General features: G+C 71.9%; 51 protein-coding genes (1 of these 51 cut by a window edge). 31 read left to right on the forward strand and 20 right to left on the reverse strand.

Annotated elements, in window-relative coordinates; genetic code table 11:
• Positions 1 to 379: the 3' portion of a SpoIIE family protein phosphatase gene (locus ACFYL6_RS12785; protein ID WP_387170698.1), read on the forward strand. The gene continues 1,151 nt to the left of window position 1, outside the view; the window shows 379 of its 1,530 coding nt (coding positions 1,152–1,530); its start codon lies beyond the left edge, outside the window; it ends in the stop codon at positions 377 to 379.
• A 20-nt stretch (positions 380 to 399) separates the two neighbouring features.
• Here the strand turns inward: ACFYL6_RS12785 and ACFYL6_RS12790 are convergent, their stop codons facing one another.
• Positions 400 to 1,299 carry a DUF6597 domain-containing transcriptional factor gene (locus tag ACFYL6_RS12790; RefSeq protein WP_387170700.1) on the reverse strand — a complete coding sequence of 300 codons (900 nt, stop codon included), beginning with the start codon at positions 1,297 to 1,299 and terminating at the stop codon, positions 400 to 402.
• A 31-nt stretch (positions 1,300 to 1,330) separates the two neighbouring features.
• Between ACFYL6_RS12790 and ACFYL6_RS12795 the strand changes: the two genes are divergently transcribed.
• From ACFYL6_RS12795 to ACFYL6_RS12810, 4 genes are all read left to right on the forward strand, one after another.
• Positions 1,331 to 1,933 carry a TIGR03086 family metal-binding protein gene (locus ACFYL6_RS12795; protein WP_387170702.1) on the forward strand — a complete coding sequence of 201 codons (603 nt, stop codon included), beginning with the start codon at positions 1,331 to 1,333 and terminating at the stop codon, positions 1,931 to 1,933.
• Positions 1,934 to 2,137: 204 nt separating this feature from the next.
• Positions 2,138 to 2,674: a PadR family transcriptional regulator gene (locus ACFYL6_RS12800; protein WP_387170704.1), complete on the forward strand. Its 537-nt coding sequence runs from the start codon at positions 2,138 to 2,140 to the stop codon at positions 2,672 to 2,674.
• Positions 2,671 to 3,372 (forward strand): ABC transporter ATP-binding protein, encoded by a 702-nt coding sequence (locus ACFYL6_RS12805; protein WP_387170706.1) that lies wholly within the window; start codon positions 2,671 to 2,673, stop codon positions 3,370 to 3,372. The genes ACFYL6_RS12800 and ACFYL6_RS12805 overlap by 4 nt, the downstream gene beginning before the upstream one ends.
• On the forward strand, positions 3,369 to 4,898 hold the full coding sequence (locus tag ACFYL6_RS12810) for an FtsX-like permease family protein (protein ID WP_387170708.1): 1,530 nt from the start codon (positions 3,369 to 3,371) through the stop codon (positions 4,896 to 4,898). The genes ACFYL6_RS12805 and ACFYL6_RS12810 overlap by 4 nt, the downstream gene beginning before the upstream one ends.
• A gap of 29 nt (positions 4,899 to 4,927) precedes the next feature.
• Here ACFYL6_RS12810 and ACFYL6_RS12815 read toward each other — a convergent pair whose 3' ends face one another.
• Both ACFYL6_RS12815 and ACFYL6_RS12820 read right to left on the reverse strand, forming a co-directional pair.
• Positions 4,928 to 5,113, reverse strand: coding sequence for a hypothetical protein (locus tag ACFYL6_RS12815; RefSeq protein ID WP_387170709.1), 186 nt, complete (start codon positions 5,111 to 5,113; stop codon positions 4,928 to 4,930).
• A 148-nt stretch (positions 5,114 to 5,261) separates the two neighbouring features.
• Entirely contained in the window at positions 5,262 to 7,358 is a 2,097-nt protein-coding gene (locus ACFYL6_RS12820; protein WP_387170711.1) for a S9 family peptidase, read from the reverse strand.
• 96 nt (positions 7,359 to 7,454) lie between these two features.
• Between ACFYL6_RS12820 and ACFYL6_RS12825 the strand changes: the two genes are divergently transcribed.
• The gene (locus ACFYL6_RS12825; protein ID WP_387170713.1) at positions 7,455 to 8,813 is read left to right on the forward strand and encodes an FAD-binding oxidoreductase; all 1,359 of its coding nucleotides are present in this window, start codon (positions 7,455 to 7,457) and stop codon (positions 8,811 to 8,813) included.
• 76 nt (positions 8,814 to 8,889) lie between these two features.
• Here ACFYL6_RS12825 and ACFYL6_RS12830 read toward each other — a convergent pair whose 3' ends face one another.
• Positions 8,890 to 9,321 (reverse strand): hypothetical protein, encoded by a 432-nt coding sequence (locus ACFYL6_RS12830; protein ID WP_387170715.1) that lies wholly within the window; start codon positions 9,319 to 9,321, stop codon positions 8,890 to 8,892.
• Between the two features lie 49 nt (positions 9,322 to 9,370).
• On the reverse strand, positions 9,371 to 11,443 hold the full coding sequence (locus ACFYL6_RS12835; RefSeq protein WP_387170717.1) for a SpoIIE family protein phosphatase: 2,073 nt from the start codon (positions 11,441 to 11,443) through the stop codon (positions 9,371 to 9,373).
• Positions 11,444 to 11,725: 282 nt separating this feature from the next.
• Here ACFYL6_RS12835 and ACFYL6_RS12840 point away from each other — a divergent pair, with 282 nt between their 5' ends.
• Together ACFYL6_RS12840 and ACFYL6_RS12845 are read left to right on the forward strand one after the other, a co-directional pair.
• A complete protein-coding gene (locus ACFYL6_RS12840) occupies positions 11,726 to 16,093 on the forward strand; it encodes a HAMP domain-containing protein (protein ID WP_387170719.1) in 4,368 nt (1,455 codons plus the stop codon).
• Positions 16,090 to 16,644, forward strand: a complete 555-nt coding sequence (locus ACFYL6_RS12845) for a two-component system response regulator (protein WP_387170721.1) — start codon at positions 16,090 to 16,092, stop codon at positions 16,642 to 16,644. The genes ACFYL6_RS12840 and ACFYL6_RS12845 overlap by 4 nt, the downstream gene beginning before the upstream one ends.
• Before the next feature lie 14 nt (positions 16,645 to 16,658).
• On the opposite strand, the gene ACFYL6_RS12850 is transcribed toward ACFYL6_RS12845, so the two are convergent.
• Positions 16,659 to 16,994 (reverse strand): STAS domain-containing protein, encoded by a 336-nt coding sequence (locus tag ACFYL6_RS12850; protein WP_007454492.1) that lies wholly within the window; start codon positions 16,992 to 16,994, stop codon positions 16,659 to 16,661.
• A gap of 179 nt (positions 16,995 to 17,173) precedes the next feature.
• Between ACFYL6_RS12850 and hemL the strand changes: the two genes are divergently transcribed.
• From hemL to ccsB, 6 genes are all read left to right on the forward strand, one after another.
• Positions 17,174 to 18,511, forward strand: a complete 1,338-nt coding sequence (hemL, locus tag ACFYL6_RS12855) for a glutamate-1-semialdehyde 2,1-aminomutase (RefSeq protein ID WP_387170723.1) — start codon at positions 17,174 to 17,176, stop codon at positions 18,509 to 18,511.
• Between the two features lie 64 nt (positions 18,512 to 18,575).
• On the forward strand, positions 18,576 to 19,223 hold the full coding sequence (locus ACFYL6_RS12860) for a histidine phosphatase family protein (protein WP_387170725.1): 648 nt from the start codon (positions 18,576 to 18,578) through the stop codon (positions 19,221 to 19,223).
• Entirely contained in the window at positions 19,223 to 19,792 is a 570-nt protein-coding gene (locus ACFYL6_RS12865; RefSeq protein WP_387170727.1) for a TlpA family protein disulfide reductase, read from the forward strand. The genes ACFYL6_RS12860 and ACFYL6_RS12865 overlap by 1 nt, the downstream gene beginning before the upstream one ends.
• On the forward strand, positions 19,792 to 20,610 hold the full coding sequence (locus ACFYL6_RS12870) for a cytochrome c biogenesis CcdA family protein (protein ID WP_387170729.1): 819 nt from the start codon (positions 19,792 to 19,794) through the stop codon (positions 20,608 to 20,610). The genes ACFYL6_RS12865 and ACFYL6_RS12870 overlap by 1 nt, the downstream gene beginning before the upstream one ends.
• Entirely contained in the window at positions 20,610 to 22,247 is a 1,638-nt protein-coding gene (locus ACFYL6_RS12875) for a cytochrome c biogenesis protein ResB (protein ID WP_387170731.1), read from the forward strand. The genes ACFYL6_RS12870 and ACFYL6_RS12875 overlap by 1 nt, the downstream gene beginning before the upstream one ends.
• A complete protein-coding gene (ccsB, locus tag ACFYL6_RS12880; protein ID WP_387170733.1) occupies positions 22,247 to 23,215 on the forward strand; it encodes a c-type cytochrome biogenesis protein CcsB in 969 nt (322 codons plus the stop codon). Before ACFYL6_RS12875 ends, ccsB begins: the two co-directional genes overlap by 1 nt.
• Before the next feature lie 70 nt (positions 23,216 to 23,285).
• Here the strand turns inward: ccsB and ACFYL6_RS12885 are convergent, their stop codons facing one another.
• Entirely contained in the window at positions 23,286 to 24,641 is a 1,356-nt protein-coding gene (locus tag ACFYL6_RS12885) for a hypothetical protein (protein WP_387170735.1), read from the reverse strand.
• A gap of 437 nt (positions 24,642 to 25,078) precedes the next feature.
• Here ACFYL6_RS12885 and ACFYL6_RS12890 point away from each other — a divergent pair, with 437 nt between their 5' ends.
• The gene (locus ACFYL6_RS12890; RefSeq protein WP_387171171.1) at positions 25,079 to 25,861 is read left to right on the forward strand and encodes a Scr1 family TA system antitoxin-like transcriptional regulator; all 783 of its coding nucleotides are present in this window, start codon (positions 25,079 to 25,081) and stop codon (positions 25,859 to 25,861) included.
• Positions 25,858 to 26,040 (forward strand): DUF397 domain-containing protein, encoded by a 183-nt coding sequence (locus ACFYL6_RS12895; RefSeq protein ID WP_030334025.1) that lies wholly within the window; start codon positions 25,858 to 25,860, stop codon positions 26,038 to 26,040. Before ACFYL6_RS12890 ends, ACFYL6_RS12895 begins: the two co-directional genes overlap by 4 nt.
• Before the next feature lie 193 nt (positions 26,041 to 26,233).
• Here ACFYL6_RS12895 and ACFYL6_RS12900 read toward each other — a convergent pair whose 3' ends face one another.
• Positions 26,234 to 26,710, reverse strand: a complete 477-nt coding sequence (locus tag ACFYL6_RS12900; RefSeq protein WP_387170737.1) for a MarR family winged helix-turn-helix transcriptional regulator — start codon at positions 26,708 to 26,710, stop codon at positions 26,234 to 26,236.
• Between the two features lie 128 nt (positions 26,711 to 26,838).
• On the opposite strand from ACFYL6_RS12900, the gene ACFYL6_RS12905 reads away from it, so the two are divergent.
• The gene (locus ACFYL6_RS12905; protein WP_387170739.1) at positions 26,839 to 27,396 is read left to right on the forward strand and encodes a carboxymuconolactone decarboxylase family protein; all 558 of its coding nucleotides are present in this window, start codon (positions 26,839 to 26,841) and stop codon (positions 27,394 to 27,396) included.
• A gap of 29 nt (positions 27,397 to 27,425) precedes the next feature.
• Here ACFYL6_RS12905 and ACFYL6_RS12910 read toward each other — a convergent pair whose 3' ends face one another.
• Positions 27,426 to 28,301, reverse strand: coding sequence for an alpha/beta fold hydrolase (locus ACFYL6_RS12910; protein ID WP_387170741.1), 876 nt, complete (start codon positions 28,299 to 28,301; stop codon positions 27,426 to 27,428).
• Positions 28,302 to 28,622: 321 nt separating this feature from the next.
• On the opposite strand from ACFYL6_RS12910, the gene ACFYL6_RS12915 reads away from it, so the two are divergent.
• Both ACFYL6_RS12915 and mqnP read left to right on the forward strand, forming a co-directional pair.
• Complete coding sequence (locus ACFYL6_RS12915; RefSeq protein WP_387170743.1) at positions 28,623 to 30,083, forward strand: menaquinone biosynthesis decarboxylase; 1,461 nt, start codon at positions 28,623 to 28,625, stop codon at positions 30,081 to 30,083.
• Positions 30,083 to 30,994 carry a menaquinone biosynthesis prenyltransferase MqnP gene (gene mqnP, locus ACFYL6_RS12920; RefSeq protein ID WP_387170744.1) on the forward strand — a complete coding sequence of 304 codons (912 nt, stop codon included), beginning with the start codon at positions 30,083 to 30,085 and terminating at the stop codon, positions 30,992 to 30,994. Before ACFYL6_RS12915 ends, mqnP begins: the two co-directional genes overlap by 1 nt.
• 13 nt (positions 30,995 to 31,007) lie before the next feature.
• Here the strand turns inward: mqnP and ACFYL6_RS12925 are convergent, their stop codons facing one another.
• Positions 31,008 to 31,994: a terpene synthase family protein gene (locus tag ACFYL6_RS12925; RefSeq protein ID WP_387170746.1), complete on the reverse strand. Its 987-nt coding sequence runs from the start codon at positions 31,992 to 31,994 to the stop codon at positions 31,008 to 31,010.
• A gap of 152 nt (positions 31,995 to 32,146) precedes the next feature.
• Here ACFYL6_RS12925 and ACFYL6_RS12930 point away from each other — a divergent pair, with 152 nt between their 5' ends.
• Positions 32,147 to 32,776: a UbiX family flavin prenyltransferase gene (locus ACFYL6_RS12930; RefSeq protein ID WP_355416967.1), complete on the forward strand. Its 630-nt coding sequence runs from the start codon at positions 32,147 to 32,149 to the stop codon at positions 32,774 to 32,776.
• An 84-nt stretch (positions 32,777 to 32,860) separates the two neighbouring features.
• Here ACFYL6_RS12930 and ACFYL6_RS12935 read toward each other — a convergent pair whose 3' ends face one another.
• A complete protein-coding gene (locus ACFYL6_RS12935) occupies positions 32,861 to 33,127 on the reverse strand; it encodes a BldC family transcriptional regulator (protein ID WP_007454516.1) in 267 nt (88 codons plus the stop codon).
• Positions 33,128 to 33,397: 270 nt separating this feature from the next.
• Here ACFYL6_RS12935 and ACFYL6_RS12940 point away from each other — a divergent pair, with 270 nt between their 5' ends.
• Genes ACFYL6_RS12940 through ACFYL6_RS12950 form a run of 3 tightly spaced genes read left to right on the forward strand, consistent with a single transcriptional unit; the run spans position 33,398 to position 35,863 of the window.
• On the forward strand, positions 33,398 to 33,856 hold the full coding sequence (locus ACFYL6_RS12940) for an Lrp/AsnC family transcriptional regulator (protein WP_091395696.1): 459 nt from the start codon (positions 33,398 to 33,400) through the stop codon (positions 33,854 to 33,856).
• A 52-nt stretch (positions 33,857 to 33,908) separates the two neighbouring features.
• Positions 33,909 to 34,739 (forward strand): SDR family NAD(P)-dependent oxidoreductase, encoded by an 831-nt coding sequence (locus ACFYL6_RS12945; RefSeq protein ID WP_387170749.1) that lies wholly within the window; start codon positions 33,909 to 33,911, stop codon positions 34,737 to 34,739.
• 32 nt (positions 34,740 to 34,771) lie between these two features.
• Positions 34,772 to 35,863 carry a PLP-dependent cysteine synthase family protein gene (locus tag ACFYL6_RS12950; protein WP_387170751.1) on the forward strand — a complete coding sequence of 364 codons (1,092 nt, stop codon included), beginning with the start codon at positions 34,772 to 34,774 and terminating at the stop codon, positions 35,861 to 35,863.
• Positions 35,864 to 35,953: 90 nt separating this feature from the next.
• Here ACFYL6_RS12950 and ACFYL6_RS12955 read toward each other — a convergent pair whose 3' ends face one another.
• From ACFYL6_RS12955 to ACFYL6_RS12970, 4 genes are all read right to left on the reverse strand, one after another.
• Positions 35,954 to 36,583, reverse strand: a complete 630-nt coding sequence (locus ACFYL6_RS12955) for a putative glycolipid-binding domain-containing protein (RefSeq protein ID WP_387170753.1) — start codon at positions 36,581 to 36,583, stop codon at positions 35,954 to 35,956.
• Between the two features lie 93 nt (positions 36,584 to 36,676).
• Entirely contained in the window at positions 36,677 to 38,731 is a 2,055-nt protein-coding gene (locus ACFYL6_RS12960; RefSeq protein WP_387170755.1) for a DEAD/DEAH box helicase, read from the reverse strand.
• 197 nt (positions 38,732 to 38,928) lie between these two features.
• Positions 38,929 to 40,437, reverse strand: coding sequence for a hypothetical protein (locus tag ACFYL6_RS12965; RefSeq protein ID WP_387170757.1), 1,509 nt, complete (start codon positions 40,435 to 40,437; stop codon positions 38,929 to 38,931).
• 114 nt (positions 40,438 to 40,551) lie between these two features.
• A complete protein-coding gene (locus ACFYL6_RS12970) occupies positions 40,552 to 42,093 on the reverse strand; it encodes a C40 family peptidase (protein WP_387170759.1) in 1,542 nt (513 codons plus the stop codon).
• A gap of 239 nt (positions 42,094 to 42,332) precedes the next feature.
• On the opposite strand from ACFYL6_RS12970, the gene mqnE reads away from it, so the two are divergent.
• From mqnE to ACFYL6_RS12985, 3 genes are all read left to right on the forward strand, one after another.
• Positions 42,333 to 43,502 carry an aminofutalosine synthase MqnE gene (gene mqnE / locus ACFYL6_RS12975; protein WP_091395685.1) on the forward strand — a complete coding sequence of 390 codons (1,170 nt, stop codon included), beginning with the start codon at positions 42,333 to 42,335 and terminating at the stop codon, positions 43,500 to 43,502.
• Between the two features lie 23 nt (positions 43,503 to 43,525).
• A complete protein-coding gene (locus tag ACFYL6_RS12980) occupies positions 43,526 to 43,963 on the forward strand; it encodes a hypothetical protein (protein ID WP_357188765.1) in 438 nt (145 codons plus the stop codon).
• Between the two features lie 73 nt (positions 43,964 to 44,036).
• Positions 44,037 to 44,345 (forward strand): DUF4229 domain-containing protein, encoded by a 309-nt coding sequence (locus ACFYL6_RS12985; RefSeq protein WP_387170762.1) that lies wholly within the window; start codon positions 44,037 to 44,039, stop codon positions 44,343 to 44,345.
• A gap of 105 nt (positions 44,346 to 44,450) precedes the next feature.
• On the opposite strand, the gene ACFYL6_RS12990 is transcribed toward ACFYL6_RS12985, so the two are convergent.
• Positions 44,451 to 45,788, reverse strand: a complete 1,338-nt coding sequence (locus ACFYL6_RS12990) for a C39 family peptidase (RefSeq protein WP_387170764.1) — start codon at positions 45,786 to 45,788, stop codon at positions 44,451 to 44,453.
• A gap of 210 nt (positions 45,789 to 45,998) precedes the next feature.
• Between ACFYL6_RS12990 and ACFYL6_RS12995 the strand changes: the two genes are divergently transcribed.
• The 4 genes from ACFYL6_RS12995 to ACFYL6_RS13010 all read left to right on the forward strand — a co-directional run bounded on the left by ACFYL6_RS12995 (position 45,999) and on the right by ACFYL6_RS13010 (position 51,098).
• Entirely contained in the window at positions 45,999 to 47,876 is a 1,878-nt protein-coding gene (locus tag ACFYL6_RS12995) for a M14 family metallopeptidase (RefSeq protein WP_387170766.1), read from the forward strand.
• Positions 47,877 to 48,242: 366 nt separating this feature from the next.
• Positions 48,243 to 49,172, forward strand: a complete 930-nt coding sequence (locus ACFYL6_RS13000) for an ABC transporter substrate-binding protein (protein ID WP_387170768.1) — start codon at positions 48,243 to 48,245, stop codon at positions 49,170 to 49,172.
• A 13-nt stretch (positions 49,173 to 49,185) separates the two neighbouring features.
• A complete protein-coding gene (locus ACFYL6_RS13005) occupies positions 49,186 to 50,283 on the forward strand; it encodes a FecCD family ABC transporter permease (protein ID WP_387170770.1) in 1,098 nt (365 codons plus the stop codon).
• Entirely contained in the window at positions 50,280 to 51,098 is an 819-nt protein-coding gene (locus tag ACFYL6_RS13010; protein WP_387170772.1) for an ABC transporter ATP-binding protein, read from the forward strand. The genes ACFYL6_RS13005 and ACFYL6_RS13010 overlap by 4 nt, the downstream gene beginning before the upstream one ends.
• Before the next feature lie 17 nt (positions 51,099 to 51,115).
• Here the strand turns inward: ACFYL6_RS13010 and ACFYL6_RS13015 are convergent, their stop codons facing one another.
• The 3 genes from ACFYL6_RS13015 to ACFYL6_RS13025 form a co-directional block, all read right to left on the reverse strand.
• Positions 51,116 to 51,880 (reverse strand): VOC family protein, encoded by a 765-nt coding sequence (locus ACFYL6_RS13015; RefSeq protein ID WP_238660791.1) that lies wholly within the window; start codon positions 51,878 to 51,880, stop codon positions 51,116 to 51,118.
• Between the two features lie 94 nt (positions 51,881 to 51,974).
• Positions 51,975 to 52,712, reverse strand: a complete 738-nt coding sequence (locus ACFYL6_RS13020) for an ABC transporter permease (RefSeq protein WP_387170774.1) — start codon at positions 52,710 to 52,712, stop codon at positions 51,975 to 51,977.
• 10 nt (positions 52,713 to 52,722) lie between these two features.
• Complete coding sequence (locus ACFYL6_RS13025) at positions 52,723 to 53,676, reverse strand: ABC transporter ATP-binding protein (protein WP_387170776.1); 954 nt, start codon at positions 53,674 to 53,676, stop codon at positions 52,723 to 52,725.
• Positions 53,677 to 53,983: 307 nt separating this feature from the next.
• On the opposite strand from ACFYL6_RS13025, the gene ACFYL6_RS13030 reads away from it, so the two are divergent.
• Entirely contained in the window at positions 53,984 to 54,595 is a 612-nt protein-coding gene (locus ACFYL6_RS13030) for a hypothetical protein (protein ID WP_387170778.1), read from the forward strand.
• Here the strand turns inward: ACFYL6_RS13030 and ACFYL6_RS13035 are convergent.
• The gene (locus ACFYL6_RS13035) at positions 54,584 to 56,749 is read right to left on the reverse strand and encodes a HelD family protein (protein WP_387170780.1); all 2,166 of its coding nucleotides are present in this window, start codon (positions 56,747 to 56,749) and stop codon (positions 54,584 to 54,586) included. The two genes, ACFYL6_RS13030 and ACFYL6_RS13035, sit on opposite strands and share 12 nt — an antisense overlap.
• Positions 56,750 to 56,915: the final 166 nt, after the last annotated feature.

Genomic DNA, 56,915 nt, shown 5'->3' on the forward strand with positions numbered 1-56,915 from the left:
GTTGGCGACGCTCTGCGTACTGCTGCTGCACCCGCCTACCGGACACGTCCGGCTGGCCAGTGCCGGGCACCTTCCACCGCTGCTGATCATGGACGGCAAGGTTGAGTTCGTGCAGCACTCCGCTCCGCTGCTCGGCGTCCGCGCCCCGCGCCCGGCCGACCTGGAGTTCGTGGTGCCGGCCGGGGCCACGCTGGTCTTCTACACCGACGGGCTGATCGAGCGACGGGACGCCACCATCGACGACGGGTTGGCCGCGCTGGCCACGGTCGCCGCGACAGTCGACGGTGACCTGGACCAGTTCTGCGCCCGACTGCTGGTGGAGCTGGCACCACCGGAGATCCAGGACGACGTCGCCGTGGTCGTCCTGCGCCGTCGCTGACTGTCAGCTGTTTCGGGTTTTCAGCGCACCGAGCGGGCATACGCGGCGGGGGACACCCCGGCCACGGCGGTGAAGTCACGGACCAGGTGGGCCTGGTCGCTGTAACCGAGGTCGGCGGCGAGTTCGGCCCAGCTGAGCGGGCCACCGGCGGCCTGCTCGACCGCCTCCTGGAGCCGGTAACGGCGGATCACCCACTTCGGCCCGACCCCCACGTACTCCAGGAAGAGCCGCTGCAACCGGCGGACCGGGACGTCGTGCCGCGCGGCGAAGTCGTCGACGCGCAGCACCGTCCGGTCGGTGCGGATCGCCTCCGCCAGCCGCATGGCCTCCTCGGCCAGCGGGTCCGGCTCCGGCTGCCAGGCGGTGAGGAGAGCGTCCAGCGCCCGGCAGCGCTCGTCGTCGCTCGCCGCCGACGTGGGTGGTCCCGAGGGCCCGCTCCCGCACACCGGGCTGTCCGGGCAGGTCAGCCGACCGGTGGGCAGCGGCACCCGACGGCCGGTCAGGTCACTGACCGGGCGGCGCCAGAACGGGTGGAAGCCGCCGGGGCGGAACTGCACCCCGGACACCCGGCCGGTGCCGCTCAGCGTGATCCGGAACAGGTCGCGGCCCACCCCGGCCACCTCGCCGGACTCGGGCCCGTCGCCGTCGCCGTCGCCGTCGCGGTCGCCGTCGCCGTCGCCGTCGCGGTCGCCGTCGCCGTTGCCGTCGCCGTCGTGGTCGCGTCGGAACACCACGTTCACCGCCGGGTGCGGCACGACCCGCTGCTCGAACGGCGTGCTCAGCGCCCAGTCGATCAACCAGTAGTGCTCGACCCACGGGCGCAGCGGCTCCGCCGGCAGGTGTCGACGGAAGCGCACCTCGCGCAGCAGACGCCCGGGATCGAGGATTCCCCGGCTGTCGCCACGCGGTCGCTGTCGCATTTGTTCAAGACCACCCTCATACGCTGGCCCTATGTCCACTCAGACTAGCGATCTGCTGGCGGCCGCGGCGCCGCGAACCGTCGAGGTGGTGCGGGGTATCTCCGACGACCAGCTGGACCTGCCCACACCGTGCAGCGACTACGTGGTCCGTGATCTGCTCAACCATCTCTTCCAGGTGGTGGTCAACTTCCAGGATCTGGCCCAGAAGCGGCAGGTGGACTGGGCCGAGAAGCCCGACTACCTGGGCGACGGTTGGCGGGACCACTTCGAGGAGGAGACCGGCCGGTTGGTCGCCGCCTGGTCGGACCCGTCCAGCGTGGAGGGCATGTCACCGCGTATGCCCATGCCGCAGACCGCCATCGGCGGCATGGCCCTGCTCGATTTGACCGTGCACGGCTGGGACCTCGCGGTCGCCACCGGCCAGCCGTACCACCCAGCCCCGGAGGTGGTGACCGAACTGCACGGGCTGGTGGAGCAGTTGGGCCCCACCGCCCGCAAGATGGGCGTCTTCGCCGACCCACTGCCCACCCCACCCCCAACCCCAACCCCCGACCTGATCCCCAACCTGGCCCCCGACCTGGCCCGCCTCCTGACCCAAACCGGCCGCACCCCCACCTGGCCCCAAACCCCCTAACCCACCCACCCCGCCCCCCTGCCCTGCCCCGCCCTGCCTCGGTTGATCATGAAGTTATTGCCATCCACCTCGGCGTGTCTGCGCAATAACTTCATGATCAGCGGGGCGTGGGGCGGGGACGGATGGGGTTGGGGTGGGGTTGGGGTGGGGTGGCAGCGGGGTGGGGTGTTGACTTGGGTATTCGCTGGGTGAATAGTGGGCGGGGTGTCCACGCCGCATGTTCTGCTTGGGTTGCTCGCTGGGGGCAGCCGGCACGGGTATGAGCTGAAGCGTGCGCACGACGAGCGGCTGCCGCGGGCTCGGCCGCTGGCGTTCGGGCAGGTCTATGCCACTCTCGGCCGCCTCGAACGCGACGGGCTGGTGGCGACCGCCGGGCAGGATCGGGTGGCCGGGCCGGATCGCACGGCGTATGCGCTGACCGACCAGGGGCGGGACACGCTGGACCAGTGGCTGTCCACGGTGGAACCGCCCATGCCGTACGTGGCCAGCACGCTCTTCGCCAAGGTCGTGGTGGCGCTGCTGGTCGCCGACGTCGATCGGGCCAAGTCGTACCTGATCGCCCAGCGGGCCGCGCACACCGCACGGCTTCGTGAGCTGACCGCGGTCAAGGCCGACCCGGCCGCCACCCTCAGCGATGTGGTCGCGGCCGATTTCGCGATCGTCCACCTCGACGCGGATCTGCGGTGGCTGCACGCCACCCTGGGCCGGGTCGCCGACTGGCACCGGGAGGTGCATCCGTGACGCAACTCCAGGCTCGCGGCGTGGTTCGGGCGTACGGCCCGACGCCGGCGCTGCGCGGCGTGACGCTCGACGTGGCCGAGGGTGAGATCGTGGCCGTCACCGGGCCGAGTGGCTGCGGCAAGTCGACCCTGCTGCACTGCCTGGCCGGGATTCTCCGGCCGGACGCCGGCGAGGTCACCTGGCGCGGGCACCGCATCGACACCTGGTCGGAGGCGGCCCGGTCCCGGCTGCGGCGCACCGAGTTCGGGGTGCTGTTCCAGTTCGGTCAACTGGTGGCCGAGTTGACCGCCGCCGAGAACGTCGCCCTGCCCCTGCTCCTCGCCGGCACGGGGCGGCGAGAGGCACGGACGGCGGCGCTCACCTGGCTGGAACGGTTCGGGGTGGCCGAGGTGGCCGACGTCCGGCCGGGTGAGATGTCCGGGGGTCAGCAGCAACGCTGCGCCACGGCGCGGGCGCTGGTGACCGAGCCTCGGGTGCTCTTCGCCGACGAGCCGACCGGCGCACTGGACACGCTCACCGGCGAGCAGGTCCTGACCCAGTTGGTCCGGCTCGCCCGTGAGCAGCGCACCGCCGTCGTGCTGGTCACCCACGAGCCGCGGATCGCCGCGTACGCGGATCGGGAGATCGTGCTGCGGGACGGCCTGGTGGACCACACCGGCCTGGGGCTCGACGTGCCGCTGGCCGGCGGTGCCCGGTGAGACCGACGACGCTGGTCCGCCTCGCGCTCGCCGGCACCCGCACGGACACCGCCCGGGTGGTGCTCACCGCGCTCAGCGCACTGCTGGCGACCCTGGCCGGGCTCGCGGCGCTCACCGTGTTGGCCATCCCCACGCCCCTGGCGACGGAGGAGAATCGGAACAGGTGGTCGGAGCAGTACAACAACGCTCTGCTGGTGGAGCCCGGGTTGCGCGGCGGCACGGCGTTCGCGCTGCTGATGCTGATGGTCCCGGTGCTGGCGCTGGCCGGTCAGTGCGCCCGGCTCGGCGCGCCGGCACGGGACCGCCGGCTGGCCGCGCTCCGGTTGGCCGGCGCCACTCCCGGGCAGGTCACCCGACTGGTGGTGCTGGAGACCGGCGTGGCCGCTCTGCTCGGCACGCTCGCCGGGCTGGGTGTCTATCTGGTTGGCCGCGATCTGCTGCACCGGCCGGACGCGCGAGGGCAACTGGCCCTGCCCACCGACGTGCTGCCGTCGACCGGCGCGATGGTGGGTGTGGTGCTCGGTCTGCCGGTCGTCGCGGCGCTGGCCACGGTGCTGATGCTGCGTACGGTCACCACCAGCCCGCTGGGGGTGAGCCGCAAGGCCGCCCGCGAGCGTGGTCCGGGCCCGTGGGCCGGGCTCCTGATCGGGTTCGGCGTGGTCTCGTTCGCGGTGATCCGCTCGGTGGTCTATCGGTTCGACGACAGCGAAGAGCTGGCCTGGCTGGTGCCGCTGTTGTTCGCGGTGGGGGCGCTCGCGGCGATGATCGGGGTGGTGATCGGCACCGGCTGGATCTCGTACCACTGCGGGCGGTTGCTGCGTCGGCACGCCCGCCGGGCACCGGCCCTGCTCGCGGCGGGCCGGCTGATGGCCGACCCTTGGGCGGGCAGCCGCACGTTCGCCGCGCTGCTCGCCGCCCTGATCTTCGGCGGGGGAGCAGCCGCCCAGCGTGCCTACTTCGCCACGAAGGACCAGCTCGAACGGGAGCAGAGCCGGCTCGTCGGGGTGGACGCTGGCGCCAACCCCTTCTATCTGTCGACGATGGATCTTGTCGACGGCGCGGTCGCCGTGGCCATCCTGATCGCGACGGGCGGGCTGATCGTCGCGCTGGTCGAGGGGATCGTCGCTCGTCGACGCGCCTACGCCGCGTTGGTCGCCACCGGGGTGCCCCGTGCCACGCTGAGCCGTTCGGTGGCCTGGCAGGCGTTGGCGCCGGCCGTGCCGGCGATCCTGCTCGCGCTCACCGTGGGCACGCTGCTCGGCCGAGGGCTCATCGCGGAGGTGTCGACGGGCGGCTCCTCAACGCCGATCTGCGAGGCGACGGCGGCGCTCTGTGACGACCCGGCCACCCGCGAGCAGTACACCCGGATCGTGCACACTCCCGGGATACAGCGAGCAGTTCCCGTACCCCTGGAGCACCTGGCGTGGCTCGGTGCCGGCGCCCTGGCGGCGGTGCTGGTGACGATCGGCGTCGGCCTGCTCTTCCTGCGCGCCAGCACCGCCCTGGACGAGCTGCGCACGGCCTGAACCGGCCGGCATGATCCGGCTCGGCCAGGTCAGGCGCTGAGCAGGCCGGACGAGAGTGCTATCAGCGTGCCGAGCACGGCCGAGCAACAGCAGACCAGGAGGCCGGCGACCACCGCGAGGATCAGCCAGACCCGCCGATCCCGCGCCACCGCCGCCACGCTCGGTCGGCGGACGTCCTCGGCGGCCCCGCCGTCACCATCCGTAGCCCCGGTCACCCCGGAAGTCTAGGCCGCGACATCCGCCGCGACCCGGAAAGGCCAGGCCGCACATACGCGACCCGACCATGAACGCGCCCGGTGATGGTCTCCCCGAGCCGTCGAGGGGACTACTCCCACCCTCGAGCGCGATCATGACGACGACGGGTCAGGCGCGGCCGATGCGGTCCAGGATCCAGGCGTTGATGAACGCCTCCTCGCGCCACGAGTCGTAGCGGCCGCTCGGGCCACCGTGCCCGGCGCCCATCTCGGTCTTCAGCAGGTAGTCGCCGCCCGGTGCGACCGCCCGCAGCCGGGCGATCCACTTCGCCGGCTCGGAGTAGAGCACCCGGGTGTCGTTGAGGCTGGTCACCGCGAGGATCGCGGGGTAGTCCACGGCGGCCACGTTCTCGTACGGCGTGTAGGACTTCATGTACGCGTACACCTCGGGGTCTTCGAGGGGGTTGCCCCACTCCTCCCACTCGGTGACGGTCAGCGGCAACGACGGGTCGAGGATCGAGGTGAGCGCGTCCACGAACGGCACCTGCGCCACGATCCCGGTGAACGCGTCCGGCGCGAGGTTGGCCACCGCGCCCATCAACAGGCCACCGGCCGAGGCGCCCCGGGCGACCAGGCGGTCGCTGGTCGTCCAGCCGGCCTTGACGAGATGCCGTGCGCACGCCACGAAGTCGGTGAAGGTGTTCTTCTTGGCCAGCAGCTTGCCCTGGTCGTACCACCGTCGGCCCAGCTCACCGCCGCCCCGGATGTGCGCCACCGCGAAGACCACGCCCCGGTCCAACAGGGACAGCCGGGCCACCGAGAACCACGGGTCCATGCTGGCCTCGTACGAGCCGTAGCCGTACAGCTCGCAGGGGGCCGAGCCGTCCCGGGGGGTGCCGACACGGCAGACCAGCGAGATCGGCACCCGGGTGCCATCGTCGGCGAGCGCCCAGTCGCGGTGCTGCTCGTACTCGGCCGGGTCGTACGGTCGCCCGTCCGGCCCGGGCAGCACCGGCTTCTGCTTGAGCAGCACCATCTGCCGGGTGACCAGGTCGTAGTCGTACACCGAGTCGGGGGTGATCAGCGAAGAGTAGCGCAGCCGGACCTGGCCGGTGCGGTACTCCGGGTTGGCGTCCAACCCGACGCTGTACAGCGGCTCGGGGAAGTCGATGTCGTACCCGTCGTCACTGCCCACCGGCAGCACCCGCAGCCCGGTGAGCCCGTCGGTGCGCAGCGACACCACCAGGTGGTTGGCGAAGGCGTCGACGGCCTCCAGCCGGGTGCCGGGGGTGTGCTCGATCAGCGGCACCCAGTCGCCCGGTACGTCCGCCGAGGTGAACGCCAGCGCGAAGTCCTCCGCGCCGTCGTTGTGCAGGATCAGGAAACGGTGGCCGTGGTGCTCCACCGTGTACTCGACGCCCTGTCGGCGGGGAGCGATCACGGCCGGCGCGCCGGTCGGGTTGCCGGCGGGGATCACCAGCACCTCGCTGGTGACCTTGCTGTGGATGTCGATGAGGATGAACTTCTCCGACCGGGTCAGCTCCACCCCCACCCAGAACCGCTCGTCGTCCTCCTGGTGGACCACCACGTCGTCGGCGGCGGCGGAGCCGATCGTGTGCCGCCAGACCCGGTTCGGCCGCCAGGCGTCGTCCACGGTCACGTAGAACAGCACCGAGGCGTCGGTCGACCAGGCGGTGCCGTAGAACGTGTCCGGCACCTCGTCCGGCAGCAGCTCGCCGGTGGTCAGGTCCTTCACGCGCAGGGTGAACCGCTCGTCGCCGGAGAAGTCGGTGGAGTAGGCCAGCCAGCGACCGTCCGGACTGACGTCGAACGCGCCGAGCGAGAAGAAGTCGTGCCCCTCGGCCAGCAGGTTGCCGTCGAGCAGCACCTCCTCGCCGTCGAGTGGGGCGCCGTCCGCGCTGACCGGCGGGTCGGTCTCGCCGTCGCGGACCGCCCGGCGGCACTGCACTCCGTACTGTTGCCCCTCGACCGTGCGGGTGTAGTACCAGTGCCCGCCCTTGCGGGTCGGCACGGACAGGTCGGTCTCCTGAGTCCGTCGGCGAGTCTCCTCGAACAGGTCGGCGCGCAGGTCGGCCAGGTGTGCCGTACGCGCGTCGGTGTACTCGTTCTCCGCGGTCAGGTAGGCGATCGTCTCCGGGTCGTCCTTGGCGGCGAGCCAGGCGTACTCGTCGACGACGGTGTCGCCGTGGTGGGTGCGCTCGCTGGGCACCCGCTTCGCCGCGGGCGGGGCAGTCTCGGTGGTCACGGCGGCCACGTTACCGGCCGGCAGCCGCAGCGCGCCGGACCAGCGGCATCCCGATACTCACCACCACGACTTTCGAACACATGTACGATGGCCGGCATGGCGGCAGCAGCGAGTTCCCTCGGCCGGTCCGGAGCCCTCGAGATCACCCGGCGGTTGGCGGCGATCTGCGGTCCACCCTTCTCCCGGTTGGCCGGGCCCGCCGACGAGGTGGCGGGGCGACCGGCGCGTTGGGTGGCCGTTCCGGGCGGCCCGCACGCCGCCGCCGAGGTGCTGCGGCTGGCCGCCAAGCACGACCTGACGGTGGTGCCCCGGGGCGCGGGCACGAAGATCGACTGGGGTGCCACTCCGGTTCAGGTCGACATCCTGCTCGACACCGGCCGGCTGGCCGGCATCGGTCACGAGCCGGCCGACTCGCTGGTGACCGACGTGGGGGCCGGCACTCCACTTCGGGCGGTGCAGGCCACCCTGGAGCGCACCGGGCAGCGGCTCGCGATGGACGCCCCGTCACCCGGCGCGACCCTGGGTGGCGTCCTCGCCGCCGGCGAGGCCGGTCCGCTGCGCCACCGCCACGGCAGCCCCTGCGACCAGTTGCTCGGTGTGCGCTACCTCGCCGCCGACGGCGAGCTGATCAGCGTCGGCGGCGGCGCGCCCGGGCTCGACCTGGCCCGCCTGCTCTGCGGCTCCCAGGGCGCGCTCGGTGTGCTGGTCTCGGCGAGCCTGCGGGTGCAGCCGGTGCCGGCGAGCAGGCTCTGGGTGTCCCGCCCGGTGTGGACGCCCTTGGAGGTGCACGATCTGGTCCGGACGATCCTCGCCGCCCGGCTGGAGCCGTCGGCCATCGAGCTGGACCTGCCCGGCGGCACCCCCCGCCCCCGTACGCCGTACCCGCCCGGTCATCCGTCGGCCACCGCACGGGAGCGCCATCCGTCGATGTCCGGCCGGGCCGGTGCCCCGTCCCGGGCCGGCAGCCTGGTGGTGCTGTTGGAGGGCGGCCCCGCCGACGTCACCGAGCGGGCCGAGCGGCTGGTAGGCCTGCTGCACGGGGAGGCGACGATCGCCCACTCCGCGCCGACGTGGTGGCGCCGCTACCCGTTCGCGCCCGGTGACACGGCCCTGCGCCTGGAAGTGCCGATCGGCGACCTGCACGCCGCCGTCTACGCGCTCCGCGACGCGGCCGGCGCGCCGGTGCCGGTGCGCGGGTCCGCCGGGCTGGGCGTGGTGCACGCGGCGCTGCCCGGGGCGCTGGAAGCCGACCGGGTGGCGTCCATCCTGGCCGCCGTCCGAGGTGTGCTGCTGGCCCGGCAGGGCCGCTGCGTGGTGGTGTCGGCTCCGGCGGCGGTCCGCCAGGCGGTCGACCTCTGGGGTGAGCTGGCCGGCCTGGCCCAGTTGCGGGCCGCGAAGCGGCAGCTGGATCCGGAGCACCGGCTCGCGCCCGGCCGGCTCCCCGGCGGCCTGTGAGGCCGCCCGGCCGTCTGCCCGGTGGCCGGTGCAGCCCGGCCGTCTGAGCCCGTATGCCGGTGCGGCCCGGCCGAAGTCAGTCCAGCCACCACCGGTGCATGTCCAGCAACGGCGGGGTGAATCGGGCCACCAGCACCAGGAGGCCGCCTACCGCGCCGGCCAGCAGCAGCGACCGGGTCGCCCGGGGCAGGGTCTCGCGCTCCCGGGCGGCCAGCGCCACGGCGACGATCGCCAACGGCAGCCCGAGCACCGCACCCACCACGTAGAGCATCCCGACCACGGCGTAGAGCCAGAGGAACGGGTTCAGCCCGTCCATCCCGAACGGGATCACGTCCTTCGGGTCGTACGCGCCGGTCAGCATCTCGCCCGGGCCGACGCCAGCGGTCGCCATCCGACCGACGTAGAGCAGTAGCACGGCGAGGAACGCGCCGATGGTCGCGAGCTGCGCGACGATCAGGGCCCGGACCGCCGGCCGGGAGTACGACGTGACCTGCGCGGCACTCGTCATGGCCGTCAATCTACCGAGCGGACCCCGAAAACCGGGGCCCGCGCGGCGGTCAGGTCGCGTCGTTGCGGAGCACCAGGACGGCGATGTCGTCCCGGGGTGGCTCGACCGAGAAGTTGATCGCCGCGGCGCGCAGCCGTGCGGCCACCACGTCGGCCGAGTATCCGGCCAGGGGCGCGGCGGCGTCCCGCAGCCGGTCGGTGCCGAACAGCTCCCGACCACGCCGCCGCTCGGTGACGCCGTCGGTGTAGAAGATCAGCGAGTCGCCCGGTGCGAGGGTGATCTGCGCCGTCGGCGAGGTGATCGTGTCGAGCAGGCCGAGCGCGGTGCCGCCGGTGCCGACGAACTCGGCGCCGCCCGCCCCGGCCAGCAGCACCGGCCGGTCGTGCCCGGCGAGGTGCAGCGACACGTCCAACTGGTCGCCCTTGCCCGGCCCGACCGCCGCCAGCGCCAGCGTGCAGTAACGGCCGCCACCCCGCTCGACGAGTGTCTCGTTGAGCCGCGCCAGCGCCTCCGGCAACGGTTTGCCGTCGCCGACCAGCACCCGGATCACGTCCCGGACCAGCCCGGTCACCGCGGCGGCCTGGACACCCTTGCCGGAGACGTCGCCGATGACCACGAGCCAGCGCCCGTCGGGCAGCGGCACCACGTCGTAGAAGTCGCCCCCCACCTCGGCGTCGTCGCCGGTCGGGACGTACTCGGCGGCGAAACCGATCCCGTCCACCAGCGGCAGGACCGGCGGCAGCAGCGACTGTTGGAGGGTCTGCGCCACGCGGCGGCGCTCGGCGTGGATCCGGGCGTTCTCGATGGCCAGCGCGGCCCGCCGGGCCACGTCCTCCAACACGGCCACCTCGTCCGGGTCATGCCGGTGTCGCTGGTGCCGCCCCACGGCGAGGGTCCCGAGCCGCTGTCCGCGGGCGATCAGCGGGACCGCGAAACCCTCCATCGGCCCGCCCAGGGGGATCTGCGCCGCGCTGCGGGACGCCTCGCGGAGGCGGGCCTGGATCGAGTCCGGTCCGGTCTCCGCCAGCACCTTGTGCAGTTGCGGAAGCATCGACTCGTCGGCGTGGCTGGCCGCGGCCAACCGGAGCCGGCCCCACTCGTCGGTGGTGTGCACGGCGCACCACTGACCGAGTCGCGGCACCACCAACTGCGGCACCAGCGCCATGGTCAGGTCGACGTCCAACGACTGGGCCAGCAGCTCGCTCGCCTCGGCCAGGAACGTCAGCCACACCTGCCGGCGGACGTCGGCCCGGCGCAGCCGGTCGTTCTCCAGGTGCAGTGACAGCCGCTCGGCGGTGAGCACCGCCAACGGTTGGGCGTACGCCGACGGGGCGGCGTCCAACTCCAACTCCCCGGCGTACGGGCGGTGCACCGTCAGCGGCACCCGGAGCAGGTCGCTGCCGGGGCGGGGCGGCCGGCCGAAGCGGGCCAGCACCTGGCGGCCCTGCCCGTCGCCCCGGTCCAGGCGGATCGTGCCGCCGGCGGCGCCCACCATCTCGGCGACCCGGCTGAGCAGGCTGGTGGCGAAGTCGGGCAACGGGTCGTCCCCGTACAGGTCGGGGGCGGTCTGCATGAGTTCGCTCATCGCGCTGGCGCTCGGTGCGGACCCGTCGGCGCTCGTCTGCGGGCCGGCGTTGGCCGGTGTCGACTCGCCGACGGTGCCCCCGGCGGGCGGGTCGGCGCCGGGGCGGTCGAGCCGGAACCAGACGCCCTTTCCGGTGGGCAGGTACGTGGTGCCCCAGCGGCTGGCGAAGTGGTCGACAAGCAGCAGGCCCCGGCCCCGTACGGAGACCTCGTTGATCTCGGTGGAGTCGTTGCGGTCGCCGACGGTCAGCTCGTCGCCGGAACCGGGGGCGAAGTCGGAGACGGTGACGGTCAGCCCGATCTCGTCCGCGACGACCTCGATGTCCAGCTCGGTACCGGCGTGCTCGACGGCGTTGGTGGTCAGCTCGGTGGTGAGCAGCAGCGCCTCGTTGGCCAGCTCGTCCAGGTGTGACTCGGTCAACACCGAGCGAACCACGGCGCGGGCGGCGGCCGGCGTGCGGCGGTCGGCGGGCAGCCGGACACGCCGGACGGCCCCGTCCCGGGCCCCGGTCGTCGCGGCCCCCGCCTCGGCTGACACCCCCGTATCCTCCACCGTCCCCCTGCCGGGTGCCAAGCCGATCACGGATCGCAAGCTGTCGCGTCGGTCAGCGGCGCACGGGTTGACGCGTCGAAACGACCCGTGCGGGAGCCGGGCGAGGTTTGCGACGCGCCGTGCCGGGTCGGCGCCGATCGGGCGGGTCGACTGGCGATCGATGCCGCCTGGCGGGTCGCGCACCCTGGCACTGCGGCGCGCGCGGGCACAATATGGGGTGCCGGTGTGTCCGCACGGACCGGCGCCCCCCGAGTTGAGCGAGGAATGATGACCACGGCGAAGCAGTCGGTGGCGGATCCGTCCGCGTCCGACCACGAGGCGCTCCTCGGTGAGTTGGCCGAGGCCCTGCGACGGATCGGTCGCGGCGACCTGAAGGTCCGGCTTCCGCGCCGCGCCGGCGCGGCCGGTGAGGTGGCGGACGCCTTCAACGAGGTGGTCTCGCTCCAGGAGCGGCAGTACCTCGACCTGCGGCGGATCAGCCGGATCGTCGGCCGCGACGGCCGGCTCACCGAGCGGCTCGACGACGAGGGGCTGGACGGCTCCTGGGCGGAGGGGCAGCGGGCGATCAACTCGCTGATCGACGACCTGGGCCGACCGACCACCGAGATCGCCCGGGTGATCGTGGCGGTCGCCGACGGTGACCTGTCCCAGCACATGGCGTTGGAGATCGACGGTCGGCCGCTGCGTGGTGAGTACCTGCGCATCGGGCGGACGGTGAACACGATGGTGGACCAGCTTTCGTCGTTCTCCAACGAGGTGACCCGGGTGGCCCGTGAGGTGGGCACCGAGGGCAAGTTGGGCGGCCAGGCCGACGTGCGGGGCGTCGCCGGCACCTGGAAGGACCTCACCGACTCGGTGAACACCATGGCGTCGAACCTGACCGGCCAGGTGCGGTCGATCTCGCAGGTGGCGACGGCGGTGGCCAAGGGCGACCTGTCGCAGAAGATCACCGTCGGCGCGCGGGGTGAGGTGGCCGAGCTGGCCGCCACGATGAACTACCTCACCGACACGCTGCGGCTCTTCGCCGAGCAGGTGACCCGGGTGGCCCGCGAGGTGGGCACCGAGGGCAAGTTGGGCGGCCAGGCCGAGGTGCCGAACGTGGCCGGCACCTGGAAGGACCTGACCGACAGCGTCAACTCGATGGCGTCGAACCTGACCGCCCAGGTCCGTAACATCGCGCAGGTCTCCACGGCGGTGGCGCGCGGCGACCTGTCGCAGAAGATCACGGTGGCGGCGCAGGGCGAGATCCTGGAGTTGAAGGACACCGTCAACACGATGGTGGACCAGTTGTCGTCGTTCGCCGACGAGGTGACCCGGGTGGCCCGTGAGGTGGGCATCGAGGGCAAGTTGGGCGGCCAGGCCCAGGTGCGCGGCGTCTCCGGCACCTGGCGGGACCTCACCGAGAACGTCAACCAGCTGGCCGGCAACCTGACCAGCCAGGTCCGCAACATCTCCCAGGTCTCCACCGCCGTGGCGAAGGGCGACCTGTCGCAGAAGATCACGGTCGACGCCCAGGGCGAGATCCTGGAGCTGAAGAACACCGTCAACACCATGGTCGACCAGCTGTCGTCGTTCGCCGACGAGGTGACCCGGGTGGCCCGTGAGGTGGGCACCGAGGGCAACCTGGGCGGTCAGGCGCAGGTGAAGGGGGTTTCCGGCACCTGGCGGGACCTGACCGACAACGTGAACTCGATGGCGTCGAACCTGACCAGTCAGGTCCGCAACATCGCCTCGGTGACCACGGCCGTGGCGAAGGGTGACCTGTCGCAGAAGATCACGGTGGACGCGCGGGGCGAGATCCTGGAGTTGAAGTCGACTGTCAACACGATGGTGGACCAGTTGTCGTCGTTCGCCGACGAGGTGACCCGGGTCGCGCGTGAGGTGGGCACCGAGGGCAAGTTGGGCGGCCAGGCGCAGGTACGCGGGGTCGCGGGCACCTGGCGGGACCTGACCGACAACGTGAACTCGATGGCTTCCAACCTGACCGCCCAGGTGCGCAACATCGCCCAGGTCTCCACCGCAGTGGCGAAGGGTGACCTGTCGCAGAAGATCACCGTGGACGCTCGGGGCGAGATCCTGGAGCTGAAGTCGACTGTCAACACCATGGTGGACCAGCTGTCGTCGTTCGCCGACGAGGTGACCCGGGTGGCCCGCGAGGTGGGCACCGAGGGCAAGCTCGGTGGTCAGGCCCAGGTGAAGGGCGTTTCGGGCACCTGGCGGGACCTGACCGACAACGTGAACTCGATGGCCTCGAACCTGACCAGCCAGGTCCGCAACATCGCCTCGGTGACCACCGCCGTGGCGAAGGGTGACCTGTCGCAGAAGATCACCGTGGACGCCCAGGGCGAGATCCTGGAGCTGAAGTCGACTGTCAACACGATGGTCGACCAGCTGTCGTCGTTCGCCGACGAGGTGACCCGGGTGGCCCGCGAGGTAGGTATCGAGGGCAAGCTCGGTGGTCAGGCGCAGGTGAAGGGGGTCTCCGGCACCTGGCGCGACCTCACCGAGAACGTCAACCAGCTCGCCTCGACGCTGACCACGCAGTTGCGGGCCATCGCCCAGGTGTCCACCTCGGTGACCCGCGGCGACCTGACCCAGCGGATCGCGGTCAAGGCGCAGGGCGAGGTCGCCGAGCTGAAGGACAACATCAACCAGATGATCGTCACCCTTCGGGAGACGACCAAGAAGAACGCCGAACAGGGCTGGCTGGACTCCAACCTCGCCCGGATCGGTGGCCTGTTGCAGGGCCAGCGTGACCTCGGCGAGGTCTGCCGCATGATCATGACGGAGGTGACTCCGCTTGTCGACGCCCAGCTCGGCGCCTTCTTCCTGGCCGACGACGCCGACGGCAGCATGCGGCTGCGGCTGACCTCCTCGTACGGGTACGTGGCGCGGGGGCACGACGTCACCTTCGGGCCGGGTGAGGGGCTGGTCGGGCAGACCGCGCTCTCCCGTCGCACGATCCGGGTCAGCGCCTCCCCGAACAGCCGGCTCACCCTGCGGTCCGGTCTGGCCGAGACACCCCCGTCCGACCTGGTGGTGCTCCCCGTCCTGTTCGAGGGTGAGCTGCTCGGGGTGATCGAGTTCGCCAGCGTGTCGGCCTTCTCCGAGCTGCACCTGTCGTTCCTGGAGCGGCTGGTGCTCACCATCGGCATCGCGGTCAACACCATCCAGGCCAACCGGCGTACGGAGGAGCTGCTGGCCCAGTCGCAGCGGCTGGCGCACGAGATGCAGGAGCAGTCGGCCGAGTTGCAGCGCACCAACGCCGAGCTGGAGGAGAAGGCCACTCTGCTGTCCGAGCAGAAGGGCAACATCGAGACGAAGAACCGGGAGATCGAGCTGGCGCGGCTGGGCCTGGAGGAGAAGGCGCAGCAGCTGACCCGGGCGTCCGCGTACAAGTCGGAGTTCCTGGCCAACATGAGCCACGAGCTGCGGACGCCGCTGAACTCGTTGCTGCTGCTGGCCCGACTGTTGGCCGAGAACTCGGAGCAGAACCTCAGCCCGAAGCAGATCGAGTTCGCCCGGACCATCCACGGGTCCGGCTCCGATCTGCTGCGTCTGATCGACGACATCCTCGACCTGTCGAAGATCGAGGCGGGTCGGATGGACGTGGAGCCGACCGAGATCCGCTTCACCGAGCTGCGCGGCTACGTCGAGCAGGCGTTCGCGCCGCAGGCCGAGGAGAAGAACCTGGACTTCCAGGTACGGGTGAGCAAGGATCTGCCGCCGGCGTTGGTGACCGACGCGCAGCGGTTGCAGCAGATCCTGCGCAACCTGCTCTCCAACGCGGTGAAGTTCACCGACAACGGTGCCGTGACGCTGCGGATCGCCCCGGCCGCGGAGAACGCGGTCTTCGACGTGCCGGCGCTGACGAACGCTCAGCAGGTGATCGCGTTCACCGTGATCGACACCGGGATCGGCATCTCCGACGACAAGCTGTCGATCATCTTCGAGGCGTTCCAGCAGGCCGACGGCACGACCAGTCGCCGGTACGGCGGCACCGGCCTGGGCCTGTCGATCAGCCGCGATCTGGCCCGACTGATCGGTGGCACTATCACCGTCTCGTCCGCGCCCGGTCAGGGCTCGACGTTCACCCTGTTCGTGCCGCAGGTGCTGGCCCCGGACGCCGTGGTCGCGCCGCAGGCGCCGTCGCCGCAGCGCGCCGGACTGCCGTCGTCGCTGCTGATGCCGCCGCTGGAACTGCTGCCGGAACGGCCGGAGGCACCGGCCACCCGCCAACTGGACGGCGCCACCGTGCTGATCGTGGACGACGACGTCCGCAATGTCTTCGCCTTGACCAGCGCGTTGGAGCTGCACGGGATGACCGTGCTGTACTCGGACAACGGGGCGGACGGTGTCCGCCTGCTGGCCGAGCATCCGGAGGTGGACATCGTGCTGATGGACGCGATGATGCCCGACCAGGACGGTTACGAGACCACCCGCCAGATTCGCCGCAACCACCGGTTCGCCGACCTTCCGGTGGTCTTCCTGACCGCGAAGGCGATGCCGGGCGACCGTGAGTCGGCGCTCGCTGCCGGGGGCAGCGACTACATCACCAAGCCGGTCGACCTGGACGACTTGATCGAGTTGATGTCGTCCTGGATCAACGGCAGCCGGACCGAGGAGACTTCGTGACCCAGATGGCCAAGGCGCTGCTCGTGGACGACCGGCGGCAGAATCTGACGGCCCTGGAGGCGATCCTCCAGGGCCTGCCGGTCCAGTCCGTGGCGGTGGAGAGCGGCGAGGCCGCGCTCAAGCAGCTGCTGGTGGACGACTTCGCGGTGATCCTGTTGGACGCGCAGATGCCGGACATGGACGGCTTCGAGACGGCGAGCCACATCAAGCGCCGCGAACGGACCCGGCACGTGCCGATCATCTTCCTCACCGCCGCGGACCGGGACGCCCAGCTCGCCCTGCGGGGCTACCAGGTGGGTGCGGTGGACTACCTCACCAAGCCGTTCGACCCGTGGGTGCTCCGGGCCAAGGTGTCGGTCTTCGTCGAGCTGTGGGTGAAGACCCGGCAGCTGGCTGCCCAGTCGGACCTGGTCCGGGAGCGCGACACGCAGTGGCGGCGGCTCACCGAGGCGGTCGACGAGGCGACCGCCCAGCTCCGCTCGGACGATCCGGAGGTCCGCGACCGGGCGGTACGGATGCTCGAACAGGCCCGGTGGGGAAACACCGCCTGACGCGGCGGGGCGGCTCAGCCGGTGGGCTGGTCGTTGCGGATCATCAGGGCGCTGCGCAGGCCGGTGATGTCCAGTACGCGGATCAGGAAGTCGCCCACGTGGGTCAGCATCAGCAGGCTCTGCGCGTGGCTGGCCTTGCGGCTGAGCACGACAAGGGTGCCTAGACCCTGCGAGTCGCAGAAGGTGACGCCACCGAGGTCGAGCACGATCCGTGGGGGTGGGTCGGCCAGTACCTCGTTGACGACGGTGGAGAGCTGCGCCGCCGTGAGCATGTCGATCTCACCGGCCAGGCGCAAGACTGCTTCGTCGCCCGTCCGGTGTAGCGTGATGGACAGTTCGGCACGATCCACTGGGTCAGCCTAGCGCGATCCGACCGACCTGGCCTGTCGAGGCCGCGACCCGTCGCCGTCCAGGCCACGCAGCCCCCCGGGTCGGCGCTGCCGAGGGGCGCAGTTCTTGGGTGAGCCGGGTAACCCCACCACGGGGTGGCTGCTGATTGACGGTCCGGCGCTGTCACAATGGCGGCATCGTGACCGACATCTTTCCTGCCGGGTCCGGCCGCTACCCAGCCGACGCGCCGGCCTCCGAGGCCCTGTTCGACCGCGCCCGCGCCATCGTGCCGGGCGGGGTGAACTCCCCTGTGCGCGCCTTCCAGGCGGTCGGCGGCACCCCACGTTTCATGGTCCGTGGTGAGGGCCCGTGGCTGTACGACGCCGACGGTCGCCGCTACGTCGACCTGGTCTGCTCCTGGGGTCCGCTGATCCTCGGGCACGCCCACCCGGAGGTGGTGGAGGCCGTCCAGGCCGCCGCCGCCCGGGGCACCAGCTTCGGCACGCCCACCCCGGGTGAGGTGGAGCTGGCCGCCGAGCTGGTCGACCGGACCCCGATGGAGCAGGTTCGCCTGGTCAACTCGGGCACCGAGGCGACCATGTCGGCGATCCGGCTGGCCCGTGGCTTCACCGGCCGCTCGAAGATCGTCAAGTTCGCCGGCTGCTACCACGGCCACGTCGATGCTCTGCTCGCCGCCGCCGGCTCCGGCGTGGCCACCCTGGGCCTGCCCGACTCGCCCGGCGTGACCGGCGCGGCGGCCAGCGAGACCATCGTTCTTCCGTACAACGACATCCGGGCCGTCGAGGAGGCGTTCGCCGCCGAGGGCCCGCACATCGCCGCGGTGATCACCGAGGCCGCCGCCGGCAACATGGGCGTGGTGGCCCCCCGCGACGGCTTCAACCAGCAGCTCGCCCGGATCGCGCACGCACACGGCGCCCTGCTCGTGGTGGACGAGGTGATGACCGGGTTCCGGGTCTCCCGCGCCGGGTGGCACGGCCTCGACGCCTCCGACGCCGACCTGTGGACGTACGGCAAGGTCATGGGTGGTGGCCTGCCCGCCGCGGCGTTCGGCGGGCGCGCGGACATCATGGCGCGGCTCGCGCCGGCCGGCCCGGTCTACCAGGCCGGCACCCTCTCCGGTAACCCGCTCGCCTGCGCCGCCGGTCTGGCGACCCTGCGGCTTGCCGACGACGCGCTGTACCAGCGCCTCGACGAGACGGCCGCCGTCGTGGGCAAGCTGGCGTCCGACGCGTTGGCCGCCGCCGGGGTCCCGCACCGACTGTCGTACGCGGGCAGCATGTTCTCGGTCTTCTTCACCGACGCCGACGTGGTCGACTACGACAGCGCGCGCACCCAGCAGGTGCCGGCGTTCAAGGCGTTCTTCCACGCGATGCTCGCCGCCGGCGTCTACCTGCCGCCGAGCGCGTTCGAGTCGTGGTTCGTGTCGGCGGCGCTCGACGACGCCGCTCTGGAACACATCGCCGACGCGCTGCCGACGGCGGCGAACGCGGCGGCAGCGGCTGGTCACGGGGGTTGAGCGTGAGCGCGAGGAGTGAGCCGGGTTTGCGAGCCCCGCAGTCGCGAACAGAGGGAGCGCAGCCTTGAGCAAGACTGTGGTGCACGTGCTTCGGCACGGCGAGGTGTACAACCCCGACCAGATCCTCTACGGCCGGCTGCCCGGTTTCCGCCTGTCCGAGCTGGGCGTGCAGATGGCCAAGGCCGCCGCGCAGGGCCTGGCCGAGCGGGAGGTCGTGCACGTGGTGGCCAGCCCGCTGGAGCGCGCCCAGCAGACCGCCGAGCCGATCGCCGCCCAGTTCGGGCTGCCGGTCGGGGTGGACGAGCGGCTGATCGAGAGCGCCAACTGGTTCGAGGGCAAGAAGGTCTCCCCGGGTGACGGGTCGTTCCGCGACCCGCGTAACTGGTGGGTGCTGCGCGACCCGGTGACCCCGTCCTGGGGCGAGGCGTACCGGGTGATCGCCGAGCGGATGTTCGCCGCCGTGCACGCCGCCCGGGTCGCCGCCGAGGGGCGCGAGGCGGTGCTGGTGTCGCACCAGCTCCCGATCTGGACGTTGCGCCGTTACGTCGAGCGCAAGCGGCTCTGGCACGACCCGCGCAAGCGGCAGTGCGGGCTGGCGAGCCTCACCTCGTTCCACTTCGACGGCGCGAAGGTGGCGGGCATCGGCTACAGCGAGCCGGCCGCGCACCTGATCGCTCTCTCCGCGACAGCCCGGACGGCCAAGGGGGCCTGATGAACGCCCGGAGGTGGACCGCCGGTCTGCTCGCCGCCGTCGCCGCGGTGGCGCTGGCCGGCTGCACGTCGTCGAAGGCGCAGGAGAAGACCTGCACGACCACCACCGACGGGATCTTCGAGTGCGCACCGGACCAGCGCTCCGCACCCCCGAAGGTCGCCGGTGAGCTGCTGCTCGGCGGCAGCTACGACGTCAGCGAGGCGCGCGGTCAGGTCGTGGTGGTCAACTTCTGGGGTTCCTGGTGCGCGCCGTGCCGCGCCGAGGCGGACGACCTGGAAGCCGTCTACCAGGCCACCAAGGGTTCCGGGGTGAACTTCCTCGGCATCAACGTGCAGGATTCGCGGGACAAGGCCAAGGCGTTCGAGAAGGGCCGGGTCACCTATCCGAGCCTCTTCGACCCGGCCAGCAAGACGGCGCTCGCGCTGGACATCCCGCCGAACAGCGTGCCCGCGACGGTGGTGCTCGACCGGGACGGCCGGATCGCGGCGGTGATCCGGGCCGCCGTCAAGCAGGAGGGCCTGCAACCGATCGTCGAACGCATCGCCGCCGAGAAGCCGGCGCCGAACTGATGGGCGAGACCTTCCGGGAGTTGGCCCTCAGCGGGCCGCTGCTGCTCGCCATCGGCGCGGCGGCGCTCGCCGGCCTGGTCAGCTTCCTCTCCCCGTGCGTGCTCCCGCTCGTCCCCGGCTACCTGTCGTACGTGACCGGCCTGGCCGGCGCCGACCTGGAGGGCCGCCGACCGGCGGCCGACCCCGCGCCGACCACCGGGGGTGTCGCGGTCAAGGAGCGGGTCGCGCGGGCGGGCGCGGTCAAGGGTCGGGTGCTCGCCGGGACGCTGCTCTTCATCGGCGGCTTCACAGTCGTCTTCGTGGCCACCGCGATCCTCTTCGCCAGCCTCGGCCGGGTGTTCTTCGACTACAAGCGCGAGTTGCAGATCGGCGTCGGCGTGCTGATCATCGTGGCGGGGTTGAGCTACCTCGGGATGATCCCGGCCCTGCAACGGGAGTTCCGGATCTCCCGGTTGCCGTCGGCCGGGCTGCTCGGCGCACCGGTCTTCGGTGCGGTCTTCGCGCTCAGCTGGGTGCCCTGCACCGGCCCCACGCTCGGCGCGGTGATGGGCATGGCCACCGCCAGCGGCCAGAGCGACCGCGCGGTGGTGCTCGCCGTGGCGTACTGCCTCGGGTTGGGGATACCGTTCATCGTCTTCGGGCTGGGCTTCGAACGCCTGCTCGGGGTCTTCCGCGCCGTCCGGCGCAACAGTCGCTGGGTCACCCGGGTCGGCGGTGCCCTGCTCATCCTGATCGGCCTGGCCCTGGTCACCGGCGGATGGCAGAGCTTCGTGATCTGGTTGCAGACCACCGTCGGGGTGGGCGAGGTGAGCATCTGATGACGGTCGTCGACGACCGACCGGAGACCGTGGCGCCCACGCCACGCCGCCGGCCCAACCGGCTGCTGGCCCTGCTGCGTAACTCGTGGCGGCAGCTCACCAGCATGCGTACGGCGCTGATCCTGCTCTTCCTGCTCGCGATCGCCGCCATCCCCGGCTCGGTGCTGCCGCAGCGCGGGATCAGCCCGGAGAAGGTCAACGAGTACTTCGTCGACCACCCGGACTGGGCCCCCCGACTGGACCGGATCGGCGCGTTCGAGGTCTTCGGGTCGGTCTGGTTCTCCGCGATCTACCTGCTGCTGTTCACCTCCCTGATCGGCTGCATCACGCCCCGGCTGCGCGACCACGTCCGCACGTTGCGGTCCCGGCCGCCGGCCGCGCCGAAGCGGATGGCCCGGCTGCCGCAGCACACCGTGCTGCCCGCCCCGCCCGGTGGCGCGGCGGCGGTCGCGGAGGCGTTGCGCAAGCGCCGCTGGCGCGTCGAGGTGCGTGGCGACGAGGTCTCCGCCGAGAAGGGCTACCTCAAGGAGACCGGCAACCTGCTGTTCCACACCTCGCTGATCGCGGTGCTGATCGGCGTGGCGCTCGGCTCCTGGTACGGCTGGAGCGGCAACCGGCTGCTGGTGGCCGGCGCGGACAACGCGTTCTGCAACACCCGCCAGCAGTACGCCGAGGCGAAGCTCGGGCCCCAGGTGGACAGCGCCGACCTGCCCCGCTTCTGCCTGCGGCTGGACGACTTCGAGGCCCGGTTCCTGCCGTCCGGCCAGCCGGAGTACTTCAACGCCACGGTCACCGTCGACGGCCCGGACGAGCCGACCCGCAGCGCGGACTTCTCGGTGAACTCGCCGCTGCGTCTGAACGACGCGAGCGTCTACCTGCTCGGCCACGGGTACGCCCCGGTGATCCGCTACACCGACCGGTTCGGCAACAGCCAGATCAGTGACGAGCCGTTCCTGACCACCGGCGACATGGGCCTGACCAGCGAGGGGCTGGCGGCCTTCCCGGACGCCAACGTCGACCCGGCGACCGGCCAGCGCGCACCCGATCAGCAGATGGCGTTCACCGGCATCTACCTGCCCACGGCGCCCGAGCAGGGGCCGTTCGCCCGCTCGCAGTACCCGACCGAGCGCAACCCGGCGCTGAACCTGGTCGCCTACCGCGGCAACCTCGGCCTGGACGCCGGCATCCCCGGTTCGGTCTACCAACTCGACCAGCGGCAGGTGCGGACCGGCAAGGTCAAGGAGGTCGGCACCAAGCTGCTCCGCAAGGGTGAGACCTGGAAGCTGGACGACGGCACGACAGTCGAGTTCCTGGGCACCGAGCGGTACGTCACCCTCTCCATCCGGCACGATCCCGGCTCGACGATGCTGCTGGTCAGCTGCGGCGTCCTGCTGGTCGGGCTGATGGGTTCGCTGTTCGGGAAGCGCCGCCGGGTCTTCTTCCGGGTGGTGCCGGGCGACCCCGGGGAAGGATCTCCGACGAGCGGTAGTAGCTTGATGGAGGTCGGTGGGCTGCCGCGTACCGACTATCCAGGGTTCGCCGACGAGTTCACCCAGCTCGTCGCCGCTGTCAGCGGTGCCGAACGGCCTGACGCTGACTCCACTGAGCGGGCCGGCGTGCGAGAAGGAGCCGAGTGATGTCCGCACTCTCCGACAATCTGGTGACCTTCGCGATCCTGGCGTACCTGATCGCGATGATCGGCCACGCCGTCGAGTACGCGCTGGGCAACGTGCGTACCCGGGTCGCCGCGGCGGCGCCGGTGCGCGAGTTGGTCGGCGCCGGCGGTCCCGTCCCGACGCCGCCCGCGCCGGTCCCGTCGCCGCCCCCGGCCGACGGCTCCGCCGGGCGGGCCCGGCTGGCGGGCCTGATCGGGGTGGGCGCCACCGCGGTCGCCGCCGGGCTGCACCTGGCGGCTCTGGTCACCCGTGGGCTCGCCGCAGACCGGATGCCGTGGGGCAACATGTACGAGTTCGTGCTCACGGTGACGTTCATCGGGGTGGCCGCCTGGCTGGTGGTGCTCTGGAAGCGACCGTCGCTGCGCAAGCTCGGGCTCTTCCTCACCCTGGTGATGGTGCTGCTGGTCGCCACCGCCGAGCTGGTGCTGTACGTGCCGATCGTGCCGCTGGTGCCGGCGCTGAACTCGTACTGGTTCGTCATCCACGTCTCGACGATCGTCTTCGCGTCCGGCATCTTCCTGCTCGGCGTGGTGCCGGCGGTCGGCTTCCTGATGCGCAACGGGTACGAGCAGGGCAAGCGGAGCTTCCCGTACACCCTGGCCAAGCGGCTGCCCGGTGCGGTCGGCCTGGAGCGGCTGACCTTCGCGCTACACGCCTTCGCGTTCCCGATCTTCACCTTCGCGGTGATCGCCGGTGCCATCTGGGCCGAGGCGGCCTGGGGTCGGCCGTGGGGCTGGGACCCGAAGGAGACCTGGGCGTTCATCTCCTGGGTGGTGTACGCCGGCTACCTGCACGCCCGCGCGACGCCCAGCGTCAAGCGCAACGTGGCCACCTGGATCGCGGTGCTCGGCTTCCTCACCATGCTGATGAACCTGTTCGGCGTGAACATCTTCTTCACCGGCCTGCACTCGTACGGCGGGCTGGACTGATCCTGGCAACGCGGTGCGGGCCGGTCACGGATTCGTCCGTGACCGGCCCGCGTTGTTCGGGTGGCCTCGGTCAGCTCACCGTGACCGGCGCGATGTCGTTGCCCGGGTTGTCGTCCACCCGGGGGTAGCGGCTCGCCGGCTGGACCTCCCCGGCGGACCCGCCGAGGCTGTCGATCCGTAGGTCGAAGGTGGCCGTCTTGCTGACCCCGGCGGGGAACACGCCTCCCGGGCCACTGCAGCGCCAGAACTTCGGGGTCGTTGCGCCGTCCTCCTCCTCGCCGCCGTACGACCCGCAACCCGGCGGGTTGGCCAGCACGGTGACCCCGGAGGGCGGGGTGAAGAGGAAGTCGCCGACCGTGTCGCCGGAGTTCGTGCCATCCGGCACACCCGGCCCGTCGTTACGGATGCCCACGGTCACCTGGACGGTGTCGCCGACGGCGCCGGTCACGGTCGCGCCCTGGGCGACGATGTCGAAGGCGCTCCGGACCTCCCACAGGTAGGTCTGACCGCCGGCGCCGTTCACCTCGACCGGGATCACGCCGAGCGGCGTACCGACCGCCCGCAGCCGCAGCGCCTGGTCGGCGTCGCGGCTCCTGAGCTTCACCCCGCTCGGGAGTGAGCCGGCGCTGGCCAGCGGCTCCACGACCTGGGTGATCCGCTTGTCGCCGAGCGTCGCCGGGCCGACCGTGGTGGGGAGCCCGCCCCGCAGCTCGTGCCGTTGACCGGGCGCGTACGTGCCTCGCACGGTGCAGACGACAACGGTGGCGAGCACCTTGTCCGTGCCGTACCGGCAGTTGCGGTAGCTGGCCGGCACGAGGCCCACCGAGAAGCGCATGGTGAGCCGCAGGTCCACGGCCGGCTGGTCGCCGGCATTGACCACGGTCACCGCGAGGGGGAGCGTGTCGCCCACCTCGACGCCGGTCACGTATTCGTCGACCATGTCGAGCAGGTCGGGCCCGGACCGCACGGTGACCGTCGCCTGCTGGGCGTACGCCTCGGTCTGCTCGCCGAACGCCGTGTAGTCGAGGGTGCCGGACGCGCCGTCGACGGCACCCGGCGCGGGCCGGAACACCACCGGCACGGTGCCGGTGAGCGTGCCGAACTCCTCGACGGCCGTCGGCGGCATCGGGCAGGTCACCGAGGTGCCCGCGGTGACGCAGAAGTCGGGGAAGCTGGCGGTGGCCACGCCCGCCAGGCCGGTCAGATCGATGGTCACCCGGGGCTGGCTGGCCCCGGTGCTGCTCAGGGTCAGCGGCACCGTCCGGCTGGGAGCGCCGGCCGCGCCGAGCGACACATCGCCCAGCGAACCACTGACCCAACCCGGGTCGTCCTCGGCGGAGGCGGCCGTTGTCGCCACGCCGATCATCGCCATCGTCACGACCAGCGCGGTCAGACCGCGCAGGAGCCTGCCACGCGTAACGCGCACAGATGTCAACCGATCTCCTTGGTGAGGGGTGAGCCGGTCGGAAGAAGCCGGAGCGGCCTCGCCCCCGGCCCGACCGGCACCCCTGATCCTAGAGATCACCTCTGACAGTTCTCGATCAGTCGTCCAGGTCGCGATCTCCGTCGAAGTAGGACTCAGCCGGTGCCCGCCGCCCCGGTCGCCGTTGATCCACTCGGCTTTCAGGAAGTGGGGGTGTCCTGCGCCCTGGGACGCCGCGACTTCCGGAAACCCGAGTGGATCTTGCGCTGACGGCCACCGAGGCGGGCGGTGAGGTCGGGCCACGGCTCGCGTTACCCCCCGATATGCGCGTCATGGGGTGACGCAGCGTTGAGCGCTCGCTACCGTGCGGCAGGGGGGTCGAGTGACCCACCGTGAGCGGCGGAAGGTGGAACGCAGTGACCACAGTGGTGTCCACAGCGATGCTGATCCGGGAGCAGCTCCGGCGGTCGCGGCTCGCGGCCGGGTTGACTCAGGAGGAGTACGGCAAACGAGCGCACTACTCGCCGTCCATGGTGTCGGCCGTCGAGCTGGGGCAGACCGCACCCAACGAGGCGTACCTGAAGCGAGCCGACGAGGTGCTCGACACCGGCGGCCTGCTGACCTCGCTGCGCGAGCTTGGCCGGCGCGACGGCGAGCCGGTCTGGTTCCGCCCCTGGCTGGAGGTCGAACGGGTCGCCACCCAACTGCGTTGCTTCGGCGCGACGATGATTCCCGGGCTGTTGCAGACCGCCGACTACGCCCGGGCGGTGTTCCGGCTCGACCTGGGGCTGACCGCCGATCGGGTGGAGCAGTTGGTGGCGGCCCGGCTGGAGCGGCAGACGATTCTCGACCGGGAGCACCCGCCGCAGCTCACCGCCGTGATCGACGAGGCCGCGTTGCAGCGCTTCGCGGAGGGCTGCGCCGGGGTGCTGGCCGAGCAGTTGCGGCACCTGGTGGCGTGCGCCCGCCGCCCGCACATCAGGGTGCACGTGCTGCCGCAGGGCGTGGGCCTGCACGCCGGCCTCTTCGGGCCGTTCATCCTCGGCCGCACCGCCGACGGTAGTTGGCTCGGCTTCCTCGACAACCAGACCGGCGGCACCGCCGTGGACGACATCAACGAGGTGGCGACCCTGCTCGGAAGGTGGGAGAGTCTGCGCAGTGACGCGCTGCCCCGGCAGCAGTCGATCGACCTGCTCGAGGAGATCGTGAAGCCATGGATCTGACCGGAGCCCGCTGGCACAAGTCCACCCGGAGCGGCAACGACGCTGGCGCCTGCGTCGAGGTTGCCGACAACCTGCCCGGCCGGGTGCACGTCCGCGATTCCAAGGACCGCGACGGCGGCCTGTTGACCTTCACCCCGGCCGCGTGGCGGGCCTTCGTCGAGCTGGCCCGCACCCACTGACCGTCGGCTCGGCCCGGTTGCCGCGGGCCTCCCCGCACCGCACCTGGGTGACCCGGCGGCTCGGAGGGGCCGGTCTCGTCGTTCTCCACCTCGACCCGCTGGTCCACCCGCCCGGCGACGTCCCGGAGGTCTCGCTCGCCGTACCGGTCGGCCGGCACGCCGTAGCGGGCCCGCACCGCGGCGTCGCCGGCGATCAGCCGCCGAACCAGCCGGGCACGTCGAGCCGGAACCAGTTGGCCGAGGCCATGGTGCGTAGGTCGTCCTCCAGGGCGGTGACCCGTTCCGGGCCGAGGGTGTCGGCCCACTGTGCGCGCAGCCGGTCGAAGATCTCGGCCGAGCGGCGTAGCCCGTCGGCGCCGCGCGGGGTCACCCGGACCAGCCGGCGTCGCGCGTCGGAGGGATCGTCGACCCGCTCCAGGTAGCCGACGGCGACCAACCGGTCGACTGTCTTGCCGGCGGCCTGTTTGGAGATGCCCAGCCGTTGGCCCAGCTCGGTGGCGGTGGTGCCGTCCGCGCCGACGGCCTGGAGCACGAACCCGTGCAGTGGCCGCAGCTCCGGATGCCCCTCCCGGGCCAGTTCGGCGTGCAGATCGTCAATCAGGGTGCGGAAGCCGGCCAGCAGCAGCAGCGGTAGCTGGAAGCCGGGCCGGGCGGGTTCAGGGGTTGCCATGTTCGACAACCGCGTTTACTATTTCGTCAACCACGTTGACTATCTTACGTGATGCGGCCCGCTTCTCCGCGCCGCCGTCCCTTCCCACAGCCGCCCCTTCCGGCCGCCGCCCTGGAAAGCAGGTCACCATGCCCGTCTTCACCGCCCACACCGCCGAGACCGCGCCCACCCCAACCGCCCGACGGGCCATCGAGGGAGTACGCCGCCAGTTCGGCTGGCTGCCGACACCGGTGGCGCTGATGGCCGAATCACCGCAGTTGCTCGCCGGGTTTCTCACCGCCAACGCGGGCTTCGAGCAGACCGATCTCACGCCGCTGGAGCGGGAGGTGGTCGTCCTCGCCGTCGCCACCACCAACGAGTGCCACGTCTGCGTCGCCCTGCACACCGGCACGCTCACCCGACTCGGTGCGACCGCCGAGCTGATCACCGCGCTACGTGCCGGCTCGGTGCTACCCGACCCGCGCCTGGAGGTACTGCGCCGGTTCACGCTGGCCGTGCTCCAGCACCGGGGCGCAGTGCCGGACGACGAACTTGACGACTTCCTGACCGCCGGTTTTCAACCTCGGCACGCGCTGGACGTGGTGCTCGGCGTCGGGGCGTACACGATCTCCACGTTCGCCAACCGGCTCACCCGGGCACCGCTCGACCCGCCGCTGGCCGCCCACGCCTGGACGCCCGCAGCCTGACCGCTGGTGGGCCGCTGCTGGGCCGCTGGTCAGGCCGCCCCGAGGAAGTCACGCAGGAGGGCGAGCATCTCGTCCGGACGCTCCTCGTACAGCCAGTGCCCACAGTCCTCGATCACCTCGCCGCGGACGGTGTCGGCGTACCGGCGGACCTGCTCGGCGATCTGCCCACCGAGGCTGGCCGCCGCGCCGACGGCCAGCACCGGCATCGTCAGCTTCGTGGCCTGGTACGCCGCGTTGTCGGCGACGTCCTGCTCGAACGCCCGGAAGTAGGCGAAGCTGGCCCGCAGGTGCGCCGGGTCGCGCAGGTGGCTGGCGAACTCCTCGATGTCGGGCGCGGCGATGCTGCCCTTGTGCACCATCAGCGCGTCGGTGAACTTGTCCACCCAGAGCGACTCCCGCCCGTCGACCAATGCCTCCGGAAGCCCGTTGCCGAGGGAGAAGTAGCCGAAGTTCCACACCCCGGGTCCGGCCGAGGTGAGCGCGGGGAACGTGTAGATGCTCTCGTCGGGGATCGGCGCCTCGGTGAGCACCAGCCGACTCACCCGCTGCGGATGGGCGGCGGCGTACGCGTACGCCACCATGGTCCCCAGGTCGTGCCCGACCAGCCGGAGGTCGCTGACCAGGCCGAGCTGGTCGAGTAGTCCGTGCAGGTCGGCGGCGACTGTCTTCTTGTCGTACCCGCCGTCCGGGGCGTCGCTGCCGCCGAAGCCGCGCAGGTCGGGCGCGACCACGTCGAAGGAGCGTCCCAACTCGGGCAGCAGGTGCCGCCACATGTACCAGCACTGCGGGTACCCGTGCAGCAGCACCAGTGGCGGGCCGGCACCGCCACGGACGTAGTTCATGCTGATCTGGCCGACCCGCGCCCGTTGCTCGGTGAACCCCGCCGGGACCCGCTTCCCGCCCATTCGCCGCCTCCGTCCACCCGTCGTCTGCCGCTCGCTGGCCCGTGTTCGCTGGCCCGTGGCCGTCGGCCTGCCGGCGTCTGCCGGGCTACCCGCTCAACCGTCCGCCATGCCCGGGAGGTGTGGGCTCTGCGCGTTGATCCACTCGGTTTGCAGGAAGTCGGCCTATCCACGGGCGCAGGACACCCCGATTTCCTGCAAGCCGAGTGGATCAAGATTCGCCGCGTCTGCCGTCTGCCGTCCGCCGCTGATCGGCGGGCGAATCGCGAGTGTCACAGCACCCGGCGTGGGCCGTGCGAGCGCCGGTGCGGGAGACTGGGCGACATGGCGGCTCGTGGCTTCCCGTACACCGATCTCAAGGACTTCATCGCGGCGCTGGAGCGCGCGGGGGAGTTGCGCCGGATCGACGTCCCGGTCGATCCGACCCTGGAGATCAGCGAGGTGGTCACCCGCACGGTGCGGGCCGGCGGCCCGGCGCTGCTCTTCGAGCGTCCGACCCGGGGCGAGATGCCGGTGGCGATCAACCTGTTCGGCACCGAGAAGCGGATGGCGATGGCCCTCGGCGTCGACTCGCTGGACGAGGTCGGTGCCCGGATCGGCGCGCTGATCAAGCCGGAGTTGCCGGTCGGCTGGTCGGGCATCCGGGAGGGTCTCGGCAAGGTCATGCAGCTCAAGTCGGTGCCGCCGCGCAAGGTGAAGACCGCTCCCTGCCAGGAGGTCGTCTACCGGGGTGAGGACGTCGACCTCAACCGGCTGCCGGGGTTGCAGGTCTGGCCCGACGACGGCGGGATCTTCCACAACTACGGGCTGACCCACACCAAGCACCCGGAGACCGGCAAGCGCAACCTCGGCCTGTACCGACTCCAGCAGCACGGCCGCAACACCCTGGGCATGCACTGGCAGATCCACAAGGACTCCACAGCCCACCACGCGGTCGCCGAACGGCTCGGGCAACGCCTGCCGGTCGCGATCGCGATCGGCTGCGACCCGGTCGTCTCGTACGCGGCCAGCGCGCCCCTGCCCAGTGACATCGACGAGTACCTGTTCGCAGGCTTCCTGCGTGGCGAGCGGGTGGAGATGGTCGACTGCCTCACCGTGCCGTTGCAGGTGCCAGCGCACGCGCAGATCGTGCTGGAGGGTTACCTGGAGCCGGGTGAGCGGCTGCCCGAGGGGCCGTTCGGCGACCACACCGGTTTCTACACGCCGGTCGAGCCGTTCCCCGTGCTGCACATCGAGGCGATGACCATGCAGCGCAAGCCGGTCTACCACTCGATCGTCACCTCGAAGCCGCCGCAGGAGGACCACGGCCTCGGCAAGGCCACCGAGCGGATCTTCCAGCCGCTGCTCAAGCTGATGATCCCGGACATCGTCGACTACGACCTGCCGGCCGCTGGCGTCTTCCACAACTGCGCGATCGTCTCGATCCGCAAGCGCTTCCCGAAGCACGCGCAGAAGGTGATGAACGCGATCTGGGGCGCGCACCTGATGTCGCTGACCAAGCTGATCGTGATCGTCGACGAGGACTGCGACGTGCACGACTACAACGAGGTCGCCTTCCGGGCCTTCGGCAACGTCGACTACGCCCGCGACCTGCTGCTCACCGAGGGTCCGGTGGACCACCTCGACCACTCGTCGTACCAGCAGTTCTGGGGCGGCAAGGCCGGCGTCGACGCGACCCGCAAGCTCCCCACCGAGGGCTACACCCGCGGGTGGCCGGAGGAGATGACCATGGCCCCCGAGGTCACGGCCCTGGTCGACAAGCGCTGGAAGGAGTACGGAATCTGATGGCCGTCCTCGACGCACCGACGGCGACGCCAGGCCGGACCAAGTCCTTCCTGAAGCTCGTCGCCGTCGAGCACTCCGTGTTCGCGTTGCCGTTCGCGTTCCTCTCGGCGCTGGCTGCGATGCAGATCAACGGTGGGCGGGTCCGGTGGCTCGACCTGCTGCTGATCACCGTGGCGATGGTCGGGGCGCGGACGTTCGCGATGGCCGCCAACCGGATCATCGACCGCCAGATCGACGCGCGGAACCCGCGTACCGCCGGTCGGGAACTGGTCACCGGAGCGGTGAGCGTGCGGACGGCCTGGACCGGCGCGGCCGTCGCACTGGTGGTCTTCCTCGCCGCCGCTGCCCTGCTCAACCCGCTCTGTCTGGTGCTCGCGCCGCTCGCCGTGGTGCCGCTGGTCGTCTACCCGTACGCCAAGCGGTTCACCAACTGGCCGCACGCCATCCTCGGGGTCGCCCAGGCGGTCGGCCCGGTCGGCGCCTGGCTGGCGGTCACCGGCACCCTGGACGGCTCCGGGCCGGCCTGGCTGCTCGGCGCGGCCGTGGGGCTGTGGATCGGCGGCTTCGACCTGATCTACGCCTGCCAGGACTCCGAGATCGACCGGGAGATCGGCGTGCACAGCGTGCCCGCCCGGTACGGTCGGCGCTTCGCGCTGCACGCCTCCACGGTCGCGCACGTGGTGACCTTCGCGCTGTTCATCTGGTTCGGTGCCTTGATCGGTCTCGGCTGGCTCTGGTGGATCGGGTTGGCGCTGACCGCTGTGGCGTTCGGCTACCAGCACCTGGTGGTCACCCCGACCGACCTCAGCAAGGTCAACCGGGCGTTCTTCACCGCCAACGGCTTCGTCGGCATCGCACTGTTCCTCTTCGCGCTGCTCGACCTGGTGATCCGGCTCGGTCTCCGGCCCTGAGGCTGAGCCGGCCCTACGACGCTGGGGCTGGCGGTGCGGCGGTGACCGGGTAGCGGGCGCTCTCCAAGGTCCAGTCGATGGTCCCGCGCACGGCGTACGCGACACCGTCGAGATGGTCGGCGACCGCCTCGTCCAACGTCGGGCCGAACGACGGCACGGCGGCTCGTAGCGCGACGAAGCGTCGCATCGCCTGCCGCCAGTGCTCGGCCGCCCGTTCGACCGCCTCCGCCTCCGGTACGGCCAGGTCGCCCTCGATGGCGAGGACGAGGTTGTGCCCGCCGGCGGTCACCCGGTCCCGTTCCAGCGAGGCCAGGTCGTTGTACCAGGAGAGCAGGTCGTTGCCGGTGCGGGCGATCTGACGCAGCAACGGGTGGTGGTAGACCGGGTCGGGCAACGGTCGGCCACTGACGAACTCCACCAGCGGGTACGACACCTCCGCCGCCGAGGTCGACCGACGCAGCTCGACGTACTCGTCCACGCTGGGACGGCGGCCGGCCTCCTTGTTGACCGCCTCCTGCCAGGTGCCGTCGAGGTGTCGGGCCACCGCGTCGGCGAAGCGTTGCCGCCACCGGGCCGGCATCCGGCGGCGCGGCTCCCGCCAGGCCAGCACCAGCAGTCGCCGCAGTGGGCCGGTCAGCCCGGTCTGCCGCAGCCGGGTGCCGTCGTGCAGCAGCGCCAGGGTGCCGTTGCGCAGCGCCCGGATCTGCTCCGGGGTCAACCGATTCGGCCCGTCGCAGGCGTCGTCGACCAGGAAGAACCAGGTGAACAGCGCGGCCAGCATCCGCAGGTCGGCTTCGGTCGCCTCCGCGTAGAGCCGTCCGGCGTACCGGGCGAAGGCTCCCCGGGACAGCCGGTGCAGCGCGGCGTCGTCCAGTGAAAAACCAAGCTCGGGCAGCAGACCGAGCAGCCAGTCCTGCACGCGATCGGCGTGTGGTGGTGGAAGCCGGGGCGGAATCGGACATTCGGCACGCAGCGCCCGGAGGATCTCGCCGGTCGTCACCGATGCCTCCTCTTCGAGATGGTTCCGGTGCGAATCGCCAGCGGCAGCATGTCAGGTCGGTGGGATCCGCAGGTACCCCGTCCGACATGTCGGACCGGACCAACCCCGGGGGTGCCCACCGGCGGACCAGCCGGACCAGGCAGGCTGGGGGCATGCGGGAACCATGGGTGGTCGGGGTCTCCGGTGCCTCCGGTACGCCGTACGCGGCGGCCGTCATCGGCGGCCTGCTCGACGCGGGCGAGCCGGTGGACCTGATCGTGTCCCGAGCGGCGCGACTCACCGTGCTCGACGAGACCGGCCGACCCTTCCGGGACGGGCACTGGGCCGAGGACCTCGCCGCCTGGCTCGACCGGGACCTGACCACGGCGGATGTGCGGCACTGGCCGGCCGGCGACCTGGCCGCCGGGCCGAGCAGCGGCTCCTACCGGGTACGCGGGATGACTGTGGTCCCGGCCAGCACGGCAGCCTGCGCGGGCATCGCGATCGGGCTCTCCAAGGACCTGTTGCAGCGCGCCGCCGAGGTCAACCTCAAGGAGCGCCGTCCCGTGGTGCTGGTCCCCCGGGAGACACCGGTGACCCGCAGCCACCTGGAGCACCTCATCGCGCTGCACGACGCGGGTGCGGTGGTGCTGCCGGCCAGCCCCGGCTTCTACGGCGCCGGCGCGGCGGCCAGCGCGCAGCAACTTGTCGACTTCGTGGCCGGCAAGGTGCTGGACGCGCTCGGCGTCCCGCACACCCTGTTCCGGCGGTGGTCCGGCCAACTCGGCGCAGCGCGAAGCTGAGCCGTCCCGTTCGTGTCGGCAGTCGGCCGAAGCGGGACGCGGACCGGACTGGTGTCCGGTCCGCGTGGCGTTGTCCGCACCAGTTCAGTACATGCCGGCGTTGGCCGGACCCGGCCCCGTGGACGCCGCCGGCCCCACATTGCGTGGCTTACCGACCTCATCCACCTCGTCCAGCATGCCCTCCCCCTCAAGCAGGGCTCGCACCTCGGATTCCCGAAACCGGCGATGCCCGCCTGGAGTCCGGATGCTTCCTATCCGGCCGGCCGCCGCCCATCTCGTCACAGTTTTCGGGTCTACCCGAAACAGCGCGGCGACCTCACCCGGTGTCAGCAGGCGATCTCCAGTGTCCACAGCCCCCTCCTCGCGTCGACGAAGCCCCCGGCTGAACACACTGCCCCCGGCTGGTGCGTAGCCCAGAGCCGTCATGAGGGACGTATGGCAATTACAGCACCAGGGACATGGCCTGTCCGCCCAAACGCGAAAAATGCACTGAGTGGGGAGTTAGTAATGTTACTGGTGCTACCGATGCCCTGACCGGCGGTTTATGAACAGTGACTCGCCGCTCAGTCCAACGGGTGCCGAAGGCCGCACGTTACGCGTGAACGGTTAGGGTCACTCTCTGTGGATGCCATCGACCTGAGCCTCGTCGACCTGCTGCGCGGCAACGCCCGCCTCTCGTACGCCGAGCTGGCCCGACAGGTGGGCCTCTCGGCCCCGGCCGTGCACGAGCGGGTCGGCAAGCTGGAGAGCAGCGGGGTGGTCCGGGGCTACCGTGCGGACGTGGCCCCGGAGTCGATCGGGCTTGGTGTCACCGCGCTGATCGGCATCGTCGAGGACTCCGGTGCCGACAGCGACGACATGCTCGAGTCGCTGCGGGTGCTGCCCGAGATCGAGTCCTGCTACTTCATGGCCGGCGTGGAGTCGTTCCTCCTCAAGGCGCGGGTCGGCACGATCGCCGAGCTGGAGCAGTTGATCGTGCGGTTGAACCGGACGCCGGGGGTCGCCTCCACCCGTACCGCCATCGCGCTCTCCACCAAGTGGGAGAACCGCCCGCAGCCGGTGGGCCCGCCCGCGGCCTGACCGCCCTCGTACCCCCTGGTGTCACCCGGTCGGCCGGCGGTAGCGTGCGCCGATGACCCCCTCGGCGCGTCCCGTGGCGGTGGTGACCGGCGCGGCCGGGGGCCTGGGCCGTGCCATCGCCACCGCGCTGCACGCCGACGGCTGGTCGGTGCTGCTCACCGACCTCGACCCGGCGGCGGTGCAGAGTGCCGCGGTGCCGCTCGGCGGCTGGTCGGCCGCCCTGGACGTCCGGGACGAGGACGCCTGCGCCGCCGTCGCCGGGATCGCGGCGAGCCGGGGCGACCTCGCCCTCTGGGTCAACAACGCCGGCATCCTCGTCACCGGGGCGTCGTGGGAGCACGACGCCGCGACCCGCCGTCGGGTGCTCGACGTGAACGCCCACGGCGCCATGAACGGCACCCTCGCCGCGCTGACCGTGATGCGCGAGCAGGGCCACGGCCACGTGCTCAACGTCGTCTCGTTGGCCGGGCTGGTCGCCGCGCCCGGCGAGACGGTGTACGCGGCCAGCAAGCACGCCCTGCTGGCGTTCAGCCTCGGCACCCTGTCCGACCTGCGGATGGCCGGGTACCGGCGGGTGCACGTCTCCTGTCTCTGCCCGGACGGCATCTGGACCCCGATGCTGCACGACCGGCTGGACGACCCGGGGGCGGTGGCCTCGTTCACCGGGTCGATGCTGACCGCGCAGCGGGTGGCGGCCCGGGCGGTCCGGCTGGCCCGCCGGCCACGTCCGGTGGTCAGCCTGCCCCGCTGGCGGGGAGCGCAGGTACGCCTGTTGGACGCGCTGCCCAGGTTGGCCGTCGCACTGACCCCGCTCGTCCGGGCCGCCGGCCGCGCCGGTCAGCGCCGCCAACGCCGCAGGTCAGCGCCGTCAGACCGGCGCTGACCACCGCTGGTCCGCTTGCTAGGTTTCCGAGCGTGACTCATCTCGACCGGTGCGACGAATCCAGCCGAACCTGGGTGACCGAGGCGATCGCCGCCGTCGAGGCGGACGCGAACCGCTCGGCCGACACCCACCTGCTGCCGTTCCCGCTGCCCCGGGAGTGGGGGATCGACCTCTACCTCAAGGACGAGTCGTCACACCCCACCGGCTCGCTGAAGCACCGGCTGGCCCGCTCGCTGTTCCTCTACGGGCTCTGCAACGGCTGGATCGGGCCGCGCACCACGATCGTCGAGGCGTCGTCGGGTTCCACGGCGGTCTCCGAGGCGTACTTCGCCCGGATGCTGGGTCTGCCGTTCATCGCGGTGATGCCTGCCTCCACCTCGCCGGAGAAGATCGCGCAGATCGAGTTCCAGGGCGGCCGGTGCCACCTGGTGGACGACCCGGCGAGCGTGGTGGTCGAGGCCCGGTGGCTCGCCGAGGACTCCGGCGGGCACTTCATGGACCAGTTCACCTACGCGGAGCGGGCGACCGACTGGCGGGGCAACAACAACATCGCCGAGTCGATCTACGCGCAGTTGGAACTGGAGCGGCACCCGATCCCCGCCTGGGTCGTGGTGGGTGCCGGCACCGGGGGCACCAGCGCGACCATCGGCCGCTACGCCCGGTACCGCCGGCTCGCCACCAAGCTCTGCGTGGTCGACCCGGAGAACTCGGCGTTCTACCCGGCCTGGCTGGCCGCCGACTGGTCGGTGCGCACCGGGAAGGGCTCCCGCATCGAGGGGATCGGCCGGCCCACCGTGGAGGCGTCGTTCCTGCCCTCGGTGGTGGACCGGATGGTCCAGGTGCCGGACGCGGCGTCACTGGCCGCCATGCGCGCCGGATCGGCGCTGCTCGGCCGCCGGGTGGGCGGGTCCACCGGCACCAACCTGTGGGGCGCGTTCAGCCTGATCGCCGCGATGCTCGCCGAGCGTCGGACCGGCTCGGTGGTCACCCTGATCTGCGACCCGGGCGACCGGTACGCCGACACCTACTACTCCGACGACTGGGTGGCCGCCCAGGGCCTCGACCTGACCCCGCACCTGGCCACCATCGACCGCTTCCTGGCCACCGGAGCCTGGCCGGCTTGAGCTGCTCAGCAGGGCCTGGCCGGCCTGAACCGCGCAGCGCAGCCTGGCCCGCCTGAACTGCGCAGCGGGCCTGGCCCGCCGGTGCGCGGGTCAGCGCGGGTCGATCCGTTCGGCCAGCCCGGGGTAGCGCACCACGTAGCCGCTGTCGTCCAGATCGATGTCGGCGGTGAAGGTGCCGCTGGCAAAGCGCACCCGACCCGGCCCGAGCCCGGTGTAGATCTGCTCGGCCGGCACCACCTCCAGGCCGGGCAGCAGCACCCAGGCGACGGTGATCCGGTGTGCCACGTCGGCCGCCTCGGCCGCCATCCGGAGCCGGTGGACCGGCAGGGTGTTGAACAGCGGCGAACCGCTCAGGTCGACGTCGAGCGCGTCGGCCAGTCGGTCCGGGTCATCCGTGCCGGGCAGACCGGCCCGGGGGTGACCGGCCGCGACCAGGGCCGCGTCCAGGTTGCCCTGCTCGGCGGTGGTCACCCGCCACCGGCCAGTGGCCCGCTCCAGGGTCACCCGGCGCAGCCAGCCGAGCCCCTCGGCCTCGACCTCGACCCGGCTGGTGGCCCAGTCCGGCGTGGTGGTCAGCTGGTAGCGGGCGGTCCACGGGATCGGGTCCACGGCGAGCAGGGTGCCCCGGGCCGCCAACCCGTGGCCGTCGTCGAGCAGCACCTGCTCGCTGCCGGCGGTGTCCGTCCGGGACCAGAAGATCGACTTCGGCATGGTCGGCATGAGCCGGACGTTACGCGACCGGACCGGCATCGGCAGGGCATGCGCGAACGCCGCCGCGAAGCCTGAGCTTCGCGACGGCGTTCGGTGGATCAATCAGTGGGTACGCGCCGCCGGTCGCCCGCCGAAACCGCGCCGATCGTCGCGCGGCCGGTCATCACGGGGCCGGTCGTCGCGCGGCCGGTCGTCCCGGACCCGGCTCTCCGGGCGGAAACCACCCCGAGCGTCCCGGTCGCCGAAGCGCCGCTCACCCTGCGGGCGGTCGCCGAAGCGCCGCTCGCCGGTGGGCCGGTCGCCTCGACCGTCCCGGTCACCGCCCTGCGGCCGGTCGCCGAACCGACGCTCGCCCTGCGGCCGGTCGCCCTGCTGCCGGTCGCCGTAACGACGCTCGCCCTGCGGCCGGTCGCCGTAGCCCCGGTCGCCCTGCGGGCGGTCACCGAAGCGCCGCTCGCCGGTGGGCCGGTCGCCGTAGCCCCGGTCGCCCTGCGGGCGGTCACCGTAGCCGCGCTCGCCCTGCGGGCGGTCGCCGAACCGACGCTCACCGGTCGGCCGGTCGCCGTAGCGGCGCTCGCCCTGCGGGCGGTCGCCGTAGCCCCGGTCACCCTGCGGGCGGTCGCCGTACTGGCGGTCACCCTGCGGGCGGTCACCGAAACGGCGCTCGCCGGCCGGCCGGTCGCCGTAGCGGCGGTCGCCCTGCGGACGGTCGCCGTAGCGGCGCTCGCCACCGGTGCGGTCACCAAACCGGCGCGGGCCCCCGGCCCGGTCGTCGAAACGGCGCGAGCCGCCGGAGCGGTCGCCGTAGCCCCGAGGCTCCGCCTCGACGCGGACCGGAACGCCACTGGGCTCGCGGGCGCCGACCAGCTCGGCCAACGCCGCGTCGCCGACCCGGACCCGGGTCTCGGCCGGCGCGACACCGGCCTTCTCCATCATCGCCAGGGTGGTGCGGCGCTGCTTGGGCAGCACCAGCGTGGCGACCGCGCCCGACTCGCCGGCCCGGGCGGTACGCCCCGCGCGGTGCAGGTAGTCCTTGGGGTCCTTCGGCGGGTCGACGTGCAGCACGAGGGTGACCCCGTCGACGTGGATGCCCCGGGCCGCCACGTCCGTGGCGACCAGCACGTTCATCCGGCCCTCACGGAACTCGGCAAGCGTCTTGGTGCGCATCCGCTGGGTCTTGCCGCCGTGCAGCCCACCGGCGCGTACGCCGACGGCCGCGAGCTGCTCGACCAGCCGGTCCACCCCGAGCTGGGTACGGGCGAAGACCATGGTCCGGCCATCCCGGGCGGCGATCGAGGCCGCCACCGGGAACTTCTCGTGCGGCGGGATCAACAGCATGTGGTGGTCCATGGTGGACACCGAGGCGGTGGACGGCGCGGTGGAGTGGGTGACCGGGTCGGTCATGAACCGCTTGACCAACGCGTCGACGTCACCGTCCAGGGTGGCCGAGAAGAGCAGCCGCTGACCGTTCGCCGGCGTCTTCGCCAGCAGGTCGGTCACCTCGGGCAGGAAGCCCATGTCGGCCATCTGGTCGGCCTCGTCGAGGACCGTGACCTCGACGTCGTCGAGTTGGCAGATGCCCCGCTCGATGAGGTCGCCGAGCCGGCCCGGGGTGGCCACGATGATCTCCACGCCGCGGCGCAGCGCGTCGATCTGACGGTCGTAGGGAACGCCGCCGACGGCGGTCTTGAGGAAGATGCCGACGGACTTGCCCAACGGCACCAGGGCGTCGTTGACCTGCATGGCCAGTTCGCGGGTGGGCACCAGGACCAGGGCGCGCGGACGCATCGGCCGGGCCCGGTTGCGGTTGGCCAGCCGGGCGATCATCGGCAGACCGAAGGCGAGCGTCTTGCCCGAACCGGTCTGCCCGCGGCCCAGCACGTCGCGGCCGGCGAGCGCGTCCGGAACGGTGGCCCGCTGGATCTCGAACGGGCTGGTGATGCCCTGCTGCGCCAGTGCGCGGACCAGCGGGTCGGGCAGGCCGAGGGCGGCGAAGCTGATCGGCTCGGCGGTCTCGGTCGGCTCGGCCTGCGCGGTGGCTACCGGCGCGGCGCCGGCCTCGCTCGGAGCGACGTCGAGCTGCTCCCGGGCGGTGTCGACCGCCGGGACTGAGTTGAAAACGGACGTAACGGTGCTGGGGTCAGCAGAGGTGGTCAACAAAAACCTTTCGAGCGGGGCGCATCTTCGCGATGGCCTGCCGCGGCTGTACCGCCGGATCGCCCGCAAGATCGCCCAGGGGCGCACACCACGCGCGCCGGGTCAGTGATCTCGCCCAGTGTACGGCGGTCTGGCGAAGCCGCCAGCCGGTTGACCGACGGTAGTGGGCGGACTCACCATCGCCGCCGCTCGCTGGCTCACCCGTTGAGCACGCTGCCCACCAGACCGTCCAGAGCGTCGCCGGCCAGCAAGACGACCATGACACTGATCGCCACCAGCAGCCCCAGAGCGGCGGCCAGGACAATCATCACCCGGGTGTTACGGGACCGTTCGGCCGGCGTGTCCGCCCAACCCTGGGCCAGGATGTGCCCGGTCAACGAGCCGGACGTCTCCACCGCGTTGGCGGGTATCGCGATGGTGGTGAAGCCGGCCCCCTCGCCGTTGCCGTAGACGGTGCCGGCCAGGTCGGAGCCGCCGTCGTGCCGCCCACCACGGGCGCCGGCCGCGTCCCGTCCGGGGGAACCAGCCGGTGGGCTGCTCGGCGGTGCGGTCATTCGGGAGTTTCCGGTGCTGTTCCGGGTCGACGAAGGCGCCCCATCGGTGGACGGTGGCCAGCTCGGCAGCGCCGGCGCGGGCACCACCGGCGGCGGGGCAGCTGCCCCGGTCCAACCGGCACCGGACGTCGGGCGGGTCGCCCCGGTGGTGGACGGCCACCCGGCCGGCGGTGCGGAGACCGACGCGCTGGCGCGTACGCCGGGCATGTCGGTCATCGCCGGCGGCGGCGGAAACGGCGGTGCCGGCATCGGGCCGGGCGGGGCCGGTGGAGCCGGCACCGGCGGACCGGGTGGCGGCAGCGGCGGGCTCGGGACGGGCGGCGACGGCGGGCCGGGCATGGGCGGCACCGGCGAGGGCGGTGGGGTGGGCGGGCCCGGTACGGGCGGAACCGGACCGGGCGGCGGCGTGGGCCCGGGGCCCGGCGTCGGCACCGGACCGGGCGGGTACGGACCCGGGGCCGGTGCGGGCTCCGGTTCCGGGGGCGGCGGCTGGGTCGGCCCGGGACCGGGTGGCGTGGGCTCCGGCTCCGGGGTCGACGGCGTCGAGGGCTGGGCCGGCTCCGGCTCGGCGCCCACCGGCGCGGCTCGGTAGACGGCGGGCGTGCGCTCGCGAAGGTCCGGGGTGCCCAGGGCGTCGGCCGTGCCCCGACTGCTGCTCGGAACCGTGGCGCTGGCCCGGGCCGGCGCGGGGGAGTCGGTCCGCTGTGCCGGCAACGACACGTCGGCTGGGCTGGCCGAGCCGGTGGCACGGTAGGTGGTCGCGGTGGCCGGAGCGCTGGCCGGCAGGTCACCGCGGGAAGCCCCGGCGGTCACGACGCTGGCGCGTGCGCGTACCGGTGCGGCGGCCGGGCTCTGGCGCTCGTCGTCGCCGGCGGGTACGTCGTCGTCGGCGTCGGTCGAGGCGTCCGCGGCGACCGCTGCCGTGCCACTGCCGGTCGGGCCGCTGACAGCCGGGACGGCGTCGCTGACAGCCGGGGCGGCGTCGCTGTCAGCGGAGCCGGCGTCCGCCGAGCTGGTGTCGCTGCCTGTCGAGCTGGTGGCAGCCGGGCTGGCGTCGCTGGCGGCCACCGGGTCGGGGGTTTCCGGCCCTGGTGGGCCGGCCTCGTCGACCACGGGGTCGACAGTCTCCGCCGGATCTCTCTGCTCGGCCATTTCCGCCCTCCGCGCCATGCTCGCACCCGAACCCGTGACGTCGAGTCGGATGTGCCTGGTTGTCACGGTGCCACAGATCTTCCCGAGCGGACAGCCGGAGCCGGTCGTGGCGGATCAGCCCGCGGTGCTGGGGCTGCCCGTCGCGCTGCCACTGCCCGTCGCGCTCGTGCTGGCCTTCGGCGTGGTCGTCGGAGACGCGCTGGTCGGCGCGCTGCTCGGTGCCGAGGGCGCTGGCGTCGGGGTGTTGCTCGGGGTCTTCGACGGCGTGGGCGTCGGGCTGGTCGTCAGCGTCGGCGTCGGTGTCGGCGTCGTGGTCTTCGTCGGCGTGGGCGTCGGCTTGGTGGTCTTCGTGGGCGTCGGCGTGGGCGTCGGCTTGGTGGTCTTCGTGGGCGTCGGCGTGGGCTTCGGGGGCGAGACGGGCGGAGTCGGGTTGGTCACTACCGGTGCCGGCACCGCGCCGATCACCCGGGTGGCGGCGTACAGCCGGGACCAGCCGACCACCGAGATCTTGACGACGTCGCCGGTGGTGGGCGCCTGCACCATCTTGCCGTTGCCGATGTACATGCCGACGTGGTGGATCGTCGTCCAGCTACTGCCCGAGGCGAAGAAGAGCAGGTCGCCGGGAAGCAGTGCGCTCTGCGAAACGGTGCGGGAACGGGTGGCGGCGTACTGGTCCCGGGAGACCCGGGGCAGGTCGAAGTAGTCGGCGCCGGGGGACCGGTACGCCGCCCACATCAGGCCGGAGCAGTCGAACTGGTCCGGCCCCTCCTCGGACCACTTGTACGGGTCGCCGAGCTGGGCGAGCGCGTACCGGACCGCGGCCAGTGCCCGCGGGTGCGCGGCCATGCCGCTGATGCTCTGGTTGGAGACGTAGCCGGCGCCGATCTGCTGCTCGGCGGCCTCCTGCTGGCGTTCGATCTCGATCAGCGCGGCGGCGTTGTCCCGGCGCAGCTTGAGCAGGCTCGCCTCGGCGGTGCGGAGCGCCGTCTCACCCGAGGTGAACTCCGCCTCGGCGGCGGCGAGCAGCGCCTTGGCCTCGGTGTGCTTCTGGTAAGCGGCCTGCTCACCGGCGCGGGCCCGGGACAGCTCCCCGGCCACCCCGGTCGTGCCGCCGTCGACCTTCTCGCCACGGGTGATCGCCTGGAGGCGGCTCAGCCCGCGGATGTCCTGGGCGAATTCGCCCGGCGGCAGCGCGGCGGCTGCCTTGACGGCCTCGGCGGCGGCGGTGTCGGCGGTCTGCTGGGCTCGGAGCAGGGCGTCCTGTGCGGTCGCCAGCGCCTTGCCGGCCGCGTCGAGCTGCGCCTGCGCGTCGACGCGTTTCTGCCGGCTCACCAGCAACGCCTCGCCGAGCGCGCCGACCTGGACCTCGCCGGCGGAGATCGCGGCGGCCAGTGGCCCGTTGCCGACGTTGACCACCGGCGGGGCGGGCACGCCGGCGACCGGTGCGCCGCCGGGCAGCTGAAGCGAGCCGGTGACCGCCGGTCGCGAGCCGGTGTCCGGCACCGTGGTCGGCACGCCGGGCTCCGCGTACGCGGGGGTGGCCAGTACGGCTGCGGCGATCGCGCCGAGCAGGGCGGCCCAGAGCTTCGGACGCAGGACCGGCGAGATCACCGGGCTCCGTCGTCGCTGCCGTCGCCCGCGCCCGCTGTAGACCATGCCGCTCCCCGTCCAACCGCTCGTCGCCGCGCTCGGTGGGCGCGACCGTCGGGACGGTACCAGTGTGTGTGTTCCGCCCCACCTTGTTACTACCGCACCTCGCCACTCATGTCGATGCGTTGCCGGGTTACGGGAGGCTGAGAGTCTGGTGAAGTGGGTCGCTGACGGCGACCGTGCCGCCGGACCGGTCGGCGCCGCGACGTACGCTCGATCCGGACCGCAGGTGGAAGGGACGTGCCATGGACGCCGGACTCAAGCGTGAGCTCGAAGCGAAGGTGTACGCCGGTGAGCGGCTGACCCGGGAGGACGGGGTCGCCCTCTACGAGAGCGACGACCTGACCTGGCTGGGGCGGCTGGCGCACCACAAGCGCACCGAGTTGAACGGTGAGCGGGTGATGTTCAACGTCAACCGGCACCTCAACCTGACCAACGTCTGTTCGGCGTCCTGTGCGTACTGCTCGTTCCAGCGCAAGCCGGGCGAGAAGGACGCGTACACGATGCGCATCGACGAGGCGGTCCGCAAGGCCAAGGAGATGGAGGACGAGCAGCTCACCGAGTTGCACATCGTCAACGGCCTGCACCCCACGCTGCCCTGGCGTTACTACCCGAAGGTGCTGCGTGAGCTGAAGGCGGCGCTGCCGAACGTCAAGCTCAAGTGCTTCACGGCGACCGAGGTGCAGTGGTTCGAGAAGATCAGCGGCCTGAGCGCCGACGAGATCCTCGACGAGCTGATGGACGCCGGCCTGGAGTCGCTGACCGGCGGTGGCGCGGAGATCTTCGACTGGGAGGTCCGGCAGCACATCGTCGACCACGCCTGCCACTGGGAGGACTGGTCGCGCATCCATGCCCTGGCCCACAGCAAGGGCATGAAGACCCCGGCGACGATGCTGTACGGCCACATCGAGGAGCCCCGGCACCGCGTCGACCACGTGCTGCGGCTGCGCGAGTTGCAGGACGAGACCGGTGGCTTCGCGGTCTTCATCCCGCTGCGCTACCAGCACGACTTCGTCGACTCGGCGGACGGCAAGATCCGTAACCGGATCCAGGCGCGCACCACGATGGCCTCGCCGGCCGAGTCGCTGAAGACGTTCGCCGTCTCCCGGCTGCTCTTCGACAACGTGCCGCACCTGAAGAACTTCTGGGTGATGCACGGGCTGTCGGTGGCCCAGCTCTCGCTGAACTTCGGCGTGGACGACCTGGACGGTTCCGTCGTCGAATACAAGATCACGCACGACGCCGACTCGTACGGCACCCCGAACACCATGCACCGCGACGACCTGCTGCACCTGATCTGGGACGCCGGCTTCCAGCCGGTCGAGCGGGACACCCGCTACAACGTGGTCCGGGAGTACGACAAGGCCCCGTCGCTGGCCGAGCGGCGCGCCGAGCCGCAGCAGGTCTGGGCCTGAGCCACCACGTACCCTCGCAGTCGATGACCGAGCAACGAGGATCTGAGCAGCAGAGCGGGTTTCCCCGCCGGGACGCCGAGGGCCGCATCCGTACCCTGGGCGATCTGCTCGGGGTGTGCCTGGCCGGCCTGGTCATCGGCGTGCTCGCGTTGGTGCTGTTCGACTGGGCGTTCGCCTCGATCGGCGCCGGCGACTTCGGGCACACCAACGGCTGGCTCGCGGTGATCCTGCCGGCCTGGCTGTTCTGGGACGACTTCCGGGCTTGGGAGTTCGGCGCGGCCCGGGTGGTGGCGGCGGTGGTCGCCGCCGCAGTCGGGGTGTTCGCGGGGTTGCTGATCGCCGGTCTGGGCGCGGGGTTGCCTCCGCTGCTCTCCGGCGCGTTGGCGGCGGGGGCGTTCACCGTGGCGTACGCGGCCCTCTGGTTCCCGGGCGTCCGCTGGCTGGCCCGCCGGACCGGCTGACCACGACCGCCCGCCGGGCGGCTCGACCATTCCGCCGGCAGTGGCGGGCGACGGAGAGAACGGAGTGGTGCGGGTGAGCGCCGCGCTCAAGTACACGCTGGGCCGGATCGGGCTGTTCGTCGCCGTGCTGGCGGGTCTCTGGCTGATCGACATGAACGTGTTCCTGAAGCTGATGCTGGCGTTGGTGTTCTCCGCCGCGCTCTCCTTCTTCCTGCTGCGTGGTTGGCGCGACGAGATGGCCGGGGAGATCGCCGAGGCAGCCGAGCGCCGCCGCACCGAAAAGGAACGCCTCCGCTCCGCCCTAGCCGGCGAAGACCAAACCCCCACCGACCCCACCCCAACCCCCACCCCCGACCCCCCCACCCCCGACACCCAGCGTTGATCATGAAGTTATTGCCACGACACGCCGATCGGCCGGGCAATAACTTCATGATCAACGGCACAGGGTCGGCCGGGCCGGGTCGGTTGGGCCGGTGGGTGGGGTGGGTTACCAGTTGGTGGAGCCGGGGACCTTGGGCCAGGGCTTTGTGGTGGGCTTGATCAGGTACGCGATGCCGCCGGAGCCGCCGGACACACCGCCGCTGGCGTTGGTGCGCTTGGTCCGCAGCCAGATCTGCTCGAACTGCGCGCGCTTGTAGACGTTGCGCACCACGTCGTTGCTGGACGAGGCCGGGTCGTTGACGATCACGTCGCCGTCGGCGGTGAAGCCGACCACCACGAAGAGGTGCCCGGAGGTGCCGTAGTTCGCCCCGTCCAGCTCACTGGCGAGGAAGGACTGACTGGTCACGACGGGGATGCCGGCCGCGATGAAACGCTCCAGCTCGTCCAGCGAGTGCAACCGGGTCACCCGGCCCTCCAGCCCGGGGAAGCTGGCCGCGTACGCGGTGTTGAATGGCCAGTTGCCCGCGCCGTCGTACGCGTAGTCGTAGGTCATCCGGGCGGCGTGGTTGACCGTCGGGTCGGGGTAGGTCGGGTCCACCCAGGAGGTGTCGGCCGCCGAGGGTTTGCGACCCCAGTACTCGACCACCATCTCGGTAGAGGTGGGCGAGCACCACGCCTCGCCGCCGCCGTCGTACTCCGGGTAGTGCCCGGCGTGCACGTTCTGCGAGTAGCGCGGCACCGGAAGCTCCCGGCCCCAGGCGATGTGCCCGGCGCTCGGCGTGACGGTGAACCGGTCCGGCACGGTGGAGCTCATCGCGCCCAGCATGCGGACCACCGGGGCGGCGCTCTGCCCGGGCGCCCGGTACAGGGTCAGTTTGAGCTGGTACGACCGCAGCAGCACCCCGGCGGTGGCGTCGTCGATGCTGAAGGTGTCGGTCCAGATCGTCGAGAAGGGGTCGCCCTGCCGGTTGACGCTGGTCCGCTTGATGTCGGCGTCGCCGGAGGCCCAGCGACCCAGGACGTACCACGGGGTCTGGTCGCCGCTGGTGTAGCTGCCCTGCATCTCCACCTGGATCCAGGTGCCGGCGGGGGTCTCCGCGTTCCAGGAGGCGATCAGCTCGGTGGCGTCGAATCCGACCCGGGTCACCGGCGAGGTCCAGGTGCCGTACTCCCAGGTGCGGGTGACGCCGGTGTGCGGGTCCGCGTACTCGGTGGTGCCGGCCGGGCGGGCCAGGGTGATGCCCGCGCGGGCGCCGGGCACGACGCGGGTGCCGGACCGGCTGCCCCGGTGCCAGTCGGCGGGCCCGGCCCAGTCCTGGAAGGTGATCTGCTCGTCGTGGGCGGGGGCGGGCGGGTGGGCCGCCATCGCGGGCGCGGCGGTGGTGAGCAGGGTGAGCGTGGTGACGCCGGCGAGGGCGGCCGCGCGCAGGCGGGATCTGGCCATGGGGGCTCCGCGGTGTCGAGGGGGCATCGTCGCTGGTCAGTTTTCCGCTTGGAGGGAAGTTTCGCCAGATGTTGACGGATGGAAAATCATTGCCGCCGTGATGATCCGCCTGGGATGGCGAAGGCAGCGAAGGATATTGATATGACCATGTGACAGGTGGTGAAGTGTCCTTCACCGAGCGGGATCTCCCGCCCATCGAGGAGGTAGTCCATGGCCCTCCGCACGCCCAACCCCCTCCGCCGTGTCCTGGTGCTCGCTGTCGTCACCGGGCTGGGCATCGTCACCGTCGCCGCCGGTCCGGTCGCCGCCCGACCGGCACCGGACCGCACCGCCGAGCCGGCCGCCGCCGGCTACCGGGTGCTCGGGCCCCGGACCCTCGCCGACCGCAACGCGGTGGCCCGCACCGGAGCCGCCATCGACTACTCCGAACACGGCGTGCTGCACATCTCGGCCACCGCGGCCGAGGCCACAGCGATCGGCAAGCTCGGCTTCCGGCTGGAACCGCTGGCCCCGCCGCCCAACGCCGAGCGCGGCGCCGACGACTTCGGCGCGCTGGCGTTCCCGCCGGCCGACTCCAACTACCACGACTACGCGGAACTGACCGCCGTCGTGAACCAGGTCGTCGCCGACCATCCGGCGATCGCCCGCAAGATCAGCATCGGTTCGTCGTACGAGGGCCGCGACCTGATGGCGGTGAAGATCTCCGACAACGTCGGCACCGACGAGAACGAGCCGGAGATCCTGTTCAACTCCCAACAGCACGCCCGCGAGCACCTGACCGTCGAGATGGCGATCTACCTGCTCAACCTCTTCACCGACAGCTACGGCAGTGACTCCCGGATCACCAACATCGTCAACGGCCGGGAGCTCTGGATCGTGCCGACGGTCAACCCGGACGGCAGCGAGTACGACATCGCCACCGGCTCGTACCGGTCCTGGCGCAAGAACCGGCAGCCCAACAGCGGCTCGTCCAACGTCGGCACCGACCTGAACCGCAACTGGTCCTACAACTGGGGATGCTGCGGCGGCTCGTCGGGCACCACCTCGTCGGAGACCTACCGGGGGCCGTCGGCGTTCTCCGCGCCCGAGACGCAGGCGCTGCGTAACTTCGTCAACGGCCGGGTGGTCGGCGGTGTGCAGCAGATCAAGGCCAACATCGACTTCCACACGTACTCGGAGCTGGTGCTCTGGCCGTACGGCTACACCACGGCGAACACCGCGACCGGGATGAACGCGGACCAGTACAACACCTTCGCCACCATCGGCCAGCAGATGGCGGCCACCAACAACTACACGCCGGAGCAGTCCAGCGACCTCTACATCACCGACGGGGACAGCCTCGACTGGATGTGGGCCACCCACAACATCTGGGCGTACACCTTCGAGATGTACCCGGGCTCGTCCGGCGGCGGCGGCTTCTACCCGCCCGACGAGGTGATCCCGGCGCAGACCTCGCGCAACCGGGAGGCGGTGCTGATCCTCAGCGAGTACGCCGATTGCCCGTACCGGGCCATCGGCAAGCAGGCGCAGTACTGCGGCGGCGGTGGCGGCACCACTGTCTGGTCGGACACCTTCGAGACCGCCACCGGCTGGACCATCAACCCGGCCGGCACCGACACCGCCACCCTCGGCGCGTTCGAGCGGGGTGCCGCCCAGGCGACCACCTCCTCCGGAGCCAAGCAGCTCACCCCGTACGCCGGATCCAACGACCTGGTCACCGGCCGGCTGGCCGGCTCGGCGGCCGGTGACTACGACCTCGACGGCGGAGTGACCAGCGCCCGGTCCCCGGCGGTGACCCTGCCGTCGTCCGGCACGTTGACCCTCTCGCTCGCCTGGTACCTGGCGCACGGCTCGAACGCCTCGTCGGCGGACTACCTGCGGGTCAGCGTGGTGCACAACGGCGGCACCACAGCGCTGCTCACCCAGGCCGGCGCGGCCAGCAACCGCAACGGAAGTTGGGCGGTCGCGAACCTCAACCTCTCGCCGTACGCCGGCCAGTCGGTCCGCATCCTCGTCGAGGCGGCGGACGCGTCCGGGGCCAGCCTCGTGGAGGCGGCTGTGGACAACGTCACCATCACGTCCTCCTGATCGGGTGGGGCCCCGTCCCGCCCCGGCGGGGCCCCGCCACCCGCTCCGAAACCCCAGGATCTCGGACATATGCCTCCCCGACCCACGTGGTGCGGGTGTCCGAGGTATCGACGCCTGCCGACCGGCCCTTGATCGATCCGGCACGTCCTGGCGGTGCGCTACCGTCTTACCGACCAGTCCGCAGCGAAGCCGGTACGAAACCCGGCGCTGTCCCGCAACTGTGATGCCCCACCGCTCGGTGGGGACGAGCCAGGTCGCCTACGGATCGGTCGCGATACGCGCTCTCGAGGAAGGGCGCCTCGTGGGCGGGCGTACGAAAGTCCCTGTCGGCGAAGCACCACACTCCTCGACCGACAGGAGGCCCCCATGTTCAGACGTACCCCTCGGCTCTTCGCGGCGACCCTCGCGGTCACCGCGCTCGCCCTCGGCGCCTGCGCCGAGAAGACCGACGACCAGCCGAGCGCCGGTACCGCGGCCGCCGCCTACCCGGTCACCGTCGGCGCGCTCACCCTCGACAAGCGTCCCGAGAAGATCGTCGTGCTGTCGCCGACCGCCACCGAGATGCTCTTCGCGATCGGTGCCGGCCCGCAGGTGACCGCCGTCGACGACCAGTCGAACTACCCGGCGGACGCGCCCAAGACCGACCTCTCCGCCTTCCAGCCGAACGCCGAGGCCATCGCCGGTAAGAACCCGGACCTCGTGGTGCTCTCCGACGACCGCAACAAGATCGTCGAACAGCTCGGCAAGCTGAAGATCCCGGTGTACCAGACCCCGGCGGCCACCACGCTCGACGACTCGTACCGGCAGATCACCGAGCTGGGCGCCCTGACCGGGCACGCCGACCAGGCCACCGACGTCGCCACCCGGATGAAGGACGACATCGCCAAGCTGGTCAAGGACCTGCCGCAGCGCGCCGAGAAGCTCACCTACTTCCACGAGCTGGGCCCGGAGCTGTACAGCGCCACCAGCAAGACCTTCATCGGCTCGCTCTACAGCCAGGTCGGCCTGACCAACATCGCCGACCCGGCCGACGCGGACGGCAAGAACTTCGGCTACCCGCAGTTGTCCCAGGAGTTCATCGTCAAGGCCGACCCGGACTTCGTCTTCCTGGCCGACGCCAAGTGCTGTCAGCAGAGCGCCGAGACGGTCAAGGCGCGCAGTGGCTGGGCCGGTCTGACCGCGGTGAAGAACAACCAGGTCGTCGCCCTCGACGACGACGTCGCCTCCCGCTGGGGCCCACGGGTCGTCGACCTGCTCCGGGTCATCATCGACGCGGTCGCCAAGGTGCCCGCGTGACCGTCGTCCGTCGGTGACCGGGCCGCTGTCCGCGGCCCGGCCTGCCAAGCTGCTGTCCGCGGCCCGGCCTGCCGGGCTGCGCAAGCGGTGGCTGGTCGCGGGGTTGTTCGCGGTGCTCGTCGCGCTCGTGGTCGGGGTGTCGCTCGGCCCGGTGAGCCTGCCCCCGGGCAGCGTCGCCGCCGAGCTGCTCAACCTGTTTCCCGGGGTGCACCTCGACAGCGGGCTGACCGAGCGCGAGATCGCCATCGTCACCGAGCTGCGCCTGCCGCGGGTGGTGCTGGGCCTGCTCGTCGGTGGGCTGCTCGCCCTGGCCGGTGGTTGCTACCAGGGCGTGTTCCGCAACCCGCTGGCCGACCCGTACCTGCTCGGGGTGGCCGCAGGCGCCGGCCTCGCGGTCACCGCGGCGATCGCCCTCGGCGGCGCCGGCCGGCAGGGCACGCTCTCCGGGCTGCCGATGACCATTCCGCTGGCTGCGTTCGCCGGTTCGCTGCTCGCCGTGACGATGACCTACGTGCTCGGCGCGGCCGGTGGGCGACGCGGGTCACCGGCGATGCTGATCCTGGCCGGGGTGGCGGTCTCCGCGTTCCTCTCCGCCGGGCAGACGTACCTCCTGCAACGACACGCCGACAGCATCCAGCCGGTCTACTCCTGGCTGCTCGGCCGGCTGGCTACCGCCGGCTGGCACGATGTCCTGCTGGTCCTGCCGTACGCCGCGCTGACCACAGTCGTGGTGCTACTGCACCGCCGTGAGCTGGACGTCCTCGCGGTCGGCGACGACGAGGCGAGAAGTCTGGGCCTGCACCCGCAGCGCACCCGCTACCTGTTGATCGCCGCCGCCTCCCTGGGCACCGCGGCGGCGGTCTCCGCGACCGGGCTGATCGGCTTCGTCGGCATCATCGTGCCGCACACCGTCCGGCTGCTCGCCGGGTCCAGCTACCGGGTGATCCTGCCGATGTCACTGCTGTTCGGCGGCGCGTTCCTGACGCTGACCGACGTGGTGGCCCGGACCGTCGCCGCCCCCTCCGAGCTGCCGATCGGAGTGGTGACCGCCCTGCTGGGTGGCCCGTTCTTCGTCCTCGTACTGCGGACCGCCCGGCGGGTGCTCACGTGAGCCGCGAGCCGGCCGTCGTTGCGTCCGCCGCCGGTGCGCCGGCCGTCGAGGTGCGCGGGCTGCATGTCGCCCTCGGTGGCACGCCGATCCTGACCGGCGTCGACCTCACCGTCGCCGTCGGCGAGTGGGTCACCGTGATCGGCCCGAACGGCGCCGGCAAATCGACCCTGTTGCGCGCCGTCGGCGGCCTGCTGCCCGCGCCGAAGGCGATCACCCTCTTCGGTACGCCGAGTGCCGCACTGCGTCGCCGGGACCGTGCCCGGGTGGTGGCCACGGTGGCACAGTCCCCGGTGGTGCCGCCCGGCATGTCGGTGCTGGACTACGTGCTGCTCGGCCGCACCCCGTACATCCCTGCGCTGGGCCGGGAGTCGACCGCCGACGTGGATGCCGTGCACGAGGTGCTGGGACGGTTGGACCTCACCGGCTTCCACCGTCGCGAGCTGGCCACCCTCTCCGGCGGCGAACGGCAGCGGGTGTTCCTCGCCCGCGCCCTCGCCCAGGGCGCGACGCTGCTGCTGCTCGACGAGCCGACCAGCGCGCTCGACATCGGGCACCAGCAGGACGTGCTCGAACTCGTCGACCAGCTACGCCGCGAGCACGGTCTGACCGTCCTCGCCACGATGCACGACCTCTCCCTGGCCGGTGAGTACGCCGACCGGATGGTGATGCTTGCCGGAGGTCAGGTGGTGGCCGCCGGGACTCCGCCCGAGGTGCTGACCGAGGAACTGCTCGCCACCCACTACCGGGCCAGCGTCCGGGTGGTCCCCGGTGCCCACGGCCCCCTGGTGGTCCCCGTCCGCCCCACCCGACCCTGAGCCCGAGTGGCGCTGGGTCAGGGGCCCAGGTCGATGACGGAGAAGAGGGCGCCCTGGGGGTCGCGGAGGGCCGCGAAGCGGCCCGCCGGGATGTCGCGGGGCGGGACCAGGATCGTTCCGCCCAGCTCGGAGGCGCGGGCCGCGGCGGCGTCCGCGTCGGTCACGGCGAAGTACACCGTCCAGTACGCGGGCAGGTCGGCCGGGAAGTCGTCGGCCAGCGGCGGCATCATCCCGGCGACGATCTGCGTCCCGAGCCGCCACCCGGTGTACGTCATCGCGCCCACCGCCTGGTCGTCGGGCTGCCAACCGAACACCAGCTCGTAGAAGACCTTCGCGCCCTCGGGGTCCGGGGTGACCAGCTCGTTCCAGCTCATCGCGCCCGGCACGTTGAACACCTCGGCACCGGCCATGGCCAGTGGCTGCCAGACGCTGAAGGTGGCGCCGGCCGGGTCGGCGAAGACCGCCATCCAGCCCCGGTCGAAGACCTCGAACGGTGGTACGACGACCTGCCCGCCGGCCCGTTCGACCCGGCCGGCGACCAGTTCGGCGTCGTCGGTGGCGAGGTACGTCGACCAGATCGGCACCTGGTCCGGGATCGCGGGCGGGCCGGCGCCGGCCACCGGCTTACCGTCGAGCAGGAAGACCGTGTAGCCGCCCGCCTCGGGTTCCGGGGTGACCTGGCCGGTCCAACCGAACAGCTCCGGGTAGAAGCGCCGCGCGTCGGTCAGGTCCGGGGTGGCCAGGTCGGCCCAGCAGGGCGTACCCGGCGGGACGGTGCTCACGTCAAGACCCCTCTCGGCCCGGGCGGCCACGGCGGCCCCCTGCCGGAATCCTGGCACCGTCCCGCCGCGGCCCGGGGCGGAAACGGACGAATCGTCAGCTGAACCGGCGACCCTCGTCCCGCCGGTACGCCCAGCCGGCGAGCGCGGCGAGCAGCACCACCCAGACGCCGAGCATGATCAGTGCCAGCGGCTCGACGGCGTAGTCGCCCACCGCCGCCCAGATCAGTTCGGCAGCGCCCCGGGTGGGCAGGTACGGCGCGATCGTCTCGATGAACCCGGGCGCGTCGCCCGGCGCGGAGAGCAGGCCGCCGCCGAAGGCCAGCGGCAGGAAGACCACCTGGGCCACCACGATCGCCGCCTTGCTCGGCAGCGAGTAGCCGATGGCGAGCCCCAACAGCGTGAACGGCACCGAGATGACGGCCACCGTGCCGAGAGCCAGCAGGAACGCCGCCGGGGTGAGCTGGGCCGCGGTCAGCGTCGCGCCGATCACCACGACCGGGATCAGCGAGAGGTAGGTCAGCGCCAGGCCGGCCAGCACCCGTCCGGCGAACCGCGGCGCCGGCCCGGCCGGCAGGGTCCGGGTGTACGGATTCCAGGGCTGGTCGCGATCCTCGGCGACACCGACGCCGTACTGGAAGATGTTGGCGCTCATCACCGAGAAGGTGACCATCGAGGCGGTGGCGTAGGTGGCACCGACCGCATCGTCACCGGCGAACGGCACCACGAAGAAGATCATGGCGGCGGCCGGGAAGAAGGCGCTGCCGAAGACGGCCACCGGAATCCGGATGATCTCCAGGAGTTGGTAGCGGGCGTGGACCAGGGCGAGCTGCACGGTCGCCTCCTCAGACGGTGGTGGGTCGGCCGCCGGCAGCGGCGGTGGGTCGGCCGGTGCCGTCGGGCGCGTCCCCGCTGGCCGTTTCGCCGCCGGACGCTTCTCCGCTGGTGATGGCGAGGAACGCCTCCTCCAGGGACGTCGGCCGTACCTCCAGGTCGGTGAACGGGGTCTGGGTCGTGACCAGCGCTCGGACCAGCTCGTCGGCGTCGGTGGTGAGCAGGTGCAGCCGACCGTCGACCCGTTCGGTGCGAACCACCCCGGGCAGGTCGGGCAGGTGGTCGGCGACGAGGCTGACCCGGCGTACACCCACGATGCCGCGCACCGCGTCCACGGTGTCGTCGGCGAGCACCCGGCCCTGCCCGATGACCACCACCCGGTGGGCGAGCTCCTCCACCTCCTCCAGGTAGTGACTGCTCAACAGCACGGTGCCACCGTCGTCGTGGAACGCCCGGATCGCGTCCCACAGGGTGTGCCGGGCGGCCACGTCCAGGCCCGTGGTCGGTTCGTCGAGCAGCACCAAGCGGGGCCGGCCGACGAACGCCAACGCCACCGCCAACCGGCGGCGCTGCCCGCCGGAGAGCCCACCGGTCTGCCGTCGGGCGAGGTCGGCGAGACCGAAGCGGTCGAGCAACTCCGCCCGGGGCACCGGGTCGGGGTAGTGCGCGGAGACGAAGTCGACGACCTCCCCGACGCGCAGCGTGCCGGGGAGACCGGTCTCCTGCGGAGTGACCCCGATCTGCCGCCGGCTCGCCGGGTCGCGGGGGTCGCCGCCGTTCAGCTCCACCCGCCCGGAGCTGGGACGGCGCAGGCCCACCAGCAGGTTCATCAGCGTGCTCTTACCGGCGCCGTTCGGCCCGAGCAGGCCGACCAGCTCACCGGCCCGGACTTCCAGGTCGACGCGGTCGAGGGCGAGGACGTCACCGTACCGGCGGCTGGCCTGGTCGGCGCGGGCGAGGATCATGGCTGCTCCTTCGACGGGGTGGGGTCGAGCAGGGCGTCCTCAAGCTTGCGCAGGTGCACCGAGAGGTTGCCGGCGGTCAACGCGAGCAGCTCCTGCAGGCGGGGGAACGCGATCCGGTCGCCGTCGCTCCCGCCGCGGGCGAGCGCACCGGCCGACTTTACGGCAGAAAGTCGAGATGGGTGACCCCGTCGTCACCGGCGGGACCGCCGATCGCGGCGAGCAGTGCCTATGGTGGTCAGTCGTGGCGACCGATCCGCCGCACAGGCCACAGGGGAGGGTCCGTGTTCGGCGACCACAGGGGGCGCTGGTGACCGTCGACGGACGTCAGGCACGGTACGTCGAGGGGATCACCCGACTGCTGCCGGTCGGGGAGCAGGTGCGCGCGGTGGCCCGGGTGCGAGCGGGTGGAGGGCTGACCCCGGCGCCGCCCTCGCAGCCGTCGGCCCCGCCCGCCACGGGTGGGCCGAGCTTCCTGGGTGTCCTGCTCAACGTGCTGTCACCGAACATCACCTTCGGCCGGGCGGACGACGCCGTCGACTGGCTCGTCTTCGGCGTCGGAGGCCGAGGCCAACCGGATTCCCAGGCGTCCGTGCTGCACCACGCCCTGACCGTGGCGGCGAAGGGCACCGGCCTTCGGGACCTCGTGCTCGCGGTCACCGACGAGCGGCTGCTGCTCGGCGCGACGGCACCCGTCGGGCTGCTCTCCAGTTCGGCGGCGGACCAACGGGCGCAGGCCGACATCGAACTGCTCGGGTCCGTCAAGCGCACGGCCGTCGCCGCCCGGTTCGGCAGGTACCGGTTGAACTGGAAGCGGCTGCGACTCGACTTCGCCGACGGGTCGTGGCTGTCCTTCCACGTGCCGCTGGCCGACCCCGGCCGCCCGCTGCGGGAGATCGCGGCGGCCCTGTCAGCCGGCTGACCCGTCGACGAGCGGGGCGGGTAGCGGCGCGACGTGCAGCACCGCCAACCGGGACACCGCCCGCGTGAGCACCACGTACAGCCGGTGCAGCCCACGTGGCTCGGCCGCGACGATCGCGGCCGGCTCGACCACCACCACATGGTCGTACTCAAGGCCCTTGACCAGCGTCGCCGGCACCACGGTGACCCGCTCCGCGGCCGCCACGTCGTCGGCGGTCACGGTCTCGACACCGGCCTCGGCCAGCGCCGCGCGCAGGCCGTCTACCGCGTCGTCCGCGGCGATCACACCGACCGAGCCGTCGTGCGCGAGCGCCGCGCGCACCTCGGCCACCGTCGCCGAGGTCAGGTCGGTCACCGTACGCACGTCCAGGCCGCCGTCGTGCCGGAGCGACTCGGCCGGCGGTACGTCCACCGCGAGGGCCGGCAGCAGCAGGTTCGCGAACGCGACAACCGCGGCGGGCACCCGGAAACCGATCGTCAACGGCACCACCACCGCGTCCGGCTTGCCCAGGTGGGCAAGGGACTCCCTCCAGTCCGTCGCCGCCCACGGCGCGGTGCCCTGGGCGAGGTCACCCAGGAGCGTGACCGAGCCGTGCTCGCTGCGCCGGGCGATGGCCCGACACTGCATCGGGGAGAGGTCCTGCGCCTCGTCCACCACCACGTGCCCGAACCCGGAGAGCCGTTCCAACAGCCCGGTCGCCTCGTCGATCAGCACCGCGTCGGCGGCGGTCCAGCGGGTCGCCTTCGGGGTACGGGCCGGCTTCGCCCACACCAGCTGCGCCTGCTCGGTGTCGCTGAGCAGCCCGTCCGCCGCCGCGGCGAGCCGGGCCGGATCGGAGAACAGGCCGTGCACCAGCCCTTCCGGGGTGAGCGCCGGCCAGACCGCGTCCAGGAAGTCGAGCACCGGCCGGCAGCGGCTCATCCGACGTAGCCAGGCATCACTTGGCGACTCCGCACGCCGCGCCTCGGCCTGCCGTTGCAGCAGGCTCACCACCCGCGCCTGGACGCGTTCCCGACCCGTGCCGTACGGCAGGCCCTCCCGGCGGGTCTCCTCGACGATCCGGTGCAACGGCTCCAGCCCGATCCGCCACCGGAACGAACCGTCCGACACGGTGATCGACTCGGTCGGGGTGCCGATCTGCGCCTGCACCGCGCGCCGCAGCACGCTCGCCATCCGTACGTCGTGTTTGAGCGCGGCCACCGCCGGCGCCTCGACCGCCCGAACCGGCACTCGGGAGATCAACTCTTCCACCGTGGCCTGCTCGACCTCGACCTCACCAAGCGCCGGCAGCACCGCCGCGATGTACGACAGGAACGCCCGGTTCGGCCCGACGATCAACACACCCGCCCGCCGCAACCGCTCCCGGTGCAGGTAGAGCAGGTACGCGGCCCGGTGCAGACCCACCGCCGTCTTCCCGGTACCCGGCGCGCCCTGCACACAGATCGAGTCGGCGAGGTCAGCCCGGACCAGCTCGTCCTGCTCGGGCTGGATCGTGGCGACGATGTCCCGCATCGGACCGACGCGCGGACGCTCGATCTCGGCGGTGAGGATCCGACTGGTCGTACCAAGCTCTTCGCCCCGATCCAGCCGCTCATCCTCGAAGCTGGTCAGCACACCATTGCTGAACCCGAACCGCCGCCGAACCGCCACCCCCTGCGGATCCCGCACGCTGGCCCGGTAGAACGAGCGCGAGACCGGCGCCCGCCAGTCCAGCACCAACGGCTCGCCACGCTCGTCGGTGACATGCCGCCGCCCCACGTGATACCGCCGCCCGTAATGATCACCGCTGGTATCGGGCGCGGTCGCGTCGTTCGTGGCCCCGCTGGCTGCGGTCCCGCTGTCGGTGGTCCCGTTGTCGGTGGCCGCCAGGTCGGTGGTTCCGGTGGTCGGGGCGTCGGCGAAGTCGAGGCGGCCGAAGAAGAGCGGTGTGGTCGGGTCGTCGGCCAGCTCGGCGACCCGACGGGCCAGGGTGCGCCCGAGCGTCTCGGCCGCGTACGCGTCGCCGGCCACCTGGTCACCGGTGGCGAAGAGGGCCTGGGCCCGCTCCCGCATCCGACCCAGCGCCGCCCGCGAGGTGGTGAGGTGTGCACGTTCGGCGGCCAGGTCCGCGTCGAGGTCGGTGTCGAGCTGGGTGGCGAGGTCCAGTGCGGGCATGCTGACGTCCCATCGTTCACATCTGCTGCGCGCTCGCGTGTCCGGGGGCGGATGGCCGGCCGCCCGGCGCGAAGACGTCCGTTCCGGTGCAGCTCACCTCGGCCGTCAAGCGGCCTGCAACCCTACGCCCCCCAACCCGCCGGATCCAGCGAATTACCGACGCGAC

The organism is Micromonospora sp. NPDC007208, assembly GCF_042869175.1.
Lineage (GTDB): Bacteria > Actinomycetota > Actinomycetes > Mycobacteriales > Micromonosporaceae > Micromonospora > Micromonospora foliorum.

Bases quoted from the DNA above. Each gene is read 5' to 3' on its own strand.
- ACFYL6_RS12790 (WP_387170700.1), bottom strand. From the start codon at position 1,299: ATGCGACAGCGACCGCGTGGCGACAGCCGGGGAATCCTCGATCCCGGG.
- ACFYL6_RS12795 (WP_387170702.1), top strand. From the start codon at position 1,331: ATGTCCACTCAGACTAGCGATCTGCTGGCGGCCGCGGCGCCGCGAACC.
- ACFYL6_RS12825 (WP_387170713.1), top strand. From the start codon at position 7,455: ATGGCGGCAGCAGCGAGTTCCCTCGGCCGGTCCGGAGCCCTCGAGATC.
- ACFYL6_RS12830 (WP_387170715.1), bottom strand. From the start codon at position 9,321: ATGACGAGTGCCGCGCAGGTCACGTCGTACTCCCGGCCGGCGGTCCGG.
- ACFYL6_RS12840 (WP_387170719.1), top strand. From the start codon at position 11,726: ATGACCACGGCGAAGCAGTCGGTGGCGGATCCGTCCGCGTCCGACCAC.
- ACFYL6_RS12865 (WP_387170727.1), top strand. From the start codon at position 19,223: ATGAACGCCCGGAGGTGGACCGCCGGTCTGCTCGCCGCCGTCGCCGCG.
- ACFYL6_RS12870 (WP_387170729.1), top strand. From the start codon at position 19,792: ATGGGCGAGACCTTCCGGGAGTTGGCCCTCAGCGGGCCGCTGCTGCTC.
- ACFYL6_RS12875 (WP_387170731.1), top strand. From the start codon at position 20,610: ATGACGGTCGTCGACGACCGACCGGAGACCGTGGCGCCCACGCCACGC.
- ccsB (WP_387170733.1), top strand. From the start codon at position 22,247: ATGTCCGCACTCTCCGACAATCTGGTGACCTTCGCGATCCTGGCGTAC.
- ACFYL6_RS12890 (WP_387171171.1), top strand. From the start codon at position 25,079: ATGCTGATCCGGGAGCAGCTCCGGCGGTCGCGGCTCGCGGCCGGGTTG.
- ACFYL6_RS12900 (WP_387170737.1), bottom strand. From the start codon at position 26,710: ATGGCAACCCCTGAACCCGCCCGGCCCGGCTTCCAGCTACCGCTGCTG.
- ACFYL6_RS12905 (WP_387170739.1), top strand. From the start codon at position 26,839: ATGCCCGTCTTCACCGCCCACACCGCCGAGACCGCGCCCACCCCAACC.
- ACFYL6_RS12910 (WP_387170741.1), bottom strand. From the start codon at position 28,301: ATGGGCGGGAAGCGGGTCCCGGCGGGGTTCACCGAGCAACGGGCGCGG.
- ACFYL6_RS12915 (WP_387170743.1), top strand. From the start codon at position 28,623: ATGGCGGCTCGTGGCTTCCCGTACACCGATCTCAAGGACTTCATCGCG.
- mqnP (WP_387170744.1), top strand. From the start codon at position 30,083: ATGGCCGTCCTCGACGCACCGACGGCGACGCCAGGCCGGACCAAGTCC.
- ACFYL6_RS12930 (WP_355416967.1), top strand. From the start codon at position 32,147: ATGCGGGAACCATGGGTGGTCGGGGTCTCCGGTGCCTCCGGTACGCCG.
- ACFYL6_RS12945 (WP_387170749.1), top strand. From the start codon at position 33,909: ATGACCCCCTCGGCGCGTCCCGTGGCGGTGGTGACCGGCGCGGCCGGG.
- ACFYL6_RS12955 (WP_387170753.1), bottom strand. From the start codon at position 36,583: ATGCCGACCATGCCGAAGTCGATCTTCTGGTCCCGGACGGACACCGCC.
- ACFYL6_RS12965 (WP_387170757.1), bottom strand. From the start codon at position 40,437: ATGGCCGAGCAGAGAGATCCGGCGGAGACTGTCGACCCCGTGGTCGAC.
- ACFYL6_RS12970 (WP_387170759.1), bottom strand. From the start codon at position 42,093: ATGGTCTACAGCGGGCGCGGGCGACGGCAGCGACGACGGAGCCCGGTG.
- mqnE (WP_091395685.1), top strand. From the start codon at position 42,333: ATGGACGCCGGACTCAAGCGTGAGCTCGAAGCGAAGGTGTACGCCGGT.
- ACFYL6_RS12980 (WP_357188765.1), top strand. From the start codon at position 43,526: ATGACCGAGCAACGAGGATCTGAGCAGCAGAGCGGGTTTCCCCGCCGG.
- ACFYL6_RS12990 (WP_387170764.1), bottom strand. From the start codon at position 45,788: ATGGCCAGATCCCGCCTGCGCGCGGCCGCCCTCGCCGGCGTCACCACG.
- ACFYL6_RS12995 (WP_387170766.1), top strand. From the start codon at position 45,999: ATGGCCCTCCGCACGCCCAACCCCCTCCGCCGTGTCCTGGTGCTCGCT.
- ACFYL6_RS13000 (WP_387170768.1), top strand. From the start codon at position 48,243: ATGTTCAGACGTACCCCTCGGCTCTTCGCGGCGACCCTCGCGGTCACC.
- ACFYL6_RS13025 (WP_387170776.1), bottom strand. From the start codon at position 53,676: ATGATCCTCGCCCGCGCCGACCAGGCCAGCCGCCGGTACGGTGACGTC.
- ACFYL6_RS13035 (WP_387170780.1), bottom strand. From the start codon at position 56,749: ATGCCCGCACTGGACCTCGCCACCCAGCTCGACACCGACCTCGACGCG.